The organism is Pseudomonas sp. PH1b (genome assembly GCF_000633395.1).
Classification (GTDB): Bacteria; Pseudomonadota; Gammaproteobacteria; order Pseudomonadales; family Pseudomonadaceae; genus Aquipseudomonas.
Map to the genome: position 1 here is coordinate 1 of NZ_AYMU01000008.1, position 57,202 is coordinate 57,202.

The following is a 57,202-nucleotide window of genomic DNA, read 5'->3' on the forward strand; positions in this document are numbered from 1 at the left end:
AGGAAACCCGGGGCGATTCATCTCCCGTGACTCAAGACCTCCATCATTTTCTCGTAGTTTTTCCAAAAAACCGACCGAGGCCGGTTTTGGATAAATAAATATATTAGGTATGAGGATGCCTTGTTCCTCCAGCCCCTCAAAGTCTGTAAAGGTCACGGCAAAAAACACACTTTCACTTCTTGATACTTCTAACAATCTTAAAGTATTCAAAAGAAATACAGCGAGCCCTGTCAGAAAGCCAGAAGCCCCGCTGCCGCTCAGCTCATCCTTCAAGGGCTTTAAGCGGCTGTATCTTGATACAAGCGGAATTTCTTCAAAGCTTTCATAGTTATCAAAGAATATATCCATGTCATTGTACGGTTCTTCACTGATTATTTTGCTGTAGACATCCGTAAGCTTCATTCTTAGGGGGGGGCTCCATCCGCACTTATCAACTAATTAATTTGTTTTCTTTTACTCTGCTATAAAACTTTTAAAGCTGTTAATGAAGTGCGGTCTTATATCAGGAACGTAAGTACCGTTCATCCCGTCACTGCCTGATAAACAACTCGATGTGCCTCGGTTGGCAGTGGCACTTCCCACTTGAACAGCATGCGGCGGATATCATCGTTGCGCAGCGAGGTGTCGCGCTTCTGGTTGCGCCGCATGATTTCGTCCTCGGGGCGCTCCAGGTAAAGAATCTGCACCTGCGCGCCGTAACCGTAGAGCAAGTCCAGGGTGCGGTTGCGCATCTGCGTCGACAGGTGCGTCGAGTTCCACACAAAGGCTTTGTGCTCGCGCAACAGGGCCTTGGCCCGGTCGATGGCGTAGTGCGCAGCGGCGCCCTCGTTCTGGCCATGGCGCAGGCCAAGGGCCTGGCGCGCGTCGTCGAACGACACCACCGGCAGGTCCGGGTAGTGCTGTGCGGTCCAGGTGTCCTTGCCGCTGGCCGGCAGGCCCGAGAGCATCACCACCGACGAACCCTGCGGCGCATGCAAGGGGTAGTCAGGGTGTACCCGGGCGCCACGCAGGTACTGAATGCGTGTGTAGTCGTCGGCAAAGGCCCGCGGCCCGTGCAGGCAGCCCTCCTCCTCCGCCAGTTCGCGCCACAGTTCGATGGCGTCCAGTACATCGGCCTTGCCGGCGAAGTGGCGGCCCTGCATATCGGCCTCGGCCACGGCACAGAGCATCCACAGCGGCAGTTCCCAGGACAGTTTGTGCAACAGGAACTCAGCGCTGCGGCCGCTGCGGTCACCCTGCAGGGCGAAGAACGGCACCTGGTGCACGGCGATGATGCGGCAGATCTGCTCGCGCAGCTCGAAAGGCACGCCGGCGCGCCACAACAGCAGCCGCGCATCCACCGCGCCCCGGCGTGAGTGACCGGGCTGGCCGATACGCCCGGTATCCGGGTCGATCACCGTGGTGTCAGGCTTGGCGATGTCGTGCAACAGGGCGGCGAAGAACAGCACAAAACGCTGCTCGGCGCTGGCCTGCTGGTAGGCGGTTTGCGCCAGCAAGGCTTCGACCACCAGACGGGTATGAATCCACACATCGCCCTCGGCGTGGTAGGTCGGGTCTTGCGGTGTGTCGGCCAGGCGCGCCAGAGCCGGAATCGCCTCCAGGCAGGCGGCGGCGTCCATATCGCGCCCCGGCTCGGGGGCCAGTTGCTGCAGTTGTCGAATATCCATTTCGGGATGCTCCTTCAGTAGCCGTGGCGTGGGCCCTGCCAGTCCATGGACAGGCGTGGCGCATAGAGATCGACGCCGTCGGCCAGTTGATTGGGGATAAAGGGTTGATTGGCATGGTGCTGGTCGGCATCGAGGATGGCCTGGACGAAGTCCTGGCGTACCCACTTGAGCCGGCCAAGGGTCTGCTGCTCATCCTCGAGCTTCAGGTACAGGCCCTCCATGCGACTGGAGCGGTCGCACTGGCGCCAGGCACGGGCCAGGTCCAGGCATTCACGGCGTACCACCTGCTCGAATACCTCACGCCAGCGCGCGCTCTTGGCCAGCGAATCGCTCACCAGTGCCATCAGCTCGGCATGCCGGCGCGGCGCCGGGCCTTCGTACAGCACCGGCACCGCAAGCACCGGCCCACCCTCAAGCAGGCATCGGCGTGCCGCGGTGGAGAGAAACAGCCCTGTGGCGCGGTCCCACACATCGAACTCGCAGAAGTAATGTGGCAAGCGGTCGTAGAACACCGAGTGCTTCTTGTGCAGCCATTCGCCATACAGCACGAAGCGATCTTCCAGGCGCTCCAGCAACCAGTGCTCGTGGGCCGAGGCCCACTGCTTGAACAGATTGAACTGGCGTTCGCGACCGCCGCCGGTGAGGTAGTGACCGCGTGACTGCAGGCGCAGCTCACCGCCGGCGGTAAAGCTGATGCCGGCGTTGGCGCCATCGAGTTTTTCTTCCACCACCAGCCACTGCCCGGCCAGGGCGGCATAGCGCACCTGGCCAGTGTCAGTGTCGCCATCCTGCAGGCGCGAGCCTTGCAGGTGGGGCGTGCGGGGGTATTTGAGCAGTTCCAGGTTGTGCGCGGTGGCACGGATATCCATGTGCATGGGTTTGTCCTCGAAAATAGAGAAAAACCAACGACAGGATCAGGCAGGCATAGCGATGAAGCGCCGCCGCGTACAGGCACGGGCAGCCATCAGGCAGGATGGACCGTCGTCGGTATCAGGCGTGTTGGCTGGCGTCGGGCACTGGCTTCACCACGTGGAGAAAAGGTTGCAGAGGCTTCAGGGCGCGCATTCAACAGCAGATAGCGGCATCAGGTCAAGCCCTGCAAGGGCAAGACTCCAGCGTCCCGTTTGCGCGAAACACTCGAGCTTTTGTCATGAAAAAAACCACCTGGCGCTCATAGGGTGCTGCAAGTCATAACCTCGATAAGGAATCGATCATGAATCTTTCACGCTTGCTGATGGCTGGAGTCATGGGGCTGGCACTTGCACCCTTGGCCCAAGCCTCGTCCACGGCTGACAGCGAAGAAAAAGCCCAGCTGCGCAAACTCTTCTGCGAATCGAAGGGCGGCGCCGATATCACTGCGCTGGGGGAGTTGAAGAAGTCCGACGACGTCGGCGCCGTGGTGGTGTGCAAGCTCCCGCCGTCGCCGACGACAGTCGTTGAAAACCAGGCGGCCTTGCGTCTTGCCGCCCTGCCATTGACGCCGGTAACGGCAACGCTTTCACCGCCATCCGGGGTGTACAAGCTCGCTCCGGGAGCCAGTAGCGTCAACACCTCATGCTCGGCCAACCTGGCGATTGCAAAATGGGCCGGGTTTCCCAGCAGCAGCAATGGCAATGCCACCTTGAATTGCCGCGGATACAATGGCGGCGCGGCCGGCAGCTCGCTGGCTTGCAAGATCGAATGGACCGGGCCGACCCAGGTCGCCATAGGGGTAACGCCTTATGGCGGCCAGGTGGCGGTGAACTTCAGTTGCCTGGCGATGTTCAACGGCTCCATCGGCACCGTCATGGATTTCAGCTACGCCGATCCGACGTATCCGCGCATCCGCTACGGCTCGGTCCAGGCCACCAGCAGCATGACCATCACTCAGTAAGGCCGTTGATGAGCAGCATGCCCGGTGTACCTGGGCATGCCGTGCTGATGCTGATCACGGTTTCCTCGACCGGCTGCAACTCGATCAATCCGCCGGTGAGGGCAACTCCCCGCTGGCTAGCCTTCTCCTCCCCCCTCCGGGGGATTGCTCTTGCGCATACTGTTGCGCCATACCCGGTAGGTCCTTATCCCTGAGCGCACTGAAGTGAACAGGAGTGGGTCATCCATCTCTGCGGCCATTCCCGAGCGTTTGAGCATGCTCAGGAAGGTGCCCCGTGCCCGGGCAATGGCGAAGTGCACGCCCTGGGCGGCCAGGGTATCGCGGACCTCACGCAGCACCGCGATGCCGCTGACATCGATGTCGTTGACCGCCTCGGCGTTGAACAGCACCAATTCGGGCTTGGTCGCACGCTGGACCGTGTCGAGCAGGCGCATCTTGAAGTAATCGGCGTTGAAGAACAGGATCGCCTCGTCGAAGCGATACACCACCAGGCCGGGGACGGTACGGGCCTGCGGGTAGCGTCTGATATCGACTTGGCCCTCGATGCCCGGCATCCAGCCCAGCACTGCATCTGTCGGTTGGTAGATGCTGTACAGCAGGCGCAGGATGGCCAGGGTCACGGCAAACATGATGCCCGGCAGCACGCCCAAGCCAAGCACGCTGACAGTGGTCAGCAGGCACAGCCAGAACTCGAAGCGACTGAGTGTGTAGATCTGCTTGAGGGACTTGATGTCGATCAGGCCCCAGCCGGCCATCAACAGCACCGCGCCCAGGGCCGGTTGCGGGATCCACGCCATGGGCGCGGTGAAGAACAACAGGATCAACGCGATCACCACAGCGGCGATGATCCCGACCAACTGGCTCTTGCCTCCGGCCATGTCGTTGACCGCGGTACGCGAATCCGCCCCGCTGATGGCGAACCCCTGCGAGGCACCGGCCGCCAGGTTGCTCATGCCCAGGGCGATGAACTCGTGGTTGGCATTGATCGCGTAGCCGTGGCGCGCAGCGAAACTGCGGGCCGTGAGCATGGCGCTGCAGAAGCTGACCGTGGCAATCCCAAGGGCATCGCGCAGCAGGCTCTTGCTTTCTTCCAGGGTGGTCTTGGGCCAGGACAGCTCGGGGATTCCGGCGGGCACATGGCCCAGGATGGCGACGCCGAAGTGATCGAGCCCAAACAGCCCGACCAGCAAGGTGAAGACCGCCACCGTCACCATCGCCGCCGGCAAGCGCGGGTAGCGCCGCGGCAGCCAGATCAGCAGGCCGAGGCTGACCAGGCCGATGGCCAGGGTCAGCCAATGGATCTCGCCCAGGCGCTGGAGAAAATCCAGCAGGCCCAGGATGAACCCCTCGCCTTCGATCTGGAACCCCACCACCTTGCCCATCTGCCCGGCGATCAGGCTCAGGCCGATACCGTTGAGGTAGCCGATGAGAATGGGCCGCGAGAAGAAACTGGCAATAAACCCCGCCCGGGCGATACCGGCGGCGATCAGCATCAGGCCCACCAGCACGGTGACGATCATCGACAATTCGACGGTGCGCTGCAGGTCGCCCATGGCCAGGGGCGCCACTGCCCCACCGAGCATGGCGCAGGTGGCGGCGTCGGGGCCGACCATCAACTGCCGCGAGCTGCCGATCAGGGCATAGACGATCATCGGCAATACACAGGCGTAAAGCCCGTACTGCGGGGGCAGGCCGACGATCTGGGCGTAGGCGATGGCGATGGGGATCTGGATGGCGGCCACGGACAGGCCGGCACGCAGGTCGGCGCGCAACCACTCGCGGCGATAGTGCAACAAGTTGGACAGACCAGATAACCAACGCAAGAGCGACATGCAGAGTCCTTTCTAAGTGGTGCATATTTTTATTCGGCCACGCCCTGGCAAGCCATCTCGTTGGCCAGGCGATGCGGGGCGCTATTCAAGCGAATTGGCCGCGTGATAGCCATGAGCTGGAGCAGCTTTTAGGTCGATCCAGGTCAATGTTCAAGGGGCGCTGGCAAGCCCGGTACTCATTTCCCTCGATAATCGGCAGGGGCCAACCCTGCGCGCCCTGCCCCGGCCGCCCATCACGGACTTGCAGGATAGCGATTGTCCGCCGGCCTGGCTGGGCCCAGCCCCCTCCTTCGCGTTCTCGGGGCCACGCACAAGGGCATTTTTTCAACTACTGTTCTGCTGTGCATGGACGTTCGCCATCGGCACTCGGCTTCCCACTTATAGCTGTTAATGCCTGGAGTAGCGCGCCCAAGCCGCCCTGCGCAGTCAAGCTTGATCGCAATGACTCATGGCCAAGGAGAGCGCTATGTCATACAGATCCTTACTGCTTTGCACCGCCTTCACCCTACCGACCGTCTATACCCTCGACGCCCATGCGCTGTCCAATGGCGACTATGAGCAGGCTGCCAAACAGCAATTCAACACCTCCGCCAGGGCTCCCTGCATCAGCGGTTTTCCCTGCTTCGCCATCAGCAACCAATACCCGGTCAGCCCGCTCGCCAGCACGCCGCACTTTCCATGGAGCGCCACCAACTACAAGAGCGACCCGCAGAAGTACATGGCCGAAGTCCTGAGTTATGTCGTTGAGGGCAACACCGAGGTCGACTGGGAATTGCAAAGGAACAGCGTGCGGCGCTGGTATCACGCCCCGTGGATGCATGAAAAGCGCGAACCCGTTCATGGGCTGACCATGGAAAGAGGCAGCCGCCTGCACGAGCTCGGGCCGAACCAGACTCGGCGCACCAGCAATTGGGCCGTGGGTTTCTACAATGACCTGGGTGGCAGCACCTTCGGCAAGGTGTGGCAAGGCTCGGTGCGGCCGAGCACCACCAGTGCCGTGTTCCCGGTGGGCACGGTCACCGCCAAGCTGCTGTTCACCGATGCCACCGATAGCGAGGCGCCCTACCTCAAGGGCAACAACCTGCAGTGGCAAGCGGATATAGCCGGCAACGGCCAGCCGAAAAGCCTGCGCCTGCTGCAGATGGATATCGCGGTCAAGGAACAGGCCGATGCCACTCACAGCGGCTGGGTATTCGCGACCTTCGTGTTCAACGGTTCCCGGGGCGCGGCCAACTACTGGGATAACCTGATTCCCGTGGGCCTGGAGTGGGGCAACTCGCCTGGCTTCACCTACGCCGACTACCAGGCCGGTAAACGCCCGGAGGAAAGCTGGATCAATCCCGAGGCCAAGGCGCTGTTCGCCAAACGCGCACCGGATGACCAGCTAGGTTACCTGGCTCGCATGAACGGCCCGGTCGACAGTCCACTGTCCAGTTGCATGAGCTGCCACAGTCGGGCCATGGATACCCGAGGAAAGCCCGGGCCGGACTTTAACCCCAAGCCCGCTGACAACTGCCTGGAAGTGATCAAGCCCAGCGGCAGCATCAATGAAACCTACGGGCGTGTGCCCGGGTGCGTGGTGAATGAGGTGGCGGTAGCGCCGTTCTACCGCAATCTGCAATCCAACCAGCCCTTCACTCCCGGCTTCAACTCGCTGGACTATTCGCTGCAGATGGCCATGGGCGTGGCCAGTTGGAACGCCTGGACCAAGAAGAACTACCCAACGGTGTTCAAGACAAACAGCACGACCTTCAAGCTCAAGAGTTTCAGCGTCGAGGCACCGGCGTCGATGAAAATCCCCCTGGTGCCTGCCGAGCAAGCCTTCCACCGCGGCAATTGAGCTCCGGGCTGCCCGTGGCCAGGCATTGGCAAAGGCCGCGGGCAGCCTGGCTGCCTGCTTCGGGCGCCTGCAGCGGCCGGTATTGCCGCTGGCGCCCGACAGCCCTGCCATGGCCGGTCCCGGGGCCTGGGTATCCCCGGGACACATGGGGCAAACACGGTCGCGGTTGTAGCCGTTGCCGCTGCGACCACGGTCATCGGCGCCAGTACGTGCGCCACTTGCCGACCCAGGGCACTACCAAATCTTGTAGGTGCCAAGCCGCTGCAAGTCCTCTATAAAAAACTGCCCCTATCCGCCAGGAATCTCCAGCCATGCACATGGAAGAGCACTCGCTGAATGACATGAGCGACGCGCTGCGATGGATGCTCGGTCGCTTTCGGTATGAGCAGTTTGTCGTGAAACTGGGGTGGCGCTTGCCAGCCCATCCGCACCCGGACCGATGTGAATGGGATCAGTACGACACCCCGCATGCCCGCTACGTGCTGGCATTCGACCCGCAGGGCGCAATCATTGGCTGCGCCCGGCTGATACCCAGCACATTTCCCAACTTGCTTGAGGGGGTGTTCAGCCAAGCCTGTGCCGGGGCGCCCCCCAGGCATCCGGCGATCTGGGAAATGTCCCGCTTTACCACCTGCGAGCCGCAACTGGCCATGCCGCTGTTCTGGTACAGCCTCAAACTCGCCAGCCTTGCAGGGGCCGACACAATAGTCGGGGTCGTCAACAGGACCATGCAGCGCTATTACAAGATCAACGGTGTGCGCTACGAGGCGCTGGGACCGGTCACCGTGCACCAGGATGAAAAGATCCTTGCGATCGCGCTATCGGCTCACCGCGAACAGCATGATGGCGCCCTCGCCCCTGCCCTGTTCACCCCTGACGCGTTGCTGCAAGAGACCGCCTGACTGGAACGGCCGGACCTCAAGATTGATCCGGACGCGAAGGATGGGCCCCGGCAAAATGGCGCCGTGTTCCACCGCCAGTGGGCCTAACCCGGAAGGCTTCGGCCCTGATCACTGTGCCAGGTCGGCAGCAGTTGGCAGTCGACCTTCGGCCTTCGCGCTGGACCTAGATGTAGCCCAGGGCAACCGCGTAGGACACGGCCTGCACCCGGTTGCTGGCGCCGATCTTGCGCTGGATGTTGCGATGGTGGTAATTCACCGTGTCGGTGCATACCCCCATGATCACGCCGATCTCCTCCGAGGTCTTGCCGTCGGCGGTCCAGCGCAGCACATCACATTCACGCCCACTGAACTCGACGATGGCCTTGGCGAGACGGTGGTCGTTTTCCAGTTGGCCGATCTTCTCATGAGCCGCGGCGGCAAATGCCTTGGTCACCGGCCTCAAGGCTTCGAGTTCCTCAAGGCTGATGGCCTTGTTCCTGCGTGCCAGGCTCAGCAAGCCGACCCGCCCCTGGCCATTGAACGACGGTTGCGCCAGGCCGTGGCACAGGCCCGAGTCCCTGGCCTCGGACCACAACTGCGGGCATTCCCGGAACAACTCGTTACCCCACAGGATCGGCGCCGACGAAACTTTACTGTGCTTCACCGTGGGGTCGATCAGGGCGTAGTTCTGTGCTTGGTAGTGCTGCACCCAGTCCACAGGGTAATTGCTGTGTATATAAGTCTTGGGCCGCATGAACGGTGTCGCGCTGCACATGCCATAGGCAAAGAAATCAAAGCCCAGTTCCTGCAGTACTCTGATCGCCACCGCCGTGAACTCTTCGGCGCTCATGGCTTGCGTAAAGATACTGTAAAAATAGGCATCCCATCCAAACAGCTGTCCTAACTCCATTTTGAACACCACTAAAGTTTGAAGGAGGACGTGAGACTAGACCAAGCCGAACTCATGTCAACAGTTAATTCAGAACAACCATAGATTGCTTCGAACTAATACTGCAGCCCTACTATCTAGTTGGGCTCCATAGCCATCAGTCATGCTTGATATTGCGGGGCCACTACTGCGATTCAGACGACCAACGCCCTGATCACTTCACGATACTGAAACAGTCCATTGGGTCGAACTCCCTGCGGTCTTTTCACTACAAAATCTGGTAGTTCCAGCATCAACAAATGCAAGTGTATAAACAACCTCCGCTCACCGCCGAAACAGTGCATCGCTTAAGCAAGTAACGGCTTTCGCCTGGCGCCAATCAACCCGGCACTTTGTTTTTAAAAGAGCGAAACCTTTGGTTCATGACTCAAACAACTGAGGAGGCTGCCCATGCCCGCTTCAACAGCTGCCAACGGATTTAACGATCAACTTGAACTGCGCAGAAAAAACCGTGCCACCGTCGAACAGTACATGGGCACTAATGGCAAGGATCGCCTGCGCCGCCATGAACTCTTCACCCAGGACGGCAGCCTTGGCTCCTGGAACACCGAGAGCGGAAAACCGCTGGAAATCAAGGGCCAGGCCAAACTCGCCGCCCTCGGAGCCTGGGTAGAGAAGTGTTTTCCTGATTGGCAGTTCCACAATGTCCGGGTATTCGCCACCGATAACCCCAACCATTTCTGGGTGGAAAGCGATGGCCGCGGCAAGACCCGGGTGCCCGGTTATCCCGAAGGCTATTGCGAAAATCATTACATTCATTCATTCGAGCTGGACAACGGCAAGATCACTCAGAGCCGTGAATTCATGAACCCCTTCGAGCAACTTCGTGGTCTTGGCATTCCGCTGCCGAAGATCAAGCGCGAAGGTATTCCTGCGTCATAAACCCCATCTTGCTATAGGAGATTCCCGCATGCCAAATAGTCCAGCCCGTCAACTAAACCAACACGACGACACTGAACTTAGACGCAAAAACCGCGCTACGGTCGAGCAATACATGCATACCCAGGGCCAGGCTCGCCTGCGGCGCCACGAACTGTTTACCGAAGATGGCTCCGGCGGTCTGTGGACCACGGACACCGGCGCCCCCATTGCCATCAACGGCAAGGCAAAGTTGGCCGAACATGCGGTCTGGTCACTCAAATGCTTCCCGGATTGGGAGTGGTACAACATCAAGATATTTGAAACCGATGACCCCAACCATATCTGGGTCGAATGTGATGGCCACGGCAAGATCCTGTTTCCCGGGTACCCGGAAGGTTATTACGAGAATCACTTCCTGCATTCTTTCGAGTTGCAGGACGGCAAGATAAAACAGAACCGCGAGTTCATGAATGTCTTCCAGCAGTTGCGCGCCCTGGGTATTCCCGTGCCGCAAATCAAGCGCGAAGGCTTACCTACTTAATCCCCCCTGGGAGAGTGATCGCATCATGGAAGACTTACTGAAACGGGTTCTAAGTTGTGAAGCGTTCCAGCAACCTCAATGGAGCGAGCCCTCACAACTGCACGATGCGCAGGCCTATCTCAGGGACAGCGCGCCCTTGATTCGAGTCGAGGACATTCTGGTGCTGCGCGCCACTCTGGCCAGAGTCGCGGCCGGCGAGGCGATGATTATCCAGTCCGGTGACTGCGCCGAAGACATGGATGAAAGCTCTCCCGCCCACGTGGCCCGAAAAGCCGCGGTCCTGGACATCCTGGCCGGTGCGTTGCGCCTGGTCACCCAGCAGCCGGTGGTGCGGGTGGGACGGATTGCCGGGCAATTCGCCAAGCCGCGCTCCAACAACAGCGAGCGCATCGGCAACGTCGAGTTGCCGGTGTATCGCGGTGACATGGTCAACGGCCGCGAGGCCCTGGGCAGCCATCGCCAGCATGATGCCCAGCGCCTGGTGCGCGGCTACCACGCGGCCCAGGACATCCTGCAGCACCTGGGCTGGAACGAGCCGGCAAACCAGGAGCCATTATGTGGTTCGCCAGCCTGGACCAGCCACGAGATGCTGGTGCTCGACTACGAGTTGCCCCAGGTTCGCCAGGATCACCAGGGCCGGGTCTTTCTCGGCTCGACCCACTGGCCGTGGATCGGCGAACGCACCCGCCAGTTGGCCGGCGCCCACGTGGCCCTGCTCAGCGAAGTGCTCAACCCGGTGGCCTGCAAGATCGGCCCGGACATTACCCGGGACCAGTTGCTGAGCCTGTGCGAACGCCTGGATCCACGGCGCGAGCCCGGTCGGCTGACCCTGATCGCCCGCATGGGCGCGCACAAGGTCGGGGATCGACTGCCGCCCCTGGTGGCGGCCGTTCGCAGCGCCGGTCACCAGATCATCTGGCTGAGCGACCCGATGCACGGCAACACCATCGTCGCCCCCTGTGGCAACAAGACCCGCATGGTGCGGACCATCACCGAAGAAATCATCAATTTCAAGCACGCCGTCACCTCGGCCGGAGGCGTGGCCGCCGGCCTGCACCTGGAGACCACCCCGGATGAGGTCAGCGAATGCGTTTCCGATGCCCTGGGGCTGGACCAGGTCGCCAGCCACTACAAGAGCCTGTGCGATCCGCGCCTGACTCCCTGGCAGGCCGTCACCGCGGTCATGGCTTGGAAAACCGCGCCCACCGCTGCCATTTTCTGACTGGAGTTCGTCGCCATGACCGGCATTCCATCGATCGTCCCCTACGCCCTGCCCACTGCCCGCGACCTGCCCGTCAACCTCGCGCAATGGCATATCGACCCTCAGCGCGCCGTACTGCTGGTGCATGACATGCAGCGCTACTTCCTGCGGCCGTTGCCCGAGCCCCTGCGTGAAAGCCTGGTGGGCAATGCCGCACGCATTCGCCAATGGGCCGCCGAGCACCAGCTGCCGGTGGCCTACACCGCCCAGCCTGGCAGCATGAGCGAGGAGCAACGAGGCTTGCTCAAGGACTTCTGGGGCCCGGGCATGCAGGCCAGCCCGAACGACCGCGAGGTGGTCGATGCCCTGGCGCCGCGCCCGGGCGACTGGCTGCTGACCAAGTGGCGCTACAGCGCCTTTTTCAACTCGGACCTGCTCGAACGCATGCGCGCCAGCGGCCGCAACCAGTTGGTCCTGTGCGGTGTATACGCCCATGTCGGGGTGCTGATTTCCACCGTGGATGCCTACTCCAACGATATCCAGCCGTTCCTGGTTGCCGATGCGATCGCCGACTTCAGCAAGGAACACCACTGGATGGCCATCGAATATGCGGCCAGCCGTTGCGCCATGGTCGTGACCACTGACGAGGTGGTGTTATGAGCCAGACCACTGCCCACCTCATCGGGCGCATCCTGCAACCGGCGCCCGGGCCCTTCGCCCTGCTCTACCGCCCCGAGTCCACTGGCCCGGGGGTGCTGGACGTGCTGCTGGGAACGATGTCCGAACCCGGGTGCCTGGCGGACATCGAACTGCCCGCCACCACCGTCGGTGCCGCGCGTCTGGAGGTGCTGGCGCTGATTCCCTACAGGCAGATCGCCGAACGCGGTTTCGAGGCCGTGGACGACCAGTCGCCACTGCTGGCGATGAAAATCACCGAACAGCAATCGATTGGCATCGAACAACTGCTGGGCGTGCTGCCTGACGAGCCGCTCCAGCTCAACGGCGAGCGTTTCGACCTCAGCGACGAGCGTTACGCCGAGGTTGTCAGCCAGGTGATCGCGAATGAAATCGGCTCCGGGGAAGGTGCCAACTTCGTGATCAAGCGCACCTTCCTGGCGGAGATCAGCGAGTACGGTGCGGCCAAGGCCCTGTCATTCTTCCGCCACCTGCTGGAGCGGGAAAAAGGGGTGTACTGGACCTTCATCATCCATACCGGCGAGCGCACCTTCGTCGGCGCCTCGCCCGAGCGCCACATCAGCGTCAAGGACGGCGTGGCGGTGATGAACCCGATCAGCGGCACCTACCGATACCCACCCGCCGGCCCCAGCCTGAGCGAGGTCATGGCATTCCTGGCCAACCGCAAGGAGGCCGATGAGCTGTACATGGTGGTGGATGAGGAATTGAAGATGATGGCGCGCATTTGCGAGGACGGAGGGCATGTGCGCGGCCCCTACCTCAAGGAAATGGCCTGCCTGGCGCACACCGAGTACTTCATCGAAGGCAAGACCCGTCGCGACGTCCGCGACATACTGCGCGAAACCCTGTTTGCCCCGACCGTCACCGGCAGCCCGCTGGAAAGCGCCTGCCGGGTCATCCGCCGCCATGAACCCCTGGGCCGCGGCTACTACAGCGGCATGGCAGCGTTGATCGGCAGCGATGGCAAGGGCGGACGCTCGCTGGATTCGGCGATCCTGATCCGTACCGCCGATATCGACCGCCACGGGCAGGTGAAAATCAGCGTGGGCTCGACCATTGTCCGGCATTCCGAGCCAATGGCCGAAGCCGCCGAAAGCCGGGCCAAGGCCGCCGGCTTGATTGGCGCGTTGAAGAACCAGACGCCCTCGCGCTTCGGCAACCACCTGCAGGTGCGCGCCGCGCTGGCCAGCCGCAATGCCTACGTTTCCGACTTCTGGCTGATGGACAGTCAGCAGCGGCAGCAGGTCCAGAGCGACTTCAGCGGGCGCCAGGTGCTGATCGTCGATGCCGAGGACACCTTCACCTCGATGATCGCCAAGCAGTTGCGGTCCCTGGGGCTGATGGTGAGCGTGTGCAGTTTCAACGACGAATACAGCTTCGACGGCTACGACCTGGTGATCATGGGTCCCGGCCCCGGCAACCCCAGCGATGTCCAGCAGCCGAAGATCAGCCACCTGCACCTGGCCATCCGCTCGTTGCTCAGCCAGCAGCGGCCCTTCGTTGCGGTGTGCCTGAGCCACCAGGTACTGAGCCTGTGCCTGGGCCTTGAACTGCAACGCAAGCTGATTCCCAACCAGGGCGTGCAGAAGCAGATCGACCTGTTCGGCAACGCTGAGCGGGTGGGGTTCTACAACACCTTTGCCGCCCAGAGCAGCAGTGACCGCCTGGATGTCCACGGCCTCGGCACCGTCGAAATCAGCCGCGACCGCGAGACCGGCGAAGTGCATGCGCTGCGCGGTCCTTCGTTCGCCTCGATGCAGTTCCATGCCGAATCATTGCTGACCCAGGAAGGCCCACGGATCATGGCCGACCTGCTGCGTCATGCGCTCATCAACACCACTGTCGACAACAGCGCTTCGGCCGCCGGGAGCTGACCCATGCACGAATATGCCATCATCGACGCCTTCGCCAGTGTGCCACTGGAAGGCAACCCGGTTGCGGTGTTCTTCAAGGCCGACGACCTCTCGGCCGAGCAGATGCAAGGCATTGCCCGGGAAATGAACCTGTCGGAAACCACCTTCGTGCTCCAGCCGCGCAATGGGGGGGACTGGCGGATCAGGATTTTCACCCCGGTCAATGAGCTGCCTTTCGCCGGCCATCCGCTGCTGGGCACCGCTATCGCGCTGGGGGCCCTGACGGACAATCACCGCCTGTACCTGGAAACCCAGATGGGCACCATCGCCTTCGAACTGGAGCGCCAGGCCGGCCGCGTGATCGCCGCCAGCATGGACCAGCCGATACCAACCTGGTCGGCCCTGGGACGCGATGCCGAATTGCTCAGTGCCCTGGGCATCAGTGCCTCGACCTTTGCCATCGAGATCTACCACAACGGCCCGCGCCACGTATTCGTCGGTTTGCCGAGCATCGAGGCGCTGTCTGCCTTGCACCCCGATCATCGCGCCCTGTCCAACTTCCACGACATGGCCATCAACTGTTTTGCCGGTGCGGGACGGCATTGGCGCAGTCGGATGTTCTCGCCCGCCTATGGCGTGGTCGAAGATGCCGCCACCGGCTCTGCCGCCGGGCCGCTGGCCATCCACCTGGGCCGCCATGGCCAGGTGCCGTTTGGCCAGCAGGTGGAGATTCTCCAGGGCGTGGAGATCGGCCGGCCATCGCTGATGTTCGCCAGGGCCGAAGGCCGTGCCGATGACCTGAAGCGGGTCGAGGTTTCTGGCAATGGCGTGACCTTTGGACGGGGGAGCATCGTGCTATGAATAAGCCACTGCAAGGCAAGCCGTTGCTGGGCAACGGCATGTCGGAATCCCTCACTGGAACCCTCGACGCTCCGTTTCCCGAGTACCAGACCCTGCCCCAAGACCCCATGGGCGTGCTGCGCAACTGGCTGGAGCGCGCTCGGCGCATGGGCATACGCGAGCCCAAGGCGTTGGCGCTGGCCACTGCCGACAGCCAGGGGCGGCCGTCGACACGCATCGTCGTGATCAGTGAGATCACCGACAACGGGCTGCTGTTCAGCACCCACGCCGGCAGCCAGAAAGGCCGTGAACTGGCGCAGAATCCCTGGGCCTCGGGGGTGCTGTACTGGCGTGAAACCAGCCAGCAGATCATCCTCAACGGCCGCGCCGTGCGCCTGCCCGATAGCCGGGCCGACGAGGCCTGGTTGAACCGCCCCTATGCCACCCACCCGATGTCCACGGTGTCGCACCAGAGCGAAGAACTGAAGGATATCCAGGCCATGCGCCGCGCCGCCCGCGAACTGGCTGCAGTACCGGGGCCCCTGCCTCGTCCAGCGGGGTATTGCGTGTTCGAGTTGCGCTTCCACTCCGTGGAATTCTGGGGCAACGGCCAGGAGCGCCTGCACGAACGCCTGCGCTACGACCTGAACGAAACCGGTTGGACGGTGCGACGCCTGCAGCCCTGACCCGGGTGGCCGGGGCGGGGACGGTGCTGCTGTCACCGGCCTGCCCCGGGCACCTGCGCCAACCCGAGCCGGGCTGGTCGCCACTGGCGCTCGCAGCACTGGACCCCGAGGCCCTGGCGCAGACATCATTGCGCCTTCCGCTACCGGACCACCTCCCGCTCAGGATCGCTATGCAACCATCAGCCAGCCTCAACGCCCGCCAGGTTTGCCAGCGCCTGCGGGACGCCGCCCTAGGTGTCTATCCCTTGCACCTGGTCACCGGGACCGAGGGCCAGGTGCAAGTGGAGATTGGCGATTGGCGCTTGCTGCTGGATGTCGATGGCAGTCAGTTGCAGCACTGCCGACATTGCCGCAGTGCCGAAGGCCTGGAGTGGCAGCTCGACGCTCGGCAGCGCTTCGGCACCGACCCGGTCAGCCTGTTGAGCACCTGGGAGCTGGCACAAGTCGGACGTTTGTTGCAGGCACTGGAGATGGCTGGAACAGAACGATCTGACAGGAACTAGAGGCAGCCCTGGGCGGCCCGCTCGAAACTCGAAGGGCTGAAGCTCGAAGCCAGCAAATGGCGCTCGTAAAGGTACACCTTGCCGCCATTGGGGGCCTTGTAGGCTTCCAGTACGTTGTCTGCTGCGATCTTGCTGGAGACCACGATCCGGTAGCCGCGCTGGGTCTGGGAGACCGTTGGATCCTGCAGCTTGGGCACCACGCACTCGGCATATTCGGCGGGGGTCTTGCTGGTCTGCAGCACCAGGCTCGGGTCATTGGGGGCAGAGGCACAGCCGGTCAACAACAAGGCCGCCAGGGTCAAGGCGGGAACAACGGGAGAACGCATCGGGGGGAATCCTGAAATAAAAGCCTGGTTCGGTGCGCAAGGGGCCAGCATCACGGAGCTGCCCTTGCGGTCATGGTGTTCTTCGGCGGCAATTATCCAGGGTCAGCGAACAAAAAAAAATCTGCGTTGTTTGATTGTCACTATCACTTCAACCGATAGTCAGCCCCGGTTCAGGTCGCTGGAGCGCTGTCTGGCAACCCGGTACCGGGCACGGCTGCCTGCACAGGGCCGCCCCCGGACGGCGGCATCCTGGCTGAATCAGCACGCCGGATTGACCTCTGGAGCGGCATGTCCCGAGGGGCTGCTATGCCCCCTTGCTCGCCGCCAGGTAGACAGCCAGGCGTTTTCCCATTTCCTCGCCCAGGGCCTGCAACCCGCTCATGGGACGGACCATCACCTCGAACTCGATGATCTGGCCCGTCTCATCGAAACGGATCATGTCGATGCCCTTGACCTCCCGCTCCCCTACCCGTGCGCTGAACTCCAGCACCAGGTTCAGGCCGTCGGCCGTCGCCAGTTCGCGGTGATAGGTAAAGTCCTGGAACACCTGCAGTACGGTGCCAAGGATGGTCGCCACCACCGGCACTCCAGGGTAAGGCGTATGGGCCATGGGCGAGCGGAACACCACCTGGGGCGACAGCAGTTCGGGCAAGGCACTGAGGTCTTGCCGGGCGACCATGCTGTGCCAGCGTTGCAGAGTGGCTTGGGCCGAGGGTTGCAGTTTCGCTTCGGACATCGGGTACTCCCTGGGGGCAGTGTGTTGTTGTGGGATTCAGGCTACGGTCCGATCTTAGCGCCGTCAAGATTCTTCGCCATGCTAAGATTCCGCGGATTTCCAGCCCTGTCCACGCCATCCGGGACCCTCTGATGAAGCCCCACGCTCCACGCTCACGGGACGCCTACCACGTTGGCAACCTGGCCCCACAACTGCTTGCCGCCGCCCGGGCCATGCTCGAGGAAGTGGGCCCCACCAAACTGTCGCTGCGAGCGCTGTCGGAGCGGGTCGGGGTCAGTGCCACTGCGGCTTACCACCACTACGCCAATCGCGCGGAACTCATCGGCCACCTGGCGGCCCAGGGCTTTATCGAGCTGGCCCAGGTGCTGGTGCAACACGATCAGCAGCAGGTCGGGCGGCAGAAACTGCGCAGCGCCAGCCTGGCCTATTTCAGTTTTGCCCGGGCCAACCCGGCGCTCTATCAACTGATGTTCGGCGCCGAGTTTGCCAATGGCCAGATGATCCCGGAGCTGATCGCGGCCCGTGAACAGGCCTTCGGCGAACTGCAGCGGATCATCGCCCAGATGCTCGGGCTCGCGCCGCAGGCCCCGGAAGTACGCCGCGTCGCCCTCGCCGGCTGGTCCTACACCCACGGCCTGGCATCACTGGTGATCCATGGGGTGCTGCATTTTCCCGCGGGCACCAGCGACGAACGCTTCGTCGACAACGCCCTGCAGGGCTTGCTGCAGTTGTTCGAGGCCGGCGAGAAGCCTTGAGTCGCTGCCGGGTACAGGCCCTCGCCCATTGAAGTGTTGCGGCTATCAGTCGCTCATTGGCGCCGGCGCCCCGGCCATGGCTGCATGAGGCCTGCACTGACGCGCTGACGAAGCTGAAACAAGGGGGCCACCCTTGCTCCGGTTCCCCCACGCTTCCTGCCCCGAACTGGCCCTGAGAGCATCCCTCAAGTGCCAGAGACATCCAGCACAAATACCTTGATGTAGGGCTGCAATTCTTGCGCAATGCTGGTCTCCAGCTGCGCCTTGAGCTCGGCAGCCGAGCGTGGCGATGCCCCTGTGGGGGCACTGGTGATCGGGACGCCGACGCCATGCCAGAACACCCCATAGATGCCATAGCCCCGAGCACCGGGGTCCGAGGTGTAGAGCGCGACCAGTTGATCCTGGATCGAGGTCCATAGCTCGGCGTGGCTGGTTCGCTTGAGCTCGATGACCAGTTTGATGGCGCCATGCTGCACCGCGATGTCCACTCGATTGCCATGGAGCATGTGCCCTTCTGGTTCGGCGGTGATGCGTCGGCCCTCCAGGCGTGGACGCAACAGCCCCAGGAGCGCGTCGCGACAGCTGTTCTCCCACTTGGGCGAGTCGATCTTGCCGTTGGCTTCGTTCCAGAAGAACTTATGCCCGTCGAGGTTGCTCTTCAGCTGGCTGGCCACGGCGTGTAGCTCATCCAGGACCAGCGCCTGCATGTGCATGATGTTGGCCGGTGGCCCGTTGCTCAGCACATCACGCACTTGCTCCCAACCGCTGCGGATGTACTGAGCGTCATGTTGCCGGGCTCGATAGACCGATAAGCCATGCTTTATATGATCGCCCCAGGGGACCAGGGCCGCATCGGCCTGTAGCCCCAGCAAATGCTCTCCGGCCTCCCTGGAAGGGTGTGTGGCGAGAAAACCGATCAGCGTTCGAATGAACTCGTCGGCATCCTCGGGGCCGGTGTTGACGGGCGTGAACCAGTCGGAGTCCACCAGCGCGACGGGAAACTGCTCGGCGACCATGCGACAAAAACTGGCCGCCTGCAGGGCACTCATTTCCAGCGGAGCTTCGAAACCACGTACCAGGTCTGTCAGGTCCCGCAGGTACCAGAGCACTTCATTTTTCCCGTCGCGGTCCAGCGCTGCCAGTGCTGGAGCGAATCGGTCCAGCGACATCAGCACGCCCAGAGCCGTGATAAAACCTCGATGGGGGGCAGCGGCCTCATCGGCCAGGAGAGCCAGTAAGGCGTCGCCGAACTGTTGCTGCCCCAGGTGGCGGCAGTAAGGTCGTACCAGGTAGTAGAGCTGGGTCTTGTCAAGGTGCGGCGCGTATTCCAGCAACTGGCGAACCGTATCCAGCTTGTCCGCCAGGGGCACTTGGCCGGTGAGTTTCAAGCCTAGGCAGTGGCTCGTTGCGCCGGTGATGACCTCACTCAGCAGATGCTGGGCGAGGCAGTCGATGTAAAGCGCATAGTGGTCCCGGCGAAATGCCTGGAACCAGGGCTTGCCTGCCAGTTGATCCTGTTCGATCAGCTTGAACAGCACCTCCCCGAGGAACAAGGGATCGGCGTCCGCGACTGGATAGCCTGCGTCCAGCTGCTGCTCAAGCTTCTCGAGGGTGCGGTTGACAAGCTCCAGCACCCGCTGGTCCAGGGATGTCTCGGCGGCGGATTCCTCGACTTCGGCCTGGACCTCCTCGGGCTCCTTGGCCGGCGCTGCGGAAACGGCAAAGCCCTCCAGGCCGGGATGGCGGGCCGCCCGCAGCAGCAAACCCGGTGCGTGGGTCCGGTCGTAACTGCCCAGGGCCTCGTTAAGCTCATTGAACTGCCGGTAGCCTTTGTACGTGGTCAAGCCGTTGCAAGCGGACAACCAGGCGAACAGCCTGGCTTCGTCCAGCGAGGTCTGAGTGGCGAGGTAACGAATGATCAACGGCGCCATGAATGTCAGGGCGTCCAGGGCCGCTGCATCGCTGAGGCCGTGGCTATCGATCGCCAGCAGGCCGTCGAGGCAGGCGGGAATATCCCCGCTCGCCACCAGCTCATGCAGGTTCCAGCGAGCCAGCGCCGCCTCATCGTCCAGCAACTGCTCGGCGTTGAGCCGATAGAGTTCCAGCAGGTCCTGGTAACCGGCCTCCGACCTGAGTACCCGGCTGAGGATAAAGGCCCGTAGACGCCGGCCCCGACGCTCGCTGACCAGAGTCTTGAAAGCCATGCGCAAGGCGTGCAGTCCCGGCTCGCCCAACTGCGACAGCACTTGGGCTGCGTAGGCACATTCATTGGGATGGGTAGCGGTGTCGGCCAGCAGTTGCGCCAGGACGCCCACCAGTTCTGGCAACGGCTGCCCGACTCGCAAGGCATCGAGCACCAGGATCTTCAGCTCATGGGGCTTGGCCGGGTCCTTGAGGATGCTGCTGAAACACTCCACCATGGCCGGTTCCGCCAGGCCTGCCAGGACCTTCGAAGAATAGTCGGTGCCCCAAAAGCCCGGATCGCTCTCGGCGAGACGGGTCAATGCCTGGAACAGCTGGCGCTTGCTGTGACTGCTCAGTGACGCGCCATCGCCGTAGCTCAAGATCCCCACCGGGTCAGCCTGGATAAATTCCTCGGCATGGCCGCACAGGGTCAACGGCAGCCAGGCATGCAGGCCCCTCAGGTAGGAGACCGGCGTTCCCTCTCCCCCCAGCAGCAGGCGAATCCGGCTCAGCGGCACACCTTCCTGAAACCGTTCACCGAGGTAGCTGGCCGCCAGGTATTCGGCGATGGCCTTGTGGCTGTGATCAAACACCCCAGGCTCACCAGTGGCCCTGAACAGGCGACTGGCCAGCGCGGCACGCAGCGCCCTGGGCGTACACAAGTTCAGCGCCGCCAGGGAGGGATAACGCTGGTTGTTCGACGCCTGGACACTGAACCCATCGATATCCGCCAGCAACCGCACCGTACACAACAGCCCGGCTGCGCGCTGCAGTTCGACGGTACTGAGTTCGGCACGCAAGCGCCGGTCATTGAGGTGGGTGCTGTTGTCTTCGGTGAGGAGCACCGTGCAAGAACGCTCGAACAGCTCCCGACGCGTGCGCGGCCATGGCGCCTGCGCCACCACCTGGGCGAGCAACCGCAGGGTCAGGGGGTTGCCCAGCATATCCTCGAGCCCCCGTTGTCGAGCCTGGGCCAGAAAGTCCGCAGCCACCTGGGGAATACTGGCGATGACCTGCTGCTGTTGCTCTTCATCCAGTGGCAGCAGATACAGTTCCTGCACTGCGTTCTCGTCGGGAAAGCAATCCTTCAGCGCCTCCCGATCGTCCTGCCACATCCAGTCGGCATTGCGGCAGGAAATCCGCACCTGGCACGACTGCAATTCGCCAATCTGTCTGACCAGGCTGTCCATGGCCGGCGCATCTGCGTAATGCACACGGCATTCATCCAGCGCATCGAGAAACAGCGTGCTGCCTGGGGCAAAGGCCGTGGGTTTCCTGCGCAGGAAGTCCCGAACTTGCAGGTAGTGGCCGCCCGACTGCCGGGCAAGGGCCTCGAACAGATGGCTCTTGCCGGCTCCAGGGTCGCCCAGGAGCACAATACAGCGAGTGTCTTTATGCTCAGAAAAACGGCTGACCTGGCCGCCTGCTGCCGAAACCTTGCGATCGATCAAAAACCCTTCCTCACTTGAAAAAAACATCCGTCGAGCATCGGCGCAACCACCATCACCGGGCCAGCCCCTGGGCCAGGCGCCACAGACTAGCTGCAACCTCAAGAGATGCAATGGATGCAATGCTCATGCAGCAGAGGACATTCCATGCTTGGCCTGTCCCTTCTACACAACCCCTTCTGCACACTCCCTTCTGCACAATGCCCTCCAGCACCTAGGCTTGGGTTCGGGGCCCGGGACTACGGGCAAATCGCCAGCTGCGCTTGATGACCCCCTGAACCGTCGAGGTTCTCGCTCCGTTATTCGATAAATGAATAATACATATAGCTAAAGAAACTAAATAAAAAACCTTCGCTCACTTATCTTGAGACACCTCCGTGTTCACCTCACTGGAGCAGTTTTCGTTTGAAATCAGACCGCGCCCAACCTTGAGCGCCGTTTGTGAGGCCGATAAGGAGATGACCTCTGTGGTGGATGTACAACAAAAGGCAGGCACGCCTTCCCCTCGCTTCAAGACGGCCAACTGACGCCCGAACCCGAGCCAGAGGAAGCCGTTGATGGCAATCACGCAAAACACTCGTTTGGTGCAGGTCGACAGCCCCCTGGGCGGCGATGTCCTGCTACTGCAAAGCATGGAAGGCAGCGAAGAGTTGGGACGCCTGTTCCATTATGAGCTGGACCTCACCTCCGAAGACCGGGCGATCAAGTTCGACCAGTTGCTGGGCAAGCCAATGGGCCTGGGCCTGGAACTGTACGGCGGCGGCCAACGCTACTTCCACGGGATTGTCAGCAGTTGCCGGCAATTGACCGGCCACGGCCAGTTCGCCGGTTACCGCGTCAGCCTGCGCCCCTGGTTCTGGCTGCTGACCCGCACCTCGGACTGCCGGATCTTCCAGAACAAGACCGTGCCGGACATCATCAAGCAGGTGTTTCGCGACCTCGGTTTCTCCGATTTCGAAGACAACCTCAGCGCCAGCTATCGGGAGTGGGAATACTGCGTCCAGTACCGTGAAACCAGCTTCGACTTCGTCAGCCGGTTGATGGAACAGGAAGGCATCTATTACTACTTCCGCCATGAAAAGTCCCGCCATGTGCTGGTCCTGGCGGACGCCTACGGCGCCCACTTCAGCGCACCGGGCTATGAATCGGTGCCGTTCTTCCCGCCCGATCAGCAAATGCGCGAGCGCGACCACTTCTACGATTGGCAAATGGCCCGAGAGGTCCAGCCCGGCTCGCTGGCACTGAACGACTATGACTTCCAGCGGCCCCGCGCCAGCCTGGAGGTGCGCTCCAGCGTGCCGCGCAACCACAGCAACGGCGACCACCCGCTCTACGACTACCCGGGTGAATACCTGCAATACAACGACGGCGAGCATTACGCGCGCACCCGCATCGAAGCCATTCACAGTCAGTTCGAGCGCGTGCAGTTGCGCGGTCGCACCCGTGGCCTGGGTTCCGGCCATCTGTTCAAGCTGACCGGCTATGACCGCGCGGACCAGAACCGCGAATACCTGGTGGTGGTCGCACGCTACCAGATCCGCCAGGAAGTCTATGAAAGCGGGCAACTGGACCTGGCCGAACAGTTCGTCAGCGAACTGGACTGCATGGATGCCAGCCAGGCCTTCCGCCCCCTGCCCCTGACCCCCATGCCGATTGTCCGCGGGCCGCAGACCGCCGTGGTGGTCGGCCCCAGCGGCGAGGAGATCTGGACCGACCAGTACGGCCGGGTCAAGGTGCACTTCCACTGGGATCGCCATGACCAATCCAACGAAAACAGCTCCTGCTGGATTCGCGTGTCCCAGTCCTGGGCCGGCAAGAACTGGGGATCGGTGCAGATCCCGCGGATCGGCCAGGAGGTCATCGTCAGCTTCCTGGAAGGCGACCCGGACCGACCGATCATCACCGGTCGGGTCTACAACGCCGAACAGACCGTGCCCTACAAGCTGCCGGCCAACGCCACCCAGAGCGGGGTGAAAAGCCGCTCCAGCAAGGACGGCTCACCGGCCAATTTCAATGAAATCCGCATGGAGGACAAGAAAGGCGCAGAGCAGCTGTTCATCCATGCCGAGAAGAACCAGGACATCGAGGTCGAGAACGACGAGACCCACTGGGTCGGCCATGACCGCAGCAAGACCATCGACAACGACGAGACCGTGCACGTCAAGCACGATCGGACCGAAACGGTGGACAACCACGAAACCATCACCATCGGCGTGAACCGCACCGAGGAAGTGGGCAACAACGAGAAGATCACCATCGGCGCCAATCGCACCGAGCACGTGGTCAGCAACGAAACCATCACCATCGGTGCCAACCGCACGGAAAAGGTCGGCGCCAACGAAAAGATCAGCATCGCCAGCAACCGCACCGAGGATGTCGGCGGCAACGAGACCATCGACATCTCCGGCAACCGCGACGAGACAGTCCAGGGCAACGAAGGGATCGAGATCAACGGCAACCAGAGCACCCGGATCGGCCAGAACGAGTCTCGTGAGGTTTCCCGCAACCGCGGCACGCAGATCGGGCAAAGCGACAACCTGGACGTCGGCAAGCACTTTTCCCTGACCGCCGGCGACTCCATCAGCCTGACCACCGGCGCGGCCAGCATCACCTTGAAGAAAGACGGCACCATCGTCATCAGCGGCAAGAACATCACCATCGACGGCTCGGGTGCCATCAACGTCAAGGCCAACCGTAACGTGGTGATCAAAGGACAGAAGATCCTGCAGAACTAGGACAGTGGAGGTTTCTAAATGACGGTTCAGCACTCACTACCCGCCCAGGCGCGCATCGACTCGGTGATCATCGGCACCCTGCTCGAGCTGCCCGACGCCAGCGCGCCCAGGGTCACCTACCCGGGCTGCCACAGCAGCGCCGGTGTAATCGCTCGTTGCACCGCGTTGCTGAGTACCGCGGACATCGGCAGCCAGGTGGCCCTCATGTTCGAAGGCGGTGACCCGCTGCGCCCACTGGTGATCGGTCGCCTGCTCGGCGCCCTGCCCGCTCCCGTCGCCAGTGTGCGGCTGGATGAGCAATGCCTGGAGTTGAGCGCCGAACGCGAGATCGTGCTGCGTTGCGGCAAGGCCAGCATCACCCTGACCCGCGCCGGCAAGGTGATCATCCAGGGGGCCTACCTGTCCAGCCGCTCCAGCGGGGTCAACCGCATCAAGGGTGGCTCGGTGCAGATCAACTAGACAGGTATCCGCTCCATGGAACTGCTCAATGCCAGCCCCCTGGTCACGGCCTATACCCTCGGGGTGGCGCGCGATGGCCGCGAATCCCTGGTCGTGGTGGCCAAGGGTACTTTCAATCTGCCCCTGGACGGCCGCGCCGCGACACTTGCCGCGCACCAGCCGCCGCTGCTGATGGCCGACACCTTTTTCGGCGAACCGGGCCTCAGCGCCCCCTCGCAGGAAATGGACTTCGCCCCGTTCAAGCCATTTTGCGATGTGCTGGTGTGCGGCAAGGCCCATGCCCCCGGCGGGCGCCCCGTGACGCAATTGACCGCGGGCATACGCGTGGGCCGGATGAGCAAGGCCTTTTCCGTCCTTGGCCCCAGGCACTGGCAGCCAGGGGTGCTGGGCGTTGCCCCCGGGGTCCCCCAGCCCTTTACCCAACAGAGCATCACCTATGCCCAGGCCTATGGGGGCTCCCACCCCATGGCCAACGCTCCCGAGATGCGCCACGGTTTCCCGGACAACCCCAGCGGTTGCGGCTGGTTTCCCCGTGGCACCGATGACCTGGACATCGTTGGCCGGCCCATGCCCAGCACCGAGGAGTTGGGCAAGCCGATCGACAGCCCCTTTGGCGACTTTCGCCCCATGGCCCTCGGCCCCATCGGCCGCAGCTGGCCGCAACGCGCGCGCTACGCCGGTACCTACGACGATGCCTGGCTGGCCGACAGCTTTCCGTTTCTGCCGGAGGATTTCGATACCCGCTACTTCCAGGCAGCCCCCGAAGACCAACAGATCGACTACCTGCGCGGCGGTGAAGAGGTGCTGTTGCTCAACCTCAGCGCCCAGGAGCGTGCCGGGTTTCGTATCCCCGAAATGGAGGTGCCGGTGACTTTTTTCCTGAAAAAAGGCGGTCACGAGACCGTGTCGGCGGTGATCGACACCCTGCTGATCGACACCGACACCGCCCAGGTGCAGTTGACCTGGCGTATCTCGCGCCCGCTACGGCGCAATGTGTTCGAGATAGCCCAGGTGCTGGTCGGCACCATGCCCACCGGCTGGTGGCGCGCCCGGGAACTGGGCAAGGACTACTACCCCTCGCTCGGCGCCCTGGTCAAAGCCAGGCGCGCCACGGAGGACAGCCACGGATGAATGCCCTTAGCATTATCGGCTCCGGCATGGTCAGCGCCGTCGGCCTCAGTGCCCCGGCGAGTTGCGCGGCGATCCGCTGCGCCATCGACAATTTCCAGGAAACCCGCTTCATCGACCGCGCTGGCGAATGGCTGATGGCGGCCAGTGTGCCGCTGGAGCAGCCCTGGCGCGGCCGCACCAAACTGATCAAGATGGCCGCCCGGGCCATTGCCGAGGCCCTGCACAGCACCCCCGGGCTGGTCCCGGAACAGACCCCGCTGCTGCTGGGGCTGGCGGAAGGCGAACGCCCGGGACGGCTCAAGGATCTGGACAGGACGCTGCTGCACGCCATCGAAGACGAACTGGGCCTGCGCTTCCACCCTGCCTCCAGCATCATCGTTCACGGCCGGGTCAGCGCTGCCGTGGCCCTGCTCGAGGCGCGCAAGCTGCTCTACCAGGGAGGGCATCGCCACGTACTGGTGGCCGGCGTCGACTCGTTCCTCAGCGCCGCGACCCTGACCGCCTTCGAACAACGGGAGCGCCTGCTGACCAGCCAGAATTCCAACGGTTTCATCCCGGGTGAAGGCGCCGCGGCCGTGGTGCTGGCGGCGCCTGTCGCCAGCGAACAGCCGCAACTGCTCTGCATCGGCCTGGGTTTTGGCATGGAAAAGGCCACGGTGGAGGCCGAAGACCTGCCGCTGCGCGCAGACGGCCTGACCCAGGCGGTGCGGGCGGCCCTCGGCGAAGCCGGCTGCGGCCTGGAGCAGATGGATTATCGCCTGACGGATATTTCCGGCGAGCAGTATTACTTCAAGGAAGCGTCCCTGGCCCTGAGCCGCAACCTGCGGGTGCGCAAGGAGTTCTTCCACCTCTGGCATCCCGCTGACTGCATCGGCGAAGTCGGCGCGGCCATCGGCCCGGCCATGCTCGCCGTGGCACTGGCCGCCAGCCGCAAGGGCTATGGCGAGGGACCGAAGATTTTCTGCCACCTGGGCAACGATGCCGGACAACGGGCCGTCGCCCTGCTCAGCTACCAGACAGTGAGGGCTGCCTGATGGCCAACCAGGTGTTTGCCAACAATATGGAAGTGTCCTGCAAGTCGGCCGACGGCAAGTCGATCGCCTGCTTCCCGGATGTCTGTTTCACCCCGCCCCAGGCCCCGCCTACCCCGCTGGGCGTGCCCATCCCCTACCCCAACACCGGCATGGCCAAGGACACCACCAAGGGCACGCGGACGGTGAAGATCACCCGCAAGGAAGTGATGCTCAAGGACCAGAGCTTCTTCAAGACCAGCTATGGGGATGAGGCTGGAAACGCACCGAAGAAGGGTGTCGTCACCAGCCGCAACAAGGGCAAGGTGTATTTCACCTCCTGGTCGATGGATGTGAAGTACGAAGGCAAGAACGTCGTCCGGCACATGGACCTGACCACCCACAACCATGCCTCTCAACCGGGCAATACCATGCCCTGGCCCTACACCGACCGCATGGCGATGGCCAAGGACCTGGCCCAGTGCGAGGGCGAAAGAAAGCGCGCGAAAGACGCCTGCAAGGACACCGAGCAGAAAATGATCTGCCCGGATATCAGCAAGCTGCAGGCCGCGACCAAGGCCAGGAAGGCTGCCAAGGACGCCGCAGGCGACGGGTTCAAGGACAACCTGGCCTACGCGGCCAAGCACGCCGAGGTCCAGAGCGAATATTCGTCCCTGGCGCAAACCATCAACGCCGATCCTTGTCAGAAAGCCATGCGCTGTTTTCTCGTGCCTTTCAAGCCCAACCGATGCTGCCCGGGACAGACCGGCGACCACCTTATCGACTCGGCGTCCTTTACCGACGGGCCGGCCTTTCCCGGCCAGCCCAGAAGCAAGCACCCGACCAAAGCCGGCTGGAGCAAATACATGACCGACAAGGCCCCGGTCATGTGTGCGGAGGGGCCCAACCAGACCACCGCGACCCACGGCCAGATGCATACCCGGCGTGGGGTGGTGGCCCTGCACGAGGCCGATGCGAAGGGTGAATGGCCTAGGTCCAAGGCGACCCATACAGGGGCCAAGGCGGCGAAGAAAACCTTTCCAGATTCAGACTGCAGCCAGGAGTGCCTGGAAGCCCAGTTGAACAGTTATCACGACAAGGCCAAGGACCCTGGGCCAGAGAAACCGATCAACGCTAGTGCGTCGATGACCAGTGATCCGCATGAGCGTGGCAAGGCGGTGGCCGAGATGTTCGCCAGTGAGTCTGCCCGTTAATTCATTTACACCCGGAGAGCAACATGGATACACGAGATCCACGATTCAGCGGACTGAGCATTACGACTGGAGCTGTTCGCTATTCAGACCTGAGTTATTTGATTGCCACCAACGACGCCTCTGTCAGTGAAGGTTACGCCGACTCACTGCTGTTCACCCTGGATCGTGGAACCTGGGGCGCCGGCACCGTGCCCTGGCTTGCCTGTTCCGGAACCGTCTGCCACGTGCCGGCCGAACGTTACCTGGTGCTGGGCACCGATGGTTCGGTACGGGCCAGTGGCGGCGGCGTAGTCAAGGAGGAGGCCCCCATCGCAACCTGCGGCGTCGACCCGAAAAAGCGCGGCCCCCTTCGTGAAATCCGCGGTATCGCCAAAGGTCGCGCCTATGCCGTGGGCACTTGCCGGCAGGCCTATGTACGCGACGGCGAAGACCAGTGGCGCTGCATCGACCAGAGCGCCCAGGGCGGCGACACCCCGATCACCGACACCAGCTTCGAGTCCATCGATGGGTTCAGCGAGCAGGAAATCTATACCGTCGGCTGGGAAGGCGAAATCTGGAAGTACGACGGCGCTCGCTTCACCCAGCAGAACAGTCCCACCAACCTGGCGCTGTACAAGGTTCGCTGCGCGCCGGACGGTTATGTCTATGCCTGTGGCCAGCTCGGAACCCTGCTGCGGGGCCGCGACGAGCAATGGGAAGTGATCGAGCATGACAGCACCCGGGAAGACCTCTGGGGCATGGAGGTGTTCGACGGACAGCTGTACCTGTCTTCCACCCATTTCGTCTATCGCCTCGAGGACGGCAAGCTCAAGCCCGTGGACTTTGGCGACGAGGCTCCACAGAGCTGCTATCACCTGAGTGCGGCCGACGGCATCCTTTGGTCCATCGGGCCCAAGGATGTCATGGAGTTCGACGGTTCGAGCTGGACCCGGCGCCTGCGCATTGACTAACCCCACAGCCCCAGCCGGCCTCTGCACCAGGAACGACGCTTGATGAACACACTGCCGCTGGTCCTTGACCTGCATGCCGAAGAAGCCGCTTTCCTCGCCCTGCTGCGGGATCATGCATTGCGCGCACCGCATTACGACCTGGATGACCTCGACAAGCTGGACCAGCGCATCGACGCGCATCTCGACGGCCTGCGCATTGCCGGTGCACGGGGCCAGGAGGTCCTGCTGGCGCAGCTCGGGCCTCGGGCCGTCGGTGAGATGTTCGCCAGTGTGGTGCTGGCCTTCGAGGCCGAGGATGCGCCCCTGTTGGCGCGGCTCAGCGAACACTTGAGAACCGCGGTGGACACCGAGCGCGGTTACCTGATGGCCCTGGGCTGGCTCGACTGGCAGTGCCTGTTGCCCTGGATCGAATCCATGCTCGCCTCCTCCGAGCCGCTGTTCCGCCGTCTTGGCCTGGCGGCCTGCGGCATGCATCGCTACGACCCCGGCCCGGCCCTGCTGGCCGGGCTTTGCGCTGCCGAGCCCCAGCTGCTGGCCCGCGCCGCCCGTACTGCCGGCGAACTGCGCCGGCATGACCTGATGGCGAACATTCGCCTGCATCGCCTGCATCAGGAGGACGCCACGCGCTTCTGGGCCAACTGGGCCACCGCGCAGATGGGTGATCAGAGCGCCCTGGAACTGCTGCGCCCGTTCGCCGAGCAACCGGGGGAATTCCAGTACCGTGCGCTCTGCGTGTTGCTGGCCTGGCAACAGCGTGAGCCGAGCATTGCCTGGATACGCCAGTTGCTCGAGCATCCCGAACAACGCCGCATCGGCATCCAGGCCATTGGCCTGCTGGGTGATCCGGCTGGCGTGCCCTGGCTGATCCAGCAGATGAGCGAGCCGCCTTATGCCCGGGTCGCTGGCGAAGCCTTCAGCCTGATCACCGGCGCTGACCTGGCGTTGCTCGACCTGGAGCTGCAGGACCCGCCGGACTTCGATGCCGGCCCGAATGACGACCCGCACGATGCCCATGTCGCCATGGACCCCGATGAGAACCTGCCCTGGCCCGCGCCACAGGCCATCGCTGCCTGGTGGCAAGCCCATGGCGGTCATTTCCAGGCGGGGGTCGGTTACATAGGGGGGCTGGCGCAGAACCAGAACAATTTTCGCCAGGTGCTTGCCCGAGGCCAGCAGCGCCAACGCCTAGCCGCCGCCTGTGGCTTGGCCCGCTTTCAGCCGAACGAAGCGCTGTTTCCCACCAGCGCACCGACACGGCGACAGCAGAGGCTTTTGGGAAACACGGCGAAGTCCGGGCGATGGACCGGGGCCAATGCCTGACTGCCGCGGCGCTGATCGGCGCTCCCGGATCGACAGCAGCTCGGCGCCGCCAAGCAAGGCTTGCTCAGGTTGATGCGTAGGTTCTCAGGCAACACTCGAAGATCCCGACACCGCGATCCTCGCTGTAATCAATGGAGAGTTGTGTGCAAAAGTCGCTGCTGATCAGCCGGACCTCATCGCTTTTGGCTTGATCAAAGTCGAACCCTGTACAAAGGCTACGCGCGCTTTCCAGCCTGTAGGCTCCGCAGTATTTCCAGTCGTCATCGATCAGCAGATAGACCCTGCGATCAGCCATTCTGGATGAAGCAAAATCAAGGCTTGCAGCGGCCGAAGCAAACTCCAGCGGCTCGCAGCTGCTTTCATTGCGGGCCTGCAGCTCGCTGATCAGCTTGTCTGTTTCAGGCAGGCGCAAAAGCCGCGCCGGATCGAAGTCCGAGTGCAGAAGCAGCTCGATTTTGTCCTTGTAGCCGGCCAGGCGTTTTTTCCCTTGAGCCTTTCGATAAAGGATTGCTCTTGAGTAGCAAGCAGAGTTCATTGGCAGCACTCGGTTTTCAAACAGCAGGCCCTGCGCTTGGGTCAATGCAGGCCGCAAGCAGCTCGTGTTTGATCAGCTCTTTTCTGGCAGCGCTCTGATCGGCCCCGGTCATGTCCCACAGGTAAAAGCCTCGCCGTTGCTTTGCCAACAGCGCTTTCTCATAGCCTTTCTCGGCAAACTTGACGACCTTGCCCGATGGACTGCCATAGCGCTGGATCGGCAACTGCATCAGTCCAAACCACTGTCGCAGCAGCCCACTGACCTCCGTCAGGCTAACCGCGGCGTTACTCTTCAGCTGCGCGGCAAAGAAGTTGTAGTCCTGGCTCATGCCTTTTATCTCTTGGTCCTTGAGGTCATCGATGGTGCTCCGATCCTGGTCGGGGTTGTGCTGGACAGGCGTCCTGCTCCCCGTTCGCGGGCCTACCCCAGTTGCAGGAAAAACCCGCCGAGCTGGGCACCTGTCCGTGCTGCAAAGTCTTCATCGAGAAACAGGTAGCCCATGCCATCGGACAGAATGCCTTTGTGCGCAGGCAACGCCTGGTCCAGGTCGCCCCCATAGATCGACAGCCTCCGGCGCCCTGCAGGAAAGGACAGCGCCGACTGCAACCAGGCATCCACGCCATCCAGCTTGGAAGCCAGGTTCTCATCATCGTCAGGATCAGCGTTCGCCAACAGGCGGATGCTTCCCCGTTCCAGCAGTGGCGCTGGCGCCTCATGGCGTTCAGCTGCGGCGCGCAGGTAACCCATGACCACTGCTTCGCAGGCACCCTCCCGGGCACGCAGCCTTCGGTAGTGGGCCACCTCGCCGGGCTGATAGGGGATGAACAGCGAAACCCAGTAGCCGCTGCCCTTCAATGCCGGGCAAAACCAGCTGCCTGGAATCGCCAGCAAGTGGGTCAAGGGCACTCCTTCAGCGTCACGTGGCCAAGCCAGCGCCTGTGGCAGGCAGGCCCCGCCTCCCGCATAGGCAGCGTCGCCGGCAGGCGGCTCGGGGCTGAAGAGCAACTCGTCAAACATCCGTGTCTCTCCGTTCGGTTGTCGCCGGCATCGGCAGCCGAGTGAATGGGCTGTGCCGCCGATCAGGCGGCGCGCAGATTACCACGGTCAACGGGTTATTCCGTACAGCCCGCCTCCTGCCCGCCCTACTGGCCTGATGCCATTGACGAGATCCCCTCAAGGGTGGTCCCATGCGCGCCAGTTTCAGGTGTCCCATGTCGTCGTGCATGGGGTTAAACGGGAAGCCGGTGCGTCATTTCGATGATCAGTCCGGCGCTGCCCCCGCAACGGTAAGCGAGCGAAGCATTCGACAGACCACTGTGCCAAGGCATGGGAAGGTGAATGCTTCATGCCCCTCGCAAGCCCGGAGACCGGCCTGCAACTTCGTTTGACAACCCCGCGGTGGGCGGGCGCAGTCCGGTTTGCGTGGGCGCGGCTGCCCGCGATTCCCTATGCGTTGTTCCCTCCGGGATTCATTCATTCCTTATCAGTAGTAGGAATCATGTCCCGTAACTCTCTGTTTCAACATCTGGCGAATCCTTCGCTGCGTTTTACCCTATTGCCGTGCATGGCCATGTGCACCTCGGTTTTCGCGCAGGAGCAATCCTCCCTGGCGTTGCCCGAGACTCAGGTCAGCGGGGTTTCAGAGCACTTTGAACTGCCCCTGAATACGCCCCTGCCCGCCGGCTCCCGTCTCAACCTGAGCGCCCTGGAGACACCGGCCAGCACCAGCAGCCTCGGCAGCGACGCCATCCTTAACCGCAACAACCTGACCGTGCAGGACGCCGTCACCCGTTCACCGGGCATCACCAGCGCGGCCACGCCGGGCAATGGCAACACCGCGCTGTCGGCCCGCGGCTTTACCGGACACACCTCGGTCATGACCCTGTTCGACGGCGCACGCCTGTACACCGGCGCCGGCAGCCAGACCTTTCCGGTGGACCCGTGGATGATCGAGCGCATCGACGTGATTCGCGGCCCGGCTTCGGTGCTGTATGGCGAAGGGGCCACCGGCGCGGTGATCAATGTGATCCCCAAGAAGCCCTTCGACGGTGACATCCGCAACCGCCTGCGCCTGGGGTATGGCTCCAATGATCGCCAGCAACTGGGCCTGGACAGTGGCGGTTCGCTGAGTGACACCCTCAGCTATCGCCTGACCCTCAACCAGCAACAGAGCAATGGCTGGGTGGATCATGGCGAATCCCGCAACCTGGCGCTCAGCGCCGCGCTGCGTTGGCAGGCCAGCGATGACCTGAGCTTCACCCTGGCCCATGAACGGGGCGAGAGCGAACCCTCGAACTATTTCGGCACCCCGCTGATCGCAGGCCAGTACCGCGACAGCCTGCGGGACAAGAACTACAACCTGCGCAACGCCGTGCAGCGTTACAACGACGAGTGGACCCGTTTCAATACCGACTGGCAGCTCAGCGACGACGTCAGCGCCAGCAACCAGCTCTACTACATCAAGAGCCGCCGCCACTGGCGGAACGCCGAGGCCTACAACTGGATCAGCGCCCGGGACCAGTTGCTGCGCGGTGACTACCTGGAGATCAAGCACGACCAGGAACAGATCGGCGACCGCCAGAGCTTTACCTTCAATCACTCGCTGTTCGGCCTGGACAGCAGGACCGTGGTCGGCCTGGAGTACAACCGGATCCGCTTCGGGGTGGCCAACAACTCGCCCTACAAGGACCTGGGGGGCGACTACATCGCCCCCTGGAACCCTGCTCCCGGTTACTTCCAGAGTCAGTCGCCGTTCTCGGCGCAGACCGAAAGCACGACCCGCACCTTTGCCCTGTTTGCCGAAAACCGCCTGCAGCTGTCGGAGCGCTGGTCCCTGGTCACCGGCATTCGCCGCGACCAGAACCACATCGACCGCAATGACCTGCGGGCCGATTCCCGCAGCGACCGCAGCCTGAGCGGTGGCAACTGGCGAGCCGGCCTGGTGTTTGCCGTCACCGACCAGCTCTCCCTGTATGGCCAGTACTCCACCAGCGAAGATGGGGTCAACAACCTGATCAGCCTGAGCCCGAGTCAGCAGCAGTTGGACCTGACCGAATCCAAGCAGACCGAATTCGGCCTCAAGCAGCAGTTCTGGAACGGCCGTGGCGAATGGACCCTGGCGGCCTACCACATCGTCAAGAAGAAGCTCCTGACCACCGACCCGGTCACGCGCCTGGCGCAACAGGTTGGCCAACAATCCTCCGACGGCCTTGAGGCCTCCCTGGAACTGGCCCTGGAGCAGGGCTGGAAGGTCTCGGGCAACGCCTCGGTGGTGCGTGCCGAATACGATGACTTCAATGAAATGGTCGGCGCAAAACCGCTGTCTCGCGCAGGCAACCGCCCCACCAATGTGCCGCGACGCACCGCCAACCTGTGGCTCAACAAGGCGCTGACCCAGAGCCTGGAGGCCGGCATGGGCCTGCGCTACGTCGACGCCCGTTATGCCAACACTGCCAACACCGTCGATGTCCCGGGCTACACGGTGCTGGATGCCAACCTGGGCTGGCAGGCCCTGCCCGATGTGCGCCTGGGCCTGCAGTTGAACAACCTGCTGGATCGGCGTTACGCCGTGGCCCAGCAGAACAGCGGCCAGCAATGGTTGATGGGCGAGCCCCGTTCATTCTTTGTAACCGCGGACTATAGCTTCTGACCCAACGACTGCCGGCGGCCTGCTGGTCGCCGGCAGCCTCTGCCAATCGAGGTTGCACACCGGCCTGGCGCCGCTTTCCCTTGGTCCAGCGCCTGTACCTGCTTGCGCTGCCAGCAGCGCCACCCCATCGCCAATCAATGTCTATGCTCTGACAGGCGCACTTTGTGCGCCGTCCCCGGATCTTCTCCACCACATGGAAAGCAACCCTATGAAACCGCTCCGCACGCTTGCGTACGCTGGTGCCTTCGCCTCGACCCTGTTCACCTGGGGCCTGAGCGCTCATGCCGCAGACATCCCCCTGGGCAGCCAAGCCATGGAGGGGCATATCGTCACCCAGGTTCTGGCGGTGGACCCGGCCAACTACCAGGTCACGGTAGAAGGCCTGGACAAGAGCCCGGTGCCGATCCAGCTCACGGACCAGGCCAAGGCCCTGCACAACCTGAAAGTCGGCGACAAGGTCGACATACAGGTCATGCGCTCGGTCGCCTACGTGCTCGACACCAACGTTGGCGGCGCCCCCGGGGTCAGCAACGAAACGGTGACGGTGCGTGCCACCCCGGACAATCCCAACCCGGGTGGCGAGGCTATTCGCCGGGTCAAGGTCACCTCGAAGATCACCCAGATCGACTTGAACCAGCATGAGGTGACCTTGCTGCCGCCGGAAGGCAAAGTCAGGGTCCTCAAGGTTGAGGATCCTGACCTCCAGGTCCGCATGAAGAAACTCCAGGTCGGTCAGACCGTCGATGCCATCTACACCGAAGTGCTGAAAGTCAAAACCTCACGCTAGGCACGTGCATGCGCCCGCAACCGCCGGGCGCGGTCGAGCAGGCGCGTGGCGCCGGACGAGCGCTGGAAAGGCATGCGCGCGGATCGGCCATAGACACCGCTCATGCCCCTGCCCTGCGCTGAGGATAAGCACAGGGCCTGGGGCCGCGGCTGTTGGCACAGGCTGTCAGAACTTCTCCGGGATATGCCGGTACGGATAGTCCGCCTCGCGGTAGCCGTCCGGCTTCTGGCGCTTGGGCAGGGTCACCTTGGCGCGGGGCACGGCCTTGTACGGAATGCGGCTGAGCAGGTCGGTGATGATGTTGAGCCGGGCCCGGCGCTTGTCGTTGGAGTCGGCCACCAGCCAGGGGCCGTACTCGGTGTCGGTGGCCTTGATCATCGCGTCCCTTGCCCGCGAGTAGTCATACCAACGGCTATAGGACTTGAGGTCCATAGGCGTCAGCTTCCAGATTTTCCGCCCGTCCTTGATCCGCGCTTGAAGCCGGCGGGTCTGTTCCTCCTCGCTGACCTCCAGCCAGTACTTGAGCAGGATCACCCCCGAGTCGACGATGGCCCGCTCCACCAGCGGCACGGACTTGAGGAAGTTGTCGGCCTGGGCTGGAGTACAGAACCCCATCACGCGCTCGACCCCTGCCCGGTTGTACCAACTGCGATCGAAGATCACCACTTCACCGGCGGCGGGCAGATGCGGCACATAGCGCTGCAGGTACATCTGGCTCTTTTCCCGATCGGTAGGCGCAGGCAACGCCACCACCCGGAACACCCGCGGGCTGACCCGCTCGGTAAGCGCCTTGATCGTCCCACCCTTGCCGGCACCGTCGCGCCCCTCGAAGATGATGCAGATCTTGATGCCCTTGTGCATCACCCACTGCTGCAACTTGACCAACTCCACATGCAGCTGCTGCAGGTGAGCCAGGTAGTCCTTGTTCTTGAGCCTGGAGCGTTGGGGGCTGGTGCCCTTTGCGGCGAGCTTCTTACCTTTTGCCATGGTCAAAGCCTCACAAGTACAGGTCACTGGTTGACAATGACCAGGCTTGAAGGTCCAGACTCTGGTCGCGTATGTCCGGCTCGGGCACAGGGAAAACCTCTGTCGGCGCGGGCCGGTTTGAGTGTAGTGCGAAACAGTCCGCTGACGATTCTGGGCCGTGATTTCGCGGGAACCCCTTGCAATTCCTGGCCCCCGAATCGCACTTTACAAAGCCTCAAAACACACTAACGTCCAGATGAAAGTAGATCATCTGGGTCTATCGCGAGGAGAGATGACAATGGCTACGTTCGAACCCGGACACCTGCATATCGAGCGCCATGCGCTGAACAAGGACGACGTCAGCTACAACCTGTGCATCGACTACCAAGTCACCCAGGACCCCAGGGAAGGCAAGGGCATGCTGTTCACCATGCATGGCAGCATCCAGGGCAAGGAGCTGAAGGAAACCTTCTACCTGCCCAAGGACCAGGCCTACAACTTCGCCAGCAACGTGACCAAGATCGCCGAGAAATACGGCATTCCCAAGGCCATGAGCAGCATCGGCTCGATCCACAAGCACTACGACGCCATGTTCGAAGATGTGCGGGTACAGCTGAACATGAAGTCTGGCGATCCGGTCAACCCTGAACATCTGGAATGAGCCGCTGCAGCGGTCTTAGATCCGTTGCCGCGGCATCACGGGCTGCAGTTGCTGCCGGGGCAGCCTCTCGGAGCCGCTGCGGGGATTTCCCGGATCGGTAGACGGATCAGGGTGAGCCGGTCCGTTGCTGCCGGTTCCCCTAGGGTATGGCGTAGATCTTGAACAACTGCCCGGGGTATTGCCGCCAGGTCTGCGCGGCGCTGCAGCAGGTTCGGCCCCCTGCCCCCTGTTGTCCGCAGGGCGGGCAAAAAATCAAACCTTTGCCTGGACCGGGGTTCCATCGTCAGGCGCCCCCCAGCGTCGCCCCTACTTCGAACAGGCCATTGTCCGGGCCTTGCTCAATCGCTGAGCGCTCCTGCGTCCCGGGCGGGTGATGTGCCGAACCGCGCCTTCTCCCGCCAATGGCCGGTGATTCTTATCGGCCACGCCTGCGACGGCCAGCGCGGCCGACACAGGCCAGGCAAGCAGATTGAACTCCGCCCTCCCCGGACTTTCCCAAGCAATAGAAGCCGGTTCGCCCAACGCTAGACAACGCTCTCTGGAGTATCTCAATGGCCCAGCCCCTCGATGAGCACCCGCACCCGCACCCACACGACGTCGACGCCACGCCGCAGCCCGCCAGCAAGTCGCTTCGCGGTGGCCCGGCAAAGGCATTGCAGTACTGCATCCAGCGGCATGACGCGAGCCACCTGCACTATGACTTTCGCCTGGAGCTGGACGGTGCCCTGAAGAGCTGGGCGATTCCCAAGGGGCCGTCCCTGGACCCCAGGGTCCGGCGTCTGGCAGTGCATGTCGAGGATCATTCGCTGGACTACGTCGATTTCGAAGGGCGCATCCCCGAAGGTCATTACGGCGCGGGCGAGGTGATTGTCTGGGACCGTGGGGTCTGGATTCCCGAGGGCGACTCGCATCAGGGGTATGCCAACGGCAGGCTGCGCTTTCGCCTGCAAGGGGCAAAGCTTCTGGGCAACTGGAGCTTGTTCCGGACCCGCATGGCCGGCAACCGGGAGCAGTGGCTGCTGGTCAAGTCTGCCGATCCCCAGGCCCGCCAGCAGGAAGACTACGACATTCTGCAGGCGCGCCCCCACAGCGTGCTCAGCGAGCGCACCTGGCTGGCGCCCAATAGCCAGTCGTCCAGACCGCAGTCCAGGAGCGTCGGCCGATGGAACCTGGTCGGCCCGCTCTGGGCCCGGCTCGTGCGGCAGTGGTACCTGGTGGCCCTGAACCTGCGCCGCTTGCAAAAAAGCACCGCGAATGAGCAGAAGCCGATCTTGGAGTTGCCCCGATGAACCCAGCCACCCTGTCCTTCCTCCAGATTTTCGCCCAGCGGCCCCAGGGCCTGGACCTGGACCCGCAATTGCAGCGCTGTCTTGATCAGTGCAGGGCCTGCGGCCTCGATCAACTGCCCCTGCCCGGCCAGGGCCATACCCTGCAGCGCTGGCGGGTATTGGCCGAGGTCGCCGGTGCCGACCTGGCGCTGGCCAAGCTGTTCGAAGGCCATACCGATGCCCTGGCCATCATCGATGAGTGCGCTGCCAGCCATCTGGACATCACCGGCAGTTGGGGCGTCTGGGCAGCCGAGCCGCCCAGCGCACGAGTGCGCATCGTCGCCCGCGACGGTCACCAGGTGCGCCTGCAAGGGCGCAAGGCCTGGTGCTCGGGGGCGCTGCAGCTCGATTGTGCCCTGGTCACCGCCTGGGATGAGCAACAGTGCCCACAGTTGGTTGCGGTCAGGCTGGACCAGCCTTCCCTGCGCACTTTTGAGCAAGGCTGGCAGGCCGTGGGCATGGCCAGCACGGCAAGCGTCGATGTCCAGCTCGATGCCTGCCAGGGACAACTGGTGGGCAGCAGCGGTGAGTACTTGTCACGGCCGGGTTTCTGGCACGGTGGCGCCGGCATCGCCGCGTGCTGGTACGGTGCGGCCCAGGCCCTGGGCGGATACCTGCTGGAACACTGCGAGCGGCGCGCCGACCCGCACGCCCTGGCTCACCTGGGAGCGGTGGATGCCGCTCTGGCCGGTGCCCGGGCAGCCTTGCGCGAAACCGCGGCGTGGATCGACGAACAGCCCGAGCGCGATGCGCAACTGCCGGTCCGGCGCCTGCGGGCCCAGGTCGAAGACGCCGCCGACAGAGTCCTCAGGCATGTCGGCAGAGCCCTGGGGGCGACGCCCTTGTGCCGCAACAGCCACTTTGCCCGCCTGAGTGCCGACCTGCCGGTGTTCATGCGCCAGAGCCATGCCGAACGTGACCTCGCGGAGCTTGGCCGACAGCTCCCTGGGGCCGCCCACAGGGAGTGGCCGCTATGAACCAGCAACCGGTGTTGAACCCGATCCAGGCGCCGGGAACACCGCTGGCCCAGTGGCAGACCTGCGGGTTACTGCAGGCCACTCCAGCGATCCGGCATGAGCAGTTGCTGCCTCCCGGCTGCCGCCTGGTGGTGGTCGCCCCGCACCCGGACGATGAAATCCTTGGCTGTGGCGGGATCCTCGCCGGCATGGCCGGCAGGGAGACCGAGGTGCTGCTGGTTTCAGTCAGCGACGGTGAAGCCAGCCACCCGAATTCCACCCACTGGAACCCTGGGCGCCTGCGCCAGCAACGCCCTCGCGAGAGTGCCGAAGCCTTGCGCCGCCTGGGCTTGCACCTGCCCCAGTTGAGCTGGCTGCGCCTGGGCCTGGCGGACAGCGCCGTGGCCAGCCGCGAGCGCTGGCTCGGGGACCACCTGCGGACGTTGCTGCAACCCGGCGATCGGGTGCTGAGCACTTGGCGCCAGGACGGCCATTGTGACCACGAAGCCGTAGGCCGGGCCTGCGCCCAGGCCTGCCGGATCAGCGCTGCCGAGTTGATCGAGGTGCCCATCTGGGCCTGGCACTGGGCGCACCCGAACGACCCACGGCTGCCTTGGCAACGGGCCCGCAAACTGTTTCTGCCACGCGATGTACTGGCCCGCAAACAACACGCCATCGCCGCCCATGCCAGCCAGGTGCAGGCCGACGGCAAGACCCCGCCGGTCCTCGAGCACGAGGCCCTGGCCCGCCTGCTGCAACCCTTTGAACTGGTGTTCATATGAGCGTACCGGCGCACTACTTCGAACAACTCTTCAAGCACGACGATGACCCCTGGGCCTTCCGCAGCCGCTGGTACGAGAAGCGCAAACGCCAGCTGCTGCTGGCCAGCCTGCCTCGCCAGCGCTACCAGCGGGTGTTCGAGCCCGCCTGTGCCAACGGCGAGCTCAGTGCCGGGCTGGCCGAACGCTGCGAATACCTGCTGTGCCAGGACCTCAACGCCAAGGCGGTGACACTGGCCACCGAGCGCCTGCGTCCCTGGCCGAACGCCCGCGTTGCGCAAGGCAGCCTGCCGGGTGACTGGCCCGATGGCGAGTTCGACCTGATCGTGCTGAGCGAAATCGGCTACTACCTCGACCCCGCCGCGTGGCGCCACGTGTTGCAACTCGCCGCTGCCAGCCTGGCTGCGGATGGCGCGCTGCTGCTCTGCCATTGGCTGCACCCCATAGAAGGCTGCCCGCAAACCGGACGCCAGGTCCACCAACTGCTGGCCGAGCGCCTGGCGCTGCACCGCAGCCTGTACCACGAGGAGACGGATTTTCTTCTTGAGTGCTGGTGTGCCCAGCCTTGTGCCCTTGACCTGAACGAGGCCTGCCTATGATTGCCGTGATCATCCCTGCCCATAACGAAGAACAACTGCTCGGCCGCTGCCTGCGCGCCCTGGCCCAGGCCACCCTTGGGGCATCGGTCAGCGGCGAGGAGGTGCAGACAGTGGTGGTGCTCGATGATTGCAGCGACGCCAGTGAAGCGGTGGCGCGTGCCCATGGGGTGGAGGTGCTCAAGGTGGTGGCGCGCAATGTCGGCCAGGCCCGTCGCGCCGGCGCGGCCTTGATGCTCGAGCGCGGGGCGCGTTGGCTGGCGTTTACCGATGCCGACAGCTGCGTACCGGCCGACTGGCTCCTGTGCCAGCTGGCCTTTGCCGCCGATGCGGTGTGCGGCACCGTGCATATCGAAGCCTGGCAGCCCCACCAGGGGGCCGCCCTGCGGGCACGCTACCAGGCCCACTACCAAGATCGCGAAGGGCATCGGCATATCCATGGCGCCAACCTCGGCATCTGCGCCCGCGCCTATGCTCGGGTCGGCGGTTTCCAGGCCTTGGCGCTGCACGAGGACGTGCAACTGGTGAATGACCTGCAGCAAAGCGGTGCCCGTATCGTCTGGACCGCGCGCAACAGTGTCTCCACCAGCAGCCGCAGTGACTGTCGGGTGCAGGGCGGATTCGGTGATTTCCTCAGCAGCCTGGCAGGCCAGGGGTAACGGGCCTGCCAGATGGGGCGGACTCCACCCGGCAGGGAACCCATCGAGGGCCAGGTGCTGAAGGGACAGATAGCGCCGGCCGCTTGTTTCGGAGCATGGCCCCGCCCGGCACTGAACGTGGCTCGCTCACAAGGCCTGCAGAAAAGCCTTCAGTGCCTTCAGCTCGCTGCGGTCCAGGGCCAACACCTGGAACTGCGCCGAGGTCACGGGAAACTTCGGATCGTGCAGTTGTTCCCCCTTCGCAACAGGCCTGGGCATGCCACTGTTGTAGAACAGCAGCACCTGCTCGAGGCTGCTGGCCAGTCCATTGTGGAACCAGGGGCCGGTACGACTCACCAGGCGCAGTGAAGGCGTACGGAAGCGCCCGACATCTTGCGCCAGCCCGGTGACCTCATAGCGCCCGAGGTCTTGGCGGCGTCGCCCATAGAAGGTCAGGCCTGCATTGTGGAAGCGGTTGTCCTGCAGGCCCGGGCCGAAGTGGCAGTTCATGCAGCGGGCCTTGGTACGAAACAGGTGCAGGCCCTGCAATTGCTGGTCACTGAGCGCCTGTGCCTGGCCCCGCAGAAAGCGCTCGAAGGGCGTGCGTTGTGCAACCCGCAGCAGTCCGCGCTGATAAGTCGCCAATGCCGCCGCCACCTGCTCGGCACCCAGCGCCTGTCCGGGAAACACCTTGGCGAACTGCGGCGGATAGTCCGTGCTGTCACGCAGCCGGGCCACCAGCTCCGCGACGCTGAAGGCCATCTCCTTGGGGTCGACCACCGGCATCAGGGCCTGCATCTCCAGGCTGTCGGCGCGCCCGTCCCAGAACAGATGCCCGGCCAGGCCGCTGGTCACCAGGCTCGGCGCATTGCGCCGGCCCGCTGCCCGGTCATGCCCGAAGGAAACCCGACGCCCGTCGGCAAAGGCCAAGTCCGGCTCATGGCAGGAGGCGCAGGCGATCTGCCCCGAGCGCGACAGGCGCGGGTCGAAGAACAGCTGGCGGCCCAGTTCGGCCTTCTGCTCGGTGTAGGGGTTGTGTTCCGGAGCCGGCGCCCGCTCGGGCAACGGGGCCAGCTCTTGCCAGGCCACACCGGCATCCACCTGGGGCGCCGGCCACTGTACGGAGGGCCGGCTGTACATCGCGCGCAGGCAAGCCGGTTCGCTCAGTGTGCAGGCCAGCACCGGCAGCGGCCCGTTCACCAGCAGCATGCCGAGCATGACCACAAGACGCTTCAGAGACCGGCGCATCTCAGAACGCGTACCCGACTTCGAGCCAGTACTGGCGGCCCACCTCATAGGTCGAGACCGAGTTGCTGTTGACCAGCTGGTTGGCATTGACCGACTTCTTGTCGAGCACGTTGAACACATCGACATTGACGAACACCGTCTGGTCCTTGGCGGTGGGAATGCGCCAGCCCAGGCGCGTGTCCCAGGTCAGCGCGGCCTGGAATTTCTGTTCCTCCCAGACGTCCACCGAGGTCCCCATGTAGTCCACATTGCGCCCCGTGTCGCCAATGCGCTTGTAGCCGGCGCGGTAGCGCCAGAAGTTGCTCCATTGCAGGTTGGCCTGGGGGATCTCGGTGATGGTGGTCAGGCGGGCCGTCCAGGGCCGGTTGAAATTGCTGGCCGGGCGGTCGTCATAGTTGATGAAGCTGCCCTGGTACTGGATCACGTTGTTCTGGTAGTAGAGGTTTTCGGCAGCGACGTAGGTCGGCGCGGAGGCCTTGCTGTCGGTCCAGTTGAGGGCCAGTTGTCCCCCGGTCTGGGTGCCCAGCAGGGTCCAGCGTTGCAGCGGCGTCACCGTCAGGGTGTAGGTGTCGGTCTCGCTTTTGCCGTCGTTGGTGTAGGTGGTGTAGTTGCTCGCCAGCGTCGGGTCCGTGGAGGGCTCGCCCAAGGTCTTGCCGGAGACCTGCACCACCTGGTCGCGGCCCTTGCGCTTGACATACTTGAGGGCGTATTCGACCCCGGCCCATTGCTGCACCACCCCCAGCATCAGCTCATCGTCGTAGGGAATGTCCAGCTGATTGAAACGCACCTGGTTGGCGGCGTTGGACTTGACCACCCAGGGTTTGTCCAGGCTGTCGCGGGTTTCGCTGAAGCGCAGGCGGTTGCGCCCGTCCTGCAGTTGCCAGCTGCTGACGCTGCGTCCGTAGTAACGGTTGACCCCGGCATTGAGCAAGGTGGTGCGGTCACCGAACAGGTCATATTCGAGGGAGAAGCGCGGCGCCCAGGTGGTCTTGTCCATGTAGTCGTCGCTGTCCACGCGCACGCCCGGGCGCAGGGTCAGTTGGCCGATGCTGATCTCGTCCTGCAACCAGCTGCCCCAGGAAGTGGTGGTGAAGTCGAACTCGCCGGGCGCGTAGCGGGTACGGCTTTTCATGTACTGGCCCGCCCAGCCGTTCAGGGTCTGGCCCATGTTGCAGGCAACGTTGTCGGTAACCCCGGCGCTGTTGGTGCAGGTTTTGGTGGCCGCGGGGGCAACATAGGTGCTGCTGTCGGTCAGGCGCTCGTAGCGCACGTACTGGCGGGAGAACTCCAGGCCGGTCTGCGGGCGGTGGGTCATGCCCAACCAGTCAACGCTGCGCCAGTCGGCATTGAGCTTGTACTGCCAGGTGCGCTGCTGCTGCTCGATATCCCCCCAGCCGCCTTCCAAGGTGCTGGAGGTGGCCTTGTTGCCGATGCCCCAGTCCTTGGTGGCCGACTTGCGCCAGTTCCAGTAGTCGGCCGAGTCCGACTGGCGGCTCTGTTCCTGGCCGCTCCACGCCAGGTGCTGTTCGACCCGCGCCAGCTCGCCGTCCCATATTGTGCGCAGGTTCAGCTGGGTGCCGCCGACCTTGTTGTCGTAACCCGAGTTGGCGACGTTGGCGCGGAAGTAATGACTCTCCTCCGGCGCATGGGTCACGCTGGTCTCGACAGTGAGCTGATCGCTGGCTCGCCAAACCGATTTGAGGAAGTAGTTGTCGATGCGCCGTTCCTGCTTCTCCTCGTGAAAGCCCATTTCGTCGACGTTGGTATAGGAATAGAAACCCAGCGGGATGGTCGAGCGCTTCTGACTGAAGCTGCCGAGCAGGCCGAAATTCTCGGTCAGGTGCCCCTGCAGGGTGCCGCGAACGGTGACCTTGTTGAACCTGGGCTGCTCGTCGGGGGAGCCGGAATTCTCCATGCGCTGCTCTTCGCTTGCGTCGACGTGGTATTTGGTCCAGGCGGAACGGGTGGTCTGCACCGAGAACTTGCCGTGCAGGGCCTGGGTCGGCGCGCGGGTTTGCGCATCGATGACACCGCCGTTGAAGCCGCCATAGGCCGCCGGCACGTTGCTGTCCAGGACCGTGATGTTCTCCAGCAGGTCGGTGTCCAGTGCCAGGCCCTGGCTGCGCCCCGGCACCGCGTCCAGCAATTGCACCCGGTATTCGGCCGGGTCGATGTCATTGTTCATGTTGATGCCATCGACCAGGAAGGCATTCTGGTAGAACTGCGCACCGTTGATGCTGATGTTGGCCGGGCTGATTTCACCCGGTGTCTTGCTGCTCAGTTGGGCGTCGTCGAACTGTACGTTGGGATGGCTGCGCAGCAGGCTGGTGATGTCGCCATTGCCGGCCGGCATCGCTTCGATCGTCGCGCGATCCACGCGGGTTTCACCCTGGGGCAGCAACCATTCGCCAGGCACCTTGGTATTGCCCAGGCGGATCGGGTCGGTACGCGGGCGGGTCACTCGTTGCAACAGCAGGGCATCGTCGCCGATGTACTTCCATTCCAGATCGCTGCCCTTGAGCAGTTTCGCCAGCGCCTGATCGACGCTCAACTCGCCCTGCACTGCCGGAGCCTTCAGGTTGAGCAACAGTTGGCTCTCGACGCTGATCTGCAGGCCGGTCTGCTGGGCCAGCGCCATCAGCGCCGCACCCAGGGGCTGGCGCGGAATGTCGATGCTGTGCCGCGCTTGCGGATCAGCGGCCAGCAGCGGCAACGACACCGACAACCCAACCGACAGCCAAAGTAGACGCGCGCTGCGCCGGCAACCCTGAAAACTTGCTAGGGGGCGAATGGACATGCTCTGGTGACTCCCCGTTCAGTGCGAACAATACGCACCTGTTAATGAGAATGCTTACGATTAACTCAACGGGGCAATAAACGAACGGCGATCGCGAACTTCCAGAAGTTTTTGAAATTTATTGTTTTACCGGCGCCTGGGGCTCTTCATCGATCAGAGTGAGGTACGGCCCCCACTGCCTGAGATGCGCGCCCAGCGGTGCGATGGCCAGCTGCAGCGCGCTGACCGGCGAGCGCAGGTTCAGCGACGCGGTGATGCGCCGCTCGCCCAGGGCGGAGTCCGTCAACAGCAGTACGCCGGGGTAATAGTCGCGCAGTGTCTCGATCACCTCGGACAGCGGCCGGTCATTGACCAGCAACTGCCACTGGCGCCAGGGGGCAACCTGGCCAGGCAACAGTCGACCGCGTTGTGGCGGGCTGTGGTCCAGGCCAAGGCGCAGGCTATCGCCGGGGCCCAGGGCCGGAGTCGCCAGTTCGCCGCGTCCATCACGAACCTGGACTGCGCCACTCTGCACTGCCACCTCTACGGCATGGCGGCTGAGGTCCACATCGAACGCAGTCCCCACGACCCTGACCGTCACGTTTGCAGCCTGTACCGTGAACGGGCGCGCGGCGTCGTGGCTGACCTCGAAGAACGCTTGCCCCCTGAGCAGGGTCACGGCCCGCGTACCCGGCTCGAAGGCCACGCGGATGGCACTGTCACTGCCCAGCTCGATGCGGCTGCCATCACTCAGACGCAGCTGTCGGTGCTCGCCGACGGGGCTGGCCAGGTCGGCCGGTGGTGCTCGCCCGACCAGCAACAGTACGCAGGCCGCCAGCGCGGCGGCGGCCATTGCACGTCGCCACCCGTGGCGCCGGCCCCGCAGTTTGTGCACGCTGGCCGGCACAGGTTGCGGCTCGGGCGTATCCAGTGGCTGCAGCAGACCACTGAGCAGCCAGACTTTCTCGGCCTTGCGCCAGGCGGCGGCATGGCGCTCATCAGCGGCCAGCCAGCGTGCATGGGCCTGGTGCAGCGACAGGTCATCGGGCGCGGCGCGGCATTGCAGCAGCCAGTCCATGGCTGCCTGCCATATAGGGTCGTGCTGCAGTGGAGCGGATACAGGGGAAGACAAGGGAGTCTCAGTCATCGGCCAGGTGCTCCGCACAATGGGTCAGTGCGTCCCGCACCAGCTGGTGCGCCAAGCTGGTGGAAATCTGCAATTGAACGGCGATTTCCTGGAACGTCATGTGCTGCAGGCGGTGCATGTGGAAGGCCCGGCGCGTGCGCTCCGGCAGCAGCGTCAGCGCGTCCTGCAGCAAGCGCAACTGGTCGCGGTGCAACGCCTGATGTTCCGGCGAAGGTGCGGTCGATGGCAACTCGTCGAGCAACTCGCCACCATCGGGGTGGCGGTTTTCCAGGGTCGAGCGCCGCAGCAGGTCGAAGGACAGGTTGCGCACGATACGGTACAGGTAGCCCACCGGGTTGTTCGGCTGGGCCCCTCCTGGGGCCTGGCCGCAGAAACGCAGCCAGGCTTCCTGGACCACCTCCTCGGCTTGAGCCCGACAGCCGACGATGGGGGCCGAGTAGTCCACCAGCGCAGCGCGATGGGAAAGGTAGAGCTCGAGTTTGTCGCTGGGGCAAGACACGGCGGCGATCATTCAAGGCTGGATCAGACGAGGGGGTCGGCATTCTGCCCTTAACTGCAAATGATTATCAACTACAAACCTTTGCACACGGTCCCTGCCACTGACGCTTGAACCCATAGCCACGCCGCGTGCAGACTGGCTGGCAGCCCAACTACAACTAAAAAAAGGATCCTCCCTGTGCGAACGTTTGACTTGATTCGTGATGCTGTCCTGCCGGAATTTCGCGAGCGCGTGGCCGAATACCTGGTCGAGTATGAAACCGTGCTCAATGCAGGCAGCGCCGACCCGCAAACCCGGCGCGCCGTGGCCTACCAGTTGCGGGGCTACTTGCGCGGGCTGAACACCACCCGGGTGCTGGGCATGGCGCAATGGGAGGAACTGGACCGGCGGGTGATCGCGTCTTGGCTGGCCCCGTCCCAGGAGGACAGCAGCGCCCCGTGAGCCCGTCACACTTGGCATGGATGCAGCGTCGTGCATTGGGGTTTTTCTGATCCAGAGGGTCATTGGCGTTGAAGCACCCGGGTTTTTCTGCACAATGCATGCATCTGAATATGGATTCGAGGTTCACTGATGCACCTGACACCCCAAGACGAACGACTCATCAAGGCATTAGCCCAGGCCATCGTTGACCGCCCCCGGGCGACGCTCAAGGAGTTGGCCGAGTCCGCTGGGGTCAGCAAGGCCACGTTGCACCGTTTCTGCGGAACCCGTGACAACCTGGTGCAGATGATGGAGAACCATGGTGAAACCATACTCAACCGGATCATCGCGGCGATCGACCTGGAGCACGGTGAACCGCTGGCGGCGCTGCGGGCCTTGATCAGCGAACACCTGACCCACCGTGAAATGTTGATGTTCCTGCTGTTCCAGTACCACCCCGACACGCTTTGCTCGGATGACGACGACCGCTGGCAGGGCTATTGCGATGCCCTGGATGCCTTCTTTCTGCGCGGTCAGCAGCTGGGGGTGTTTCGCATCGACATCCCTGCGGCGGTCTTTACCGAGCTGTTCCTGACCATGATCTTCGGCATGGTCGATGCCGAACGCCGCGGACGGGCCGCCAGCGCCAATTCATTGAATGTACTGGAACAGCTGTTCCTTCATGGCGCCCTCGTTCCTCGCCCTCAATGATGCCATCGCCCCTGCCCTGCCTCCCCGATCGCCGTCCCCGGTAGAAAAAAAGAGCCCCGAGAGTCAAGGACCCACAGGGCTAAAATTGGTTGGATGCGGCCAACCAAAGGAGCGGTTACCGATCGCCCATGGCCATCGGTCTATTGCGCCGGCCAGCCTCCGCCCAGGGAGCGGAACAGGTCCACCAGGGCAATCTGCCGCTGGGTGCCGATCTCGATCAGCGCGGATTCGTTGACGAAGCTGCTGCGCTGCGCATCGAGGTAGCGCAGATGGCTGTCGATCCCTCCTTCATAACGGGCCTTGGCCAATTTCAGCGTCGTACTGCTGGTGCCGGCCAAGGCGCGCCGTGCGGCCTCTTCGCGGCGCAAGGTATCAGTGGCCGCCAGGGCATCGGCGACTTCACGAAAGGCCACTTGTATCGTGCCTTCATAGGCTGCCACGGCAGAATCCTTGCGGGCTTCGGCCAGGCTCAGTCCGGCGCGATTGCGGCCGGCATCGAACAAGGGCAGCGACAGGGTCGGCACGAAGCTCCAGGAGCGCGAGCCGCCGTCGAACAGGCCGGACACCTGCGCACTGGAGGTGCCGAGGCTGCCGGTCAGGCTGATCCGCGGGAAAAACGCCGCGCGCGCCGCACCGATATCGGCGTTGCGCGCCCGCAGGCGATGCTCGGCAGCCAGGATGTCCGGGCGTTGTTCCAACAGCGCCGAAGGCACACCAGGCGCGATGTCCTGTACCAGCATCGGCTGCGAGTGTGGCCCCTGGGCAATGGCGTGCACCGCATCAGCGGTGCCCAGCAGCAGCACCAGGGCATTGAATGCCTGTTGTTTCTGGCGCAGGTTGCTTTCCTGTTCGGCCCGGGACTGTTCCACCAGCCCCAGGGCCTCCTGGTAATCCAGGGCGGTGGCGGCCCCACTGGCCCGGCGCTGACTGATCAGCGCCAGGGAGCTTTCACGGCTGGCCAGGGTCTGCTGGGTCAGCAGCCAGCGCCGCTGGGCGCCGTCATGGCTGAGGTAGGCCTGGCTGACCTCGGCAATCAGGGCAATGCGGGCCGCGCGGGCGGCCTCCTCGGTCGCCAGGTACTGCTGCAGTGCCGCGTCGCTGAGGCTCTTGACCCGGCCGAACAGGTCCAGCTCGTACTCCGGCAGTGCCAGGCCCACCTGATAGGTGCTGGCAACCCCGGACTGGCCGTTGCTGGCCAGGTCCGCCGGCAGTCGCTGGCGATTGCCGCTGGCGCTGGCGCTGAGCCCCGGCACCCGCTCGGCCCGCTGGATGCGGTACTGCGCCCGGGCCTGTTCGATGTCCAGCAGGGTCTGGCGCAGCGGACGGTTGTTGTTCAGTGCGGTGCCTACCAGGCGCCGCAGTTGCGGATCGAGGATAAAGCTCTGCCAGTCCAGCTCGCTGGCGGCCGAGACGGATGGGCGGGCGCCGCTCCAGTGCTCGGCCACCGGCGCGACCGGGCGTTCATAGGTCGGGGCCAGAGAGCAGCCCCCCAGGACCAGGGGCACCAGCAACCACAGGGGCAAAACGGCAATACGCATGGGGATCACTCCAGGCCCGGGGCCGGTTGTTCGACGGTGGCGGGTTTGGAGCGCAGCAGCGACAGGACCCAGACAAAACAGATCGGCACGAACACCACCCCCAGCAAGGTCGCGCTGAGCATGCCGCCGATCACCCCGGTGCCGATGGCCCGCTGGCTCGCCGCCCCGGCCCCGGTGGCCAGGGCCAGGGGCACCACGCCGAGGATGAAGGCCAGGGAGGTCATGACGATCGGGCGAAAGCGCAGGCGTGCGGCCTCGATGGCGGCGTCGCGCAGGCTGTAGCCCTTCTCCCACAGTTCCTTGGCGAACTCGACGATGAGAATCGCGTTCTTCGCCGCCAGGCCGATGATGGTGATCAGGCCGACCTTGAAGTACACGTCGTTGGGCATGCCGGCGAGCATCACCGCCAGTACCGCACCCAGGGCGCCGATCGGCACGATCAGCATCACCGTCAAGGGAATCGCCCAGCTCTCGTAGAGCGCCACCAGCAGCAGGAACACCACCAGGATCGCCAGGGCGAACAACTGCGTGGCCTGGCCGCTGGAGAGCTTTTCCTGATAGGACAGACCGGTCCACGAATAGCCGATGCCCGCCGGCAGCTCGGCCATCAGATGTTCCAGCTCGGCCATGGCCTGGCCGGTACTGAAACCTGGGGCGGCGTCACCGGAAATCCGGATCGACGGGTAGCCGTTGTAGCGCACCAGTTGCACCGGGCCTTCCTCCCAGTGGGTGGTGACGAACGCGCTGAGGGGCACCTGCTCGCCACTGGCATTGGGCACATAGAGCCTGAGCACACTTTCCGGGGTCATCCGTTCGCCCTGCTCGGCCTGCACCACCACCCGCTGCTGGCGCCCGGCGTTGGAGAAGTCGTTGATCACCGCGGAACCGAACGCCGTGGACAGGGTGCTGTTGATGGTCTCGAAAGTAACGCCCAGGGCCCGGGCTTTCTCACGGTCGATGTCCAGCCGCAACTGCGGAGCCTCGGCCAGGCCTTCCATCATCGCGTAGAGGATCTTCGGGTTGCTGTTGGCCTGCATCAGCAGGCGATCGCGGGCATCCAGCAGGGCTTGGCGACCCAGGCCCGCACGGTCCTGCAGGCGCAGGGCGAAACCGCCCGAGCTGCCCAGGCCGTCGATCGGCGGTGGCGTCACCGCAGTGATGGTGCCATCGCCATAGCCGTAAAACTGCTCATTCACCGCGGCAGTCACGGCGGCGGCCGACTGGTCCTTGCCCCGTACCGACCAGTCCTTGAAGGTCGGGAACGCCAGCGCGGCGTTCTCGCCCATGCCGGAGAAGCTGAAACCGGTGACCAGGAAAGACGAAGCCACCGCTTCCTGGGCCATCAGCATACGCTCCAGGTCCTGGCTGGTCTGGTCGGTGCGACTGCGGCTGGCGCCGGGTGGCAGTTGCACGTCGACAATGGCGTAGCCCTGGTCTTCCACCGGGACAAAGGATTCCGGCAGGCGCAGGTAGAAGAATCCGAGCAAGACCACCACCCCCAGGTACACCAGCATGCAGCGCCCGGCTTTGGCCACCAGCGCGCTGTTCATCCGCGAGTAGCGCTGGGTCAGGCGAGTGAAGCCGTTGTTGAAGGCGCCGAAGAACCCGCCCTTGTGGTGATGCCCGTGGGGGATCGGCTTGAGCAGCGTGGCGCACAGCGCCGGGGTGAAGGTCAGCGCGAGGAAACCCGAGAACAGGATCGATACCGCCAGAGACAGGGAAAACTGCTGGTAGATCACCCCCACCGAGCCGGACATGAACGCCAGCGGCATGAACACCGCCGAGAGCACCAGGGTGATGCCGATGATCGCTCCCGACACCTGGCCCATGGCCTTGACCGTGGCCGCCGCCGGCGAAAGGCCTTCTTCGGCCATGATGCGCTCGACGTTCTCCACCACCACGATGGCGTCGTCCACCAGGATGCCGATGGCCAGGACCATGCCGAACATGGTCATCATGTTCACCGAGAACCCCAGCAGGTACATCACCGCCAGGGTGCCGGCCAGGCACACCGGCACCACGATCGACGGAATCAGCGTGTAGCGCACGTTCTGCAGGAACAGGAACATCACCAGGAACACCAGGACCATGGCTTCGATCAGGGTGTAGATGACCTTTTCAATCGCCACCTCGACAAAGCGCGAGGTGTCATAGGGCACGGAATACTCCACGCCTTCCGGGAAATACGCCGACAACTCGGCCAGGCGCTCTTTCACCGCCGCGGCGGTCTGGATCGCGTTGGCCCCCGGTGACAGCTGGATGGCGCCTGCCACCGCTGGTTTACCGTCCAGGCGCGAGGAAAAGTTATAGCTCTCGCTGCCGATGGCCAGGCGCGCGACATCGCCGAGCACGACCCGGGAGCCATCCTGGTTGGCCCGCAGGACAATCCGCGCGAACTCCTGCGGGTCATCCAGGGTGCCCTTCACCGCCAGGGTTGCGGTCAACTCCTGCTCGGAACTACCGGGAGCACCGCCGAAGCTGCCGGCCGGTACCTGCACGTTCTGCCCGCGAATGGCGTTGCTCACGTCATCGATGGACAGGCCGTAGCCCACCAGTTTCTGCGGGTCGATCCACACCCGCATGGCCGCTTCGGAGGAGAAGAACTGCAACTTGCCCACCCCCGGGACGCGGCGCAGCTCGTTGTTGATGTTGCGCGCAGCGTAGTCGCCCAGGGCGGTGGTATCCGAATTGGCTGTGGCGTCCTTGTAGCTCAGGGCATAGATCAACAGGAAACCGGCACTGGTCTGCTCGACTTCGATGCCTTGAGTCAGCACGGCCTGGGGCATGCGCGCCTCGGCCTTCTTCAGGCGGTTCTGCACATCCACCTGGGCCAGTTGCGGGTCGGTGCCGGGCTCGAACGTCACCAGCACTTCGGCAACGCCGTTGGAGTTGTTGGTCGACTCGAAATACAGCAGGTGCTTGGCGCCGTTGAGCGACTCTTCGATCACGCTGGTGACCGAATCCACCAGCACCTTCGCCGACGCGCCGGGATAAGTGGCGGTGACCGTAATCTGCGGTGGCGCCACATTCGGGTACTGGGCCACGGGCAGTGCTGGAATCACCAGCAGGCCGGCCAGGGAGATGAACAGCGCCATGACCCAGGAAAAGTTCGGGCGCTTGATAAAAAACAGAGACATTGCTGATCCTCGTGGCGATCCGGGTCTCAATGACCCAGGGCCTGTTGCTCAAGCGCCTGCTGCGGCGCGACCTTGGTGCCCGGCTGCAAGCCTGCACTACCGCCAACGATGACCTGGTCACCGCTCTTGAGCCCTTCGCTGATCTGCCAGCGCGAACCCTGCATGGTTCCGGTGCGCACTCCGCGCACCTGGGCCCGGCCGTCCTCGTCCACCACCAGCACCCGGGCGTTGCCGTCACCGCCGCGCTGGACTGCCCGCTGCGGCACCAGGATCGCCTGGTTGTCGGTGCCCTGCGGGGTACGCACCCGCACGTACATGCCCGGCAGCAGGATGCCGTCGGCGTTGTCGAACTTGCCCCGCAGGGAAACCTGGCCAGTGCTGCGGTCCACCGCTACATCGGTGAATTGCAGCGCGCCCTGGCGCTCATAGGAGGTGCCGTCGACGCGGATCGACAAGGAACGGCTATCGCCGGCTGCCAGGCTGCCATCCTTGAAGGACTGGCGCAGGCGCAAGGCGTCGGCGGCAGACTGGTTGAAGTCGACGTAGATCGGATCCAACTGCTGGATACGCGCCATCAAGGTCGCCTCGCCCTGCCCCACCAGCGCACCCTCGGTCACCAGGGCTCGCCCGACCCGTCCGGAAATCGGCGCGGTCACCGAGGCATAGCCCAGGTTCAGGCGCGCGTTTTCCAGGTCGGCCTGGGCGCTACGGGTGGCCGCCTGGGCACTGCGCAAATCGGCGCTGGCGGTGTCGAAGTCCTGCTGGCTGACCGCCTCGATCTTCACCAGTGGCTCATAACGCTTGACCCGAGCCTGGGCCTCCAGGACCACCGACTGGGTGCGGGCCAGCTCGGCCTCAGCCCGGGACAGCGCCGCCTTGAGCGGCGCCGGATCGATCTGGAACAGCAGATCGCCGGCCTTGACGTCGGCCCCTTCGTCGAAACGCTTGTGCAGGACGATGCCTGCGACCCGGGCCCGCACCTCGGCAACCCGCATCGGTTCGACCCGCCCAGGCAGTTCCGACACCAACGTCAGGGGCTCGGCCACCACGGCGACCACTTGTACCGGAAGCGCTACTTCGGCGGCTTCCTGCTGTTCACTTGCCGGTCCACACCCGGCCAACATGATGGCGACTGCCAACGAGCCGGCCATCCCTACTGCACGCAAATTGCCCATGTATCACCCGGCCTTGTCTGGAAACGGCTCGAATGGTACTTTTCAAATCCTGATGAGTCAAATATGTCTCATATGAAATATTTAAGGCTTCACCTCTTCACCTTGGAGAACGACCCTCGACATGCACGCGTTCGTCAATTCCTCACGCCCAGCGCAAATCGCCCAGGCTGCACAGCCTCATGATGAGCGTCTTCTCAAGCGCCTGACCCTGGCCTTTATCGACCGTCCTCGGGCCACCATGCGTGAACTGGCGCAATTGGCCGGGGTCAGCAAGGCCACCCTGCACCGCTTCTGCGGCACCCGGGAAAACCTCGGGCACAGGCTGGAAGCCCATGCCCGGGGTGTGCTCGAACGCATCATCGACAATGCTCGATTGCAGCAGGCGGCGCCCCTCGAGGCCCTGGCGTGGCTGATCGACGAACACCTGGCGCACCGGGAGCTGCTGGCCTTCCTGATTGCCCGCTACCGCCCGGATTTTCTTGAAGTGAGCGGCGAAGATTCGCCCTGGCGGTTCTACCTCGATGCCCTTGACGATTTTTTCCTGCGGGGCCAGCAGCAGGGAATACTGCGCATCGATATCACCGCGGCGATCTTCACCGAGCTCTTCATCACCTTGATCTACGGCATGGTGGATGCCGAGCGCCGCGGGCGTGCAGCCAGCGCCAATTCGGCCGACGCATTGCTGCGGATGTTTCTGCATGGGGCCTTGCAGGACGGGCCTGGCGAGCAGGCCCGCTGACCAGGCTGTGTGCCTGGGGCTCATCCCTGAGCTTGCACTCAGTCCAGTTCCTTGCCTGCGGTTTCAGGGGCCAGTTTCAGCCCCACCAGGGACAGCACAATGGCGGCAAACATGTACCAGGCCGGCGCATTCGGATTGCCGGTGAGACTGACCAGCCCCGTGGCGAAGAGCTGGGTAAAGCCGCCGAACAGGGCCACCCCCACGCAATAGGCGATGGACATGCCGCTGGCCCTGATCTGCACCGGAAACAGCTCCGGCAGGATCGCCAAGTTAGGCACGATGGTGTAGGTCAAGGGGATGCTGAGCAAGGTCACCACCAGCAACAGGACTCCGATGTTCGGGTGCTGGTTGATGAGCAGGAACGCCGGATAGATCGCCACCAGCAGAATCGGCAATGGCCAGAAGATCGACTTGCGGCGCCCGATGCGATCACTCAGACGGCCAGCGTGGGCCGACAGCAGCAACGGCGGCAGGCAGGCGAAGATCGCGGCCCAGGTCGCCACGCCCAGGGGCATGCCCAACACACTGATGGCGTGGTTGGCCAGGTAGAACTGGATGGTGTAGATCGGCACCGTGGCGCCGATCACCAGCAGCACCCCGGCGAGGATCTGCCGCGGATGCGCCAGCAACAGTTGCACCTGGCTGGAACTGCTGGGCCGTTGCTGGTGCCGGACGAGGTTGCGGTGCACCTCGGGCTCCTGCAGCCGGTGGCGGATGTATTCGCTGACCGGAATCGCCAGGATGCCGATGGCAAAGACCAGCCGCCAGCCCCAGCTGTCCATCGCTTCTGCCGTCAGCAGATTGCTCAAGCCCATCACCAGTACCCCGCCAAAGACGATACCAAGGCTCTGGCTGAAGGTTTGCCAGCTGCAGTAGTAGCCCCGTGAATGCTTGTCCGCATACTCCATCAGCATGGTGGTGGAGGTGCCGATCTGGCCGCCAACGGCAAACCCCTGGATCAACCGGGCCACGATGATCACGGCCGGCCCGAACAACCCGGCCTGGGCATAGGTGGGGGCCACGGTGAACAGCAACGAGCCGACGGCCATCAGCCACAGGGTCAGGCGCAATGCCGCTTTGCGGCCCACGCGGTCGGCGTACAGGCCGATCACCAGGCCTCCCAGCGGGCGCATCACGAACCCGGTGCCGAACACCGCCAGTGACAGCATCAGGGGAATCAGCGAGTGGTCGCCAAAGGGAAAGAACAGCCGGGCCATCAAGGTCGCCAGCATGCTGTAGACCAGGAAGTCGTAGAACTCCAGGGCGTTGCCCACGCAGATCACGGCAATGGTCCGGGGATTCTTTGGCGGGCTTGATTCGGTGCAGGTTTCGAGCAGGGTTGTTGTTGTTTTTGTTGTCATCAACGGATCCTCTCAGGTTGTCGATTCAGGCCAGAAAACGCTGTGCCAGCCGGACCCAGAAACTGGCCCCCAACGGCAGGGCCTGGTCATTGAAGTCATACCCCGGGTTATGCACCTCACAGCTGCCCACGCCGTCGCCGTTGCCGATCAGCAGATAACAGCCCGGCACCTGTTCCAGCCAGTAGGCGAAGTCATCGCTGGCGCATATCGGGCGCATGCCCTGCACCAGGCCCTGCTCGCCCAGCCAATCGCGGATCACCTCGGCGGCCAGGTGGCTGGCGCTCGGATCGTTGACCAGCACCGGATAACCTTCGCCAACGATCACCTCGGCCCTGGCGCCATAACTCTGGGCATGCAGGCGTGCCAGGTCCTCGATCCGTTGTCTGAGCATCTGCCGCACCTGGGGCTGCAGCGCCCGGACACTCAGGCGCAGCTCCGCTTGCTCGGGGATCACGTTGGGCGCATCACCGGCGAGAAACGCACCGACGGTGATAATCGCGGTTTCGCTGGGTGGCGCATTGCGCGAGACCACGCTCTGCAACGCCATGACCAGGGACGCACCGACCAGCACCGGATCCACCGCCTTGTCCGGCATGGCGCCATGCCCGCCGGTGCCATGGATGAGGATGCGTATGCTGTCGGTCGAGGCCATGCAGGGCCCGCCGAGCACTCCGAACTGGCCGAGCGGCATGCCCGGTGAATTGTGCAAGGCGAAGATGGCAGCGCAGGGAAACAGTTCGAACACGCCCTCATCGAGCATGCGCTTGGCCCCGGAACCCCCGTGGCCCTCCTCCGCCGGCTGGAAGAACAGGTGCAGGGTGCCGCGCCAGGTCCGTTCCCGGGCCAGTTCGCAGGCTGCGGCCAGCAGCATCGCGATGTGCCCATCATGGCCACAGGCGTGCATCTTGCCGGGGGTGCGGCTGCGCCACGGCTGTTGCCCCTGTTCTTGTATCGGCAAGGCGTCCAGTTCTGCCCGCAGCCCCAGGGACGGCCCGCTGCCATTGCGCAAGGTGCCCACCACCGCGGTGCCGGCCAGGTGCTGATGGACCTCGTAGCCCCATTCGC

50 protein-coding genes, 1 pseudogene and 1 riboswitch (1 of these 52 cut by a window edge) are annotated in these 57,202 nt (G+C 63.6%); of the genes and pseudogenes, 30 read left to right on the plus strand and 21 right to left on the minus strand.

What is annotated here, in order from left to right:
• The 3 genes from U873_RS0114380 to U873_RS0114390 form a co-directional block, all read right to left on the minus strand.
• The coding region (locus U873_RS0114380) for an Imm15 family immunity protein (RefSeq protein ID WP_025128920.1) at window positions 1-402 on the minus strand (402 nt) is incomplete at its 3' end.
• 119 nt (window positions 403-521) lie between these two features.
• Window positions 522-1,667, minus strand: a complete 1,146-nt coding sequence (locus tag U873_RS0114385; RefSeq protein ID WP_025128921.1) for an AAA family ATPase — start codon at window positions 1,665-1,667, stop codon at window positions 522-524.
• A gap of 14 nt (window positions 1,668-1,681) precedes the next feature.
• Window positions 1,682-2,542 (minus strand): RNA ligase family protein, encoded by an 861-nt coding sequence (locus U873_RS0114390; protein ID WP_025128922.1) that lies wholly within the window; start codon window positions 2,540-2,542, stop codon window positions 1,682-1,684.
• Between the two features lie 338 nt (window positions 2,543-2,880).
• Between U873_RS0114390 and U873_RS0114395 the strand changes: the two genes are divergently transcribed.
• Complete coding sequence (locus U873_RS0114395) at window positions 2,881-3,540, plus strand: hypothetical protein (RefSeq protein ID WP_025128923.1); 660 nt, start codon at window positions 2,881-2,883, stop codon at window positions 3,538-3,540.
• Window positions 3,541-3,656: 116 nt separating this feature from the next.
• Here U873_RS0114395 and U873_RS0114400 read toward each other — a convergent pair whose 3' ends face one another.
• Entirely contained in the window at window positions 3,657-5,372 is a 1,716-nt protein-coding gene (locus U873_RS0114400) for a SulP family inorganic anion transporter (protein WP_025128924.1), read from the minus strand.
• A gap of 466 nt (window positions 5,373-5,838) precedes the next feature.
• Here U873_RS0114400 and U873_RS34760 point away from each other — a divergent pair, with 466 nt between their 5' ends.
• Entirely contained in the window at window positions 5,839-7,212 is a 1,374-nt protein-coding gene (locus U873_RS34760) for a hypothetical protein (protein WP_025128925.1), read from the plus strand.
• A gap of 311 nt (window positions 7,213-7,523) precedes the next feature.
• Complete coding sequence (locus U873_RS0114410; RefSeq protein ID WP_025128926.1) at window positions 7,524-8,114, plus strand: acyl-homoserine-lactone synthase; 591 nt, start codon at window positions 7,524-7,526, stop codon at window positions 8,112-8,114.
• 163 nt (window positions 8,115-8,277) lie between these two features.
• Here U873_RS0114410 and U873_RS0114415 read toward each other — a convergent pair whose 3' ends face one another.
• Complete coding sequence (locus tag U873_RS0114415) at window positions 8,278-9,003, minus strand: autoinducer binding domain-containing protein (RefSeq protein ID WP_025128927.1); 726 nt, start codon at window positions 9,001-9,003, stop codon at window positions 8,278-8,280.
• A gap of 429 nt (window positions 9,004-9,432) precedes the next feature.
• Between U873_RS0114415 and U873_RS0114420 the strand changes: the two genes are divergently transcribed.
• The 8 genes from U873_RS0114420 to U873_RS0114455 all read left to right on the plus strand — a co-directional run bounded on the left by U873_RS0114420 (window position 9,433) and on the right by U873_RS0114455 (window position 16,223).
• The gene (locus tag U873_RS0114420) at window positions 9,433-9,924 is read left to right on the plus strand and encodes a PhzA/PhzB family protein (RefSeq protein ID WP_025128928.1); all 492 of its coding nucleotides are present in this window, start codon (window positions 9,433-9,435) and stop codon (window positions 9,922-9,924) included.
• A 28-nt stretch (window positions 9,925-9,952) separates the two neighbouring features.
• Window positions 9,953-10,444 carry a PhzA/PhzB family protein gene (locus U873_RS0114425; RefSeq protein WP_025128929.1) on the plus strand — a complete coding sequence of 164 codons (492 nt, stop codon included), beginning with the start codon at window positions 9,953-9,955 and terminating at the stop codon, window positions 10,442-10,444.
• Window positions 10,445-10,469: 25 nt separating this feature from the next.
• Complete coding sequence (locus tag U873_RS0114430) at window positions 10,470-11,666, plus strand: 3-deoxy-7-phosphoheptulonate synthase (protein WP_025128930.1); 1,197 nt, start codon at window positions 10,470-10,472, stop codon at window positions 11,664-11,666.
• A gap of 15 nt (window positions 11,667-11,681) precedes the next feature.
• Window positions 11,682-12,305: an isochorismatase family protein gene (locus tag U873_RS0114435; RefSeq protein WP_025128931.1), complete on the plus strand. Its 624-nt coding sequence runs from the start codon at window positions 11,682-11,684 to the stop codon at window positions 12,303-12,305.
• A complete protein-coding gene (locus U873_RS0114440; RefSeq protein WP_025128932.1) occupies window positions 12,302-14,215 on the plus strand; it encodes an anthranilate synthase family protein in 1,914 nt (637 codons plus the stop codon). Before U873_RS0114435 ends, U873_RS0114440 begins: the two co-directional genes overlap by 4 nt.
• 3 nt (window positions 14,216-14,218) lie before the next feature.
• Complete coding sequence (locus U873_RS0114445; RefSeq protein ID WP_025128933.1) at window positions 14,219-15,055, plus strand: PhzF family phenazine biosynthesis protein; 837 nt, start codon at window positions 14,219-14,221, stop codon at window positions 15,053-15,055.
• A complete protein-coding gene (gene phzG, locus U873_RS0114450) occupies window positions 15,052-15,720 on the plus strand; it encodes a phenazine biosynthesis FMN-dependent oxidase PhzG (protein ID WP_043274566.1) in 669 nt (222 codons plus the stop codon). Before U873_RS0114445 ends, phzG begins: the two co-directional genes overlap by 4 nt.
• Window positions 15,721-15,890: 170 nt before the next feature.
• Complete coding sequence (locus U873_RS0114455; RefSeq protein ID WP_025128935.1) at window positions 15,891-16,223, plus strand: hypothetical protein; 333 nt, start codon at window positions 15,891-15,893, stop codon at window positions 16,221-16,223.
• Here the strand turns inward: U873_RS0114455 and U873_RS0114460 are convergent.
• Both U873_RS0114460 and U873_RS0114465 read right to left on the minus strand, forming a co-directional pair.
• Complete coding sequence (locus U873_RS0114460; RefSeq protein WP_025128936.1) at window positions 16,220-16,549, minus strand: hypothetical protein; 330 nt, start codon at window positions 16,547-16,549, stop codon at window positions 16,220-16,222. The two genes, U873_RS0114455 and U873_RS0114460, sit on opposite strands and share 4 nt — an antisense overlap.
• Before the next feature lie 304 nt (window positions 16,550-16,853).
• Window positions 16,854-17,285 (minus strand): nuclear transport factor 2 family protein, encoded by a 432-nt coding sequence (locus tag U873_RS0114465; RefSeq protein ID WP_025128937.1) that lies wholly within the window; start codon window positions 17,283-17,285, stop codon window positions 16,854-16,856.
• A 131-nt stretch (window positions 17,286-17,416) separates the two neighbouring features.
• On the opposite strand from U873_RS0114465, the gene U873_RS0114470 reads away from it, so the two are divergent.
• Window positions 17,417-18,040 (plus strand): TetR/AcrR family transcriptional regulator, encoded by a 624-nt coding sequence (locus U873_RS0114470; protein ID WP_025128938.1) that lies wholly within the window; start codon window positions 17,417-17,419, stop codon window positions 18,038-18,040.
• Between the two features lie 185 nt (window positions 18,041-18,225).
• Here U873_RS0114470 and U873_RS0114475 read toward each other — a convergent pair whose 3' ends face one another.
• Window positions 18,226-21,675, minus strand: a complete 3,450-nt coding sequence (locus U873_RS0114475; protein ID WP_025128939.1) for an NACHT domain-containing NTPase — start codon at window positions 21,673-21,675, stop codon at window positions 18,226-18,228.
• A 554-nt stretch (window positions 21,676-22,229) separates the two neighbouring features.
• Here U873_RS0114475 and U873_RS0114480 point away from each other — a divergent pair.
• The 7 genes from U873_RS0114480 to U873_RS0114510 are packed head-to-tail and all read left to right on the plus strand — an operon-like array spanning window position 22,230 to window position 30,491.
• On the plus strand, window positions 22,230-24,407 hold the full coding sequence (locus tag U873_RS0114480; protein WP_025128940.1) for a type VI secretion system Vgr family protein: 2,178 nt from the start codon (window positions 22,230-22,232) through the stop codon (window positions 24,405-24,407).
• An 18-nt stretch (window positions 24,408-24,425) separates the two neighbouring features.
• On the plus strand, window positions 24,426-24,866 hold the full coding sequence (locus U873_RS0114485; protein WP_025128941.1) for a DUF6484 domain-containing protein: 441 nt from the start codon (window positions 24,426-24,428) through the stop codon (window positions 24,864-24,866).
• A gap of 15 nt (window positions 24,867-24,881) precedes the next feature.
• Window positions 24,882-25,997 (plus strand): DUF2169 domain-containing protein, encoded by a 1,116-nt coding sequence (locus U873_RS0114490; protein ID WP_025128942.1) that lies wholly within the window; start codon window positions 24,882-24,884, stop codon window positions 25,995-25,997.
• Window positions 25,994-27,031: a beta-ketoacyl synthase N-terminal-like domain-containing protein gene (locus U873_RS0114495; protein ID WP_025128943.1), complete on the plus strand. Its 1,038-nt coding sequence runs from the start codon at window positions 25,994-25,996 to the stop codon at window positions 27,029-27,031. The genes U873_RS0114490 and U873_RS0114495 overlap by 4 nt, the downstream gene beginning before the upstream one ends.
• A complete protein-coding gene (locus U873_RS0114500) occupies window positions 27,031-28,221 on the plus strand; it encodes a PAAR-like domain-containing protein (protein WP_025128944.1) in 1,191 nt (396 codons plus the stop codon). Before U873_RS0114495 ends, U873_RS0114500 begins: the two co-directional genes overlap by 1 nt.
• 23 nt (window positions 28,222-28,244) lie before the next feature.
• Window positions 28,245-29,171, plus strand: coding sequence for a hypothetical protein (locus U873_RS0114505; protein WP_025128945.1), 927 nt, complete (start codon window positions 28,245-28,247; stop codon window positions 29,169-29,171).
• 42 nt (window positions 29,172-29,213) lie between these two features.
• The gene (locus tag U873_RS0114510; protein ID WP_025128946.1) at window positions 29,214-30,491 is read left to right on the plus strand and encodes a TIGR02270 family protein; all 1,278 of its coding nucleotides are present in this window, start codon (window positions 29,214-29,216) and stop codon (window positions 30,489-30,491) included.
• A 64-nt stretch (window positions 30,492-30,555) separates the two neighbouring features.
• Here U873_RS0114510 and U873_RS0114515 read toward each other — a convergent pair whose 3' ends face one another.
• The 3 genes from U873_RS0114515 to U873_RS0114525 all read right to left on the minus strand — a co-directional run bounded on the left by U873_RS0114515 (window position 30,556) and on the right by U873_RS0114525 (window position 32,043).
• Complete coding sequence (locus U873_RS0114515) at window positions 30,556-31,071, minus strand: hypothetical protein (protein WP_157838085.1); 516 nt, start codon at window positions 31,069-31,071, stop codon at window positions 30,556-30,558.
• The gene (locus U873_RS0114520; protein WP_025128948.1) at window positions 31,043-31,354 is read right to left on the minus strand and encodes a hypothetical protein; all 312 of its coding nucleotides are present in this window, start codon (window positions 31,352-31,354) and stop codon (window positions 31,043-31,045) included. The genes U873_RS0114515 and U873_RS0114520 overlap by 29 nt, the downstream gene beginning before the upstream one ends.
• 92 nt (window positions 31,355-31,446) lie before the next feature.
• On the minus strand, window positions 31,447-32,043 hold the full coding sequence (locus U873_RS0114525; RefSeq protein WP_025128949.1) for a hypothetical protein: 597 nt from the start codon (window positions 32,041-32,043) through the stop codon (window positions 31,447-31,449).
• Between the two features lie 168 nt (window positions 32,044-32,211).
• Window positions 32,212-32,417, plus strand: a riboswitch (cobalamin riboswitch).
• Between the two features lie 173 nt (window positions 32,418-32,590).
• On the opposite strand from U873_RS0114525, the gene U873_RS0114530 reads away from it, so the two are divergent.
• Window positions 32,591-34,675 (plus strand): TonB-dependent siderophore receptor, encoded by a 2,085-nt coding sequence (locus U873_RS0114530; RefSeq protein ID WP_051586081.1) that lies wholly within the window; start codon window positions 32,591-32,593, stop codon window positions 34,673-34,675.
• Between the two features lie 208 nt (window positions 34,676-34,883).
• Entirely contained in the window at window positions 34,884-35,462 is a 579-nt protein-coding gene (locus U873_RS0114535; RefSeq protein ID WP_025128951.1) for a hypothetical protein, read from the plus strand.
• A 165-nt stretch (window positions 35,463-35,627) separates the two neighbouring features.
• On the opposite strand, the gene ppk2 is transcribed toward U873_RS0114535, so the two are convergent.
• A complete protein-coding gene (ppk2, locus tag U873_RS0114540; RefSeq protein ID WP_025128952.1) occupies window positions 35,628-36,449 on the minus strand; it encodes a polyphosphate kinase 2 in 822 nt (273 codons plus the stop codon).
• Window positions 36,450-36,726: 277 nt separating this feature from the next.
• Here ppk2 and U873_RS0114545 point away from each other — a divergent pair, with 277 nt between their 5' ends.
• The 6 genes and pseudogenes from U873_RS0114545 (at window position 36,727) to U873_RS0114570 (ending at window position 41,407) form a co-directional block, all read left to right on the plus strand.
• Window positions 36,727-37,089: a DUF5064 family protein gene (locus tag U873_RS0114545; RefSeq protein ID WP_025128953.1), complete on the plus strand. Its 363-nt coding sequence runs from the start codon at window positions 36,727-36,729 to the stop codon at window positions 37,087-37,089.
• Window positions 37,090-37,640: 551 nt separating this feature from the next.
• Window positions 37,641-38,228: pseudogene (locus U873_RS0114550) on the plus strand (DNA polymerase ligase N-terminal domain-containing protein); the annotation flags it as partial.
• A 146-nt stretch (window positions 38,229-38,374) separates the two neighbouring features.
• Window positions 38,375-39,394: an acyl-CoA dehydrogenase gene (locus tag U873_RS0114555; protein ID WP_025128955.1), complete on the plus strand. Its 1,020-nt coding sequence runs from the start codon at window positions 38,375-38,377 to the stop codon at window positions 39,392-39,394.
• Window positions 39,391-40,155, plus strand: a complete 765-nt coding sequence (locus tag U873_RS0114560; protein WP_025128956.1) for a PIG-L deacetylase family protein — start codon at window positions 39,391-39,393, stop codon at window positions 40,153-40,155. The genes U873_RS0114555 and U873_RS0114560 overlap by 4 nt, the downstream gene beginning before the upstream one ends.
• The gene (locus U873_RS0114565; protein ID WP_025128957.1) at window positions 40,152-40,751 is read left to right on the plus strand and encodes a class I SAM-dependent methyltransferase; all 600 of its coding nucleotides are present in this window, start codon (window positions 40,152-40,154) and stop codon (window positions 40,749-40,751) included. The genes U873_RS0114560 and U873_RS0114565 overlap by 4 nt, the downstream gene beginning before the upstream one ends.
• Window positions 40,748-41,407: a glycosyltransferase family 2 protein gene (locus U873_RS0114570; protein ID WP_025128958.1), complete on the plus strand. Its 660-nt coding sequence runs from the start codon at window positions 40,748-40,750 to the stop codon at window positions 41,405-41,407. Before U873_RS0114565 ends, U873_RS0114570 begins: the two co-directional genes overlap by 4 nt.
• A 126-nt stretch (window positions 41,408-41,533) precedes the next feature.
• Here U873_RS0114570 and U873_RS0114575 read toward each other — a convergent pair whose 3' ends face one another.
• From U873_RS0114575 to U873_RS0114590, 4 genes are all read right to left on the minus strand, one after another.
• Complete coding sequence (locus U873_RS0114575) at window positions 41,534-42,634, minus strand: cytochrome-c peroxidase (RefSeq protein ID WP_025128959.1); 1,101 nt, start codon at window positions 42,632-42,634, stop codon at window positions 41,534-41,536.
• Window position 42,635: 1 nt separating this feature from the next.
• A complete protein-coding gene (locus tag U873_RS0114580; protein ID WP_029978407.1) occupies window positions 42,636-45,431 on the minus strand; it encodes a secretin and TonB N-terminal domain-containing protein in 2,796 nt (931 codons plus the stop codon).
• 118 nt (window positions 45,432-45,549) lie between these two features.
• The gene (locus tag U873_RS0114585) at window positions 45,550-46,488 is read right to left on the minus strand and encodes a FecR domain-containing protein (RefSeq protein WP_256244351.1); all 939 of its coding nucleotides are present in this window, start codon (window positions 46,486-46,488) and stop codon (window positions 45,550-45,552) included.
• Window positions 46,489-46,549: 61 nt separating this feature from the next.
• Window positions 46,550-47,068: a sigma-70 family RNA polymerase sigma factor gene (locus tag U873_RS0114590; RefSeq protein WP_029978409.1), complete on the minus strand. Its 519-nt coding sequence runs from the start codon at window positions 47,066-47,068 to the stop codon at window positions 46,550-46,552.
• A 165-nt stretch (window positions 47,069-47,233) separates the two neighbouring features.
• Here U873_RS0114590 and U873_RS0114595 point away from each other — a divergent pair, with 165 nt between their 5' ends.
• The gene (locus U873_RS0114595) at window positions 47,234-47,497 is read left to right on the plus strand and encodes a hypothetical protein (RefSeq protein ID WP_025128963.1); all 264 of its coding nucleotides are present in this window, start codon (window positions 47,234-47,236) and stop codon (window positions 47,495-47,497) included.
• A gap of 129 nt (window positions 47,498-47,626) precedes the next feature.
• Window positions 47,627-48,187, plus strand: coding sequence for a TetR/AcrR family transcriptional regulator (locus U873_RS0114600; RefSeq protein ID WP_025128964.1), 561 nt, complete (start codon window positions 47,627-47,629; stop codon window positions 48,185-48,187).
• Window positions 48,188-48,327: 140 nt separating this feature from the next.
• Here the strand turns inward: U873_RS0114600 and U873_RS0114605 are convergent, their stop codons facing one another.
• Genes U873_RS0114605 through U873_RS0114615 form a run of 3 tightly spaced genes read right to left on the minus strand, consistent with a single transcriptional unit; the run spans window position 48,328 to window position 54,037 of the window.
• The gene (locus U873_RS0114605; protein WP_029978410.1) at window positions 48,328-49,725 is read right to left on the minus strand and encodes an efflux transporter outer membrane subunit; all 1,398 of its coding nucleotides are present in this window, start codon (window positions 49,723-49,725) and stop codon (window positions 48,328-48,330) included.
• Window positions 49,726-49,730: 5 nt separating this feature from the next.
• On the minus strand, window positions 49,731-52,862 hold the full coding sequence (locus U873_RS0114610; protein ID WP_025128965.1) for an efflux RND transporter permease subunit: 3,132 nt from the start codon (window positions 52,860-52,862) through the stop codon (window positions 49,731-49,733).
• A gap of 26 nt (window positions 52,863-52,888) precedes the next feature.
• On the minus strand, window positions 52,889-54,037 hold the full coding sequence (locus tag U873_RS0114615; protein WP_025128966.1) for a MexC family multidrug efflux RND transporter periplasmic adaptor subunit: 1,149 nt from the start codon (window positions 54,035-54,037) through the stop codon (window positions 52,889-52,891).
• 121 nt (window positions 54,038-54,158) lie between these two features.
• Here U873_RS0114615 and U873_RS0114620 point away from each other — a divergent pair, with 121 nt between their 5' ends.
• Window positions 54,159-54,776, plus strand: a complete 618-nt coding sequence (locus U873_RS0114620; protein WP_025128967.1) for a TetR/AcrR family transcriptional regulator — start codon at window positions 54,159-54,161, stop codon at window positions 54,774-54,776.
• 38 nt (window positions 54,777-54,814) lie between these two features.
• Here the strand turns inward: U873_RS0114620 and U873_RS0114625 are convergent, their stop codons facing one another.
• Window positions 54,815-56,137: an MFS transporter gene (locus U873_RS0114625; protein ID WP_025128968.1), complete on the minus strand. Its 1,323-nt coding sequence runs from the start codon at window positions 56,135-56,137 to the stop codon at window positions 54,815-54,817.
• Window positions 56,138-56,162: 25 nt separating this feature from the next.
• Window positions 56,163-57,202: the 3' portion of a M20 aminoacylase family protein gene (locus U873_RS0114630; protein ID WP_025128969.1), read on the minus strand. 136 nt of this gene lie beyond the right edge of the window; the window shows 1,040 of its 1,176 coding nt (coding positions 137-1,176); its start codon lies off the right edge, out of view; its stop codon occupies window positions 56,163-56,165.

Coding starts and splice junctions, on each gene's coding strand:
- U873_RS0114600 (WP_025128964.1), top strand. CDS start 47,627: ATGCACCTGACACCCCAAGACGAACGACTCATCAAGGCATTAGCCCAG.
- U873_RS0114425 (WP_025128929.1), top strand. CDS start 9,953: ATGCCAAATAGTCCAGCCCGTCAACTAAACCAACACGACGACACTGAA.
- U873_RS0114470 (WP_025128938.1), top strand. CDS start 17,417: ATGAAGCCCCACGCTCCACGCTCACGGGACGCCTACCACGTTGGCAAC.
- U873_RS0114560 (WP_025128956.1), top strand. CDS start 39,391: ATGAACCAGCAACCGGTGTTGAACCCGATCCAGGCGCCGGGAACACCG.
- U873_RS0114520 (WP_025128948.1), bottom strand. CDS start 31,354: ATGAGCCAGGACTACAACTTCTTTGCCGCGCAGCTGAAGAGTAACGCC.
- U873_RS0114625 (WP_025128968.1), bottom strand. CDS start 56,137: ATGACAACAAAAACAACAACAACCCTGCTCGAAACCTGCACCGAATCA.
- U873_RS0114390 (WP_025128922.1), bottom strand. CDS start 2,542: ATGCACATGGATATCCGTGCCACCGCGCACAACCTGGAACTGCTCAAA.
- U873_RS0114525 (WP_025128949.1), bottom strand. CDS start 32,043: ATGTTTGACGAGTTGCTCTTCAGCCCCGAGCCGCCTGCCGGCGACGCT.
- U873_RS0114610 (WP_025128965.1), bottom strand. CDS start 52,862: ATGTCTCTGTTTTTTATCAAGCGCCCGAACTTTTCCTGGGTCATGGCG.
- U873_RS0114575 (WP_025128959.1), bottom strand. CDS start 42,634: ATGCGCCGGTCTCTGAAGCGTCTTGTGGTCATGCTCGGCATGCTGCTG.
- U873_RS0114480 (WP_025128940.1), top strand. CDS start 22,230: ATGGCAATCACGCAAAACACTCGTTTGGTGCAGGTCGACAGCCCCCTG.
- U873_RS0114465 (WP_025128937.1), bottom strand. CDS start 17,285: ATGTCCGAAGCGAAACTGCAACCCTCGGCCCAAGCCACTCTGCAACGC.
- U873_RS0114530 (WP_051586081.1), top strand. CDS start 32,591: ATGGCCATGTGCACCTCGGTTTTCGCGCAGGAGCAATCCTCCCTGGCG.
- U873_RS0114535 (WP_025128951.1), top strand. CDS start 34,884: ATGAAACCGCTCCGCACGCTTGCGTACGCTGGTGCCTTCGCCTCGACC.
- U873_RS0114440 (WP_025128932.1), top strand. CDS start 12,302: ATGAGCCAGACCACTGCCCACCTCATCGGGCGCATCCTGCAACCGGCG.
- U873_RS0114620 (WP_025128967.1), top strand. CDS start 54,159: ATGCACGCGTTCGTCAATTCCTCACGCCCAGCGCAAATCGCCCAGGCT.
- U873_RS0114505 (WP_025128945.1), top strand. CDS start 28,245: ATGGATACACGAGATCCACGATTCAGCGGACTGAGCATTACGACTGGA.
- U873_RS0114545 (WP_025128953.1), top strand. CDS start 36,727: ATGGCTACGTTCGAACCCGGACACCTGCATATCGAGCGCCATGCGCTG.
- U873_RS0114415 (WP_025128927.1), bottom strand. CDS start 9,003: ATGGAGTTAGGACAGCTGTTTGGATGGGATGCCTATTTTTACAGTATC.
- U873_RS0114445 (WP_025128933.1), top strand. CDS start 14,219: ATGCACGAATATGCCATCATCGACGCCTTCGCCAGTGTGCCACTGGAA.
- U873_RS0114565 (WP_025128957.1), top strand. CDS start 40,152: ATGAGCGTACCGGCGCACTACTTCGAACAACTCTTCAAGCACGACGAT.
- U873_RS0114495 (WP_025128943.1), top strand. CDS start 25,994: ATGAATGCCCTTAGCATTATCGGCTCCGGCATGGTCAGCGCCGTCGGC.
- U873_RS0114590 (WP_029978409.1), bottom strand. CDS start 47,068: ATGATCGCCGCCGTGTCTTGCCCCAGCGACAAACTCGAGCTCTACCTT.
- U873_RS0114400 (WP_025128924.1), bottom strand. CDS start 5,372: ATGTCGCTCTTGCGTTGGTTATCTGGTCTGTCCAACTTGTTGCACTAT.
- U873_RS0114435 (WP_025128931.1), top strand. CDS start 11,682: ATGACCGGCATTCCATCGATCGTCCCCTACGCCCTGCCCACTGCCCGC.
- phzG (WP_043274566.1), top strand. CDS start 15,052: ATGAATAAGCCACTGCAAGGCAAGCCGTTGCTGGGCAACGGCATGTCG.
- U873_RS0114500 (WP_025128944.1), top strand. CDS start 27,031: ATGGCCAACCAGGTGTTTGCCAACAATATGGAAGTGTCCTGCAAGTCG.
- U873_RS0114510 (WP_025128946.1), top strand. CDS start 29,214: ATGAACACACTGCCGCTGGTCCTTGACCTGCATGCCGAAGAAGCCGCT.
- U873_RS0114615 (WP_025128966.1), bottom strand. CDS start 54,037: ATGGGCAATTTGCGTGCAGTAGGGATGGCCGGCTCGTTGGCAGTCGCC.
- U873_RS0114385 (WP_025128921.1), bottom strand. CDS start 1,667: ATGGATATTCGACAACTGCAGCAACTGGCCCCCGAGCCGGGGCGCGAT.
- U873_RS0114580 (WP_029978407.1), bottom strand. CDS start 45,431: ATGTCCATTCGCCCCCTAGCAAGTTTTCAGGGTTGCCGGCGCAGCGCG.
- U873_RS0114490 (WP_025128942.1), top strand. CDS start 24,882: ATGGAACTGCTCAATGCCAGCCCCCTGGTCACGGCCTATACCCTCGGG.
- U873_RS0114410 (WP_025128926.1), top strand. CDS start 7,524: ATGCACATGGAAGAGCACTCGCTGAATGACATGAGCGACGCGCTGCGA.
- U873_RS0114570 (WP_025128958.1), top strand. CDS start 40,748: ATGATTGCCGTGATCATCCCTGCCCATAACGAAGAACAACTGCTCGGC.
- U873_RS0114455 (WP_025128935.1), top strand. CDS start 15,891: ATGCAACCATCAGCCAGCCTCAACGCCCGCCAGGTTTGCCAGCGCCTG.
- U873_RS0114420 (WP_025128928.1), top strand. CDS start 9,433: ATGCCCGCTTCAACAGCTGCCAACGGATTTAACGATCAACTTGAACTG.
- U873_RS0114585 (WP_256244351.1), bottom strand. CDS start 46,488: ATGGACTGGCTGCTGCAATGCCGCGCCGCGCCCGATGACCTGTCGCTG.
- U873_RS0114395 (WP_025128923.1), top strand. CDS start 2,881: ATGAATCTTTCACGCTTGCTGATGGCTGGAGTCATGGGGCTGGCACTT.
- U873_RS0114430 (WP_025128930.1), top strand. CDS start 10,470: ATGGAAGACTTACTGAAACGGGTTCTAAGTTGTGAAGCGTTCCAGCAA.
- U873_RS0114485 (WP_025128941.1), top strand. CDS start 24,426: ATGACGGTTCAGCACTCACTACCCGCCCAGGCGCGCATCGACTCGGTG.
- U873_RS0114555 (WP_025128955.1), top strand. CDS start 38,375: ATGAACCCAGCCACCCTGTCCTTCCTCCAGATTTTCGCCCAGCGGCCC.
- U873_RS0114605 (WP_029978410.1), bottom strand. CDS start 49,725: ATGCGTATTGCCGTTTTGCCCCTGTGGTTGCTGGTGCCCCTGGTCCTG.
- ppk2 (WP_025128952.1), bottom strand. CDS start 36,449: ATGGCAAAAGGTAAGAAGCTCGCCGCAAAGGGCACCAGCCCCCAACGC.
- U873_RS34760 (WP_025128925.1), top strand. CDS start 5,839: ATGTCATACAGATCCTTACTGCTTTGCACCGCCTTCACCCTACCGACC.
- U873_RS0114460 (WP_025128936.1), bottom strand. CDS start 16,549: ATGCGTTCTCCCGTTGTTCCCGCCTTGACCCTGGCGGCCTTGTTGTTG.